Below are 57,671 nucleotides of genomic sequence, written 5' to 3'. Positions count from 1 at the left end.
GGGCCGTGGAGCAGGCCGTTGATGTTGGCGTCGTAGAGATCGGTGCGCTGGGACTCACGCAACGAGCGCAGGTATCCGGCGGGGATCTTGAGCTTGGATCCCAGATGCGAATCCGCCGCACCGGTCGGCTGATACAGGCCGTCCACGGTCGTGACGCCGCGGTCGTCGAAGACCGGTTCCACCCCCGTGAGCTGCAACAACCCGTCGGAGGCGCGCAGCGCGGAAGCGGGGGCCAGAACATCGAGTTTGGCGGCCTGCTGATCGTTGAGCAGACCGACGAGGTCACCCAGTTCGGCGTGACGCACACACGAAGCGATCGACATGAGGTGTAGATCCTTTCTCGGACAGACGGATACGACACGACACCCACCGGGCGGGGGTGGGTGTCGCGTGAACAGGGGGTGCTGTGCTCGGTTGGTTCGTGGCACCGAGTGCGCGGATGCTCGGGCGCCGGATCGCCCGGGTGCAAGGGGTGTATTCGGACGCGTCAGGCGTTCGGGGCGGGACCGTGGTCGTCGGCGCGGTGCAGGTTGTCGAGCTGTTGAATGAGGTGTTCGATGGCGTCGAGTTGTTCGCTGGTGAGCGCGGGTATCGCCACCACCGCAGTGGTGTTGAAGCCGCCTCCTACGTCGTGGCCGCAGTCCAGACGGCCGGTTTCGGCTTCGGCGGCGGTATCGAAGGCGTGCAGGTAGTACTCGGTGCTGGCCCCGCCCTGCTGGATGTAAGCGAAAGACGGTGTCGGTTCCGGCGCGCCCTCGAGCCACGCGGACAACCCGCCGGATCGGGTGCAGGATGTGATGGGCTCGATCGTGCAGGTCGCATTCGTCGTAGTCGCGCTCCTCGCCGATCTCCGCGTACGCCAACACCGCACGCAGGTCTTCGAGCACCGTGGGGGTGAGTGCCGGGTCGGTATCGAGCGTCATCGAAACTCCTCCAGGTGACTGCGATTGGATCGGGCGCGGGGCTGGTCAGGTTTGTTGGCGCAGGGCCTGCACGAGCGCCCAGGCGGCGTCGGTGTCGGCGCGCGCCGCCGCCAGGCGTCGGAAGCCGCGCTGCTGGCGCACGTCAAGGGTTCCCAGTTCGGCGGCGATTTCCTGGCGGCGTAGATCGGCACGGTGGTGGCGGTGGTGGGCGGCGCGTTCGTCGGTCAGGAATTCGGCGGCGATCTCGATAACGGTGTCGCACACCAACTCCCGCAGATCCGCATCGACGGTGTCGAGCGGGTACCCGAGGTCGAGCACCAAGCGTCCGGGCTCACCCAGACACACCGCCGCCGCGGCCCCACGCCCCGGGTCACCGGGTGTGAACCGGGCCAGCACCCGCGGATTGCCCAACGCCTCACCGTGGGCGCGCAGACCGAAAAACCGCACGATCACCATCGACCGGCGCGCGGGGATCCCGTCGACCAGGACGGTGTGTTCGCCCATGTCGGTGAACACCGTCCCGGTCAACGGTGCCTCGTCGGTGCGGAACAGGGTGTAGGAGGCCCCGTATTCGGCGGTATTGGTATTGGTCGAGAGGCTGAAACCTGGTGTGGGCATGACGAATCCGAACTCCTATCGGTCGACGCGCGAAGAAGGGTGGGTGTGTTCAGCTGGCGTGAGCAGTCCGGTCCCACGCCGCTGTCTCCACTGCGGCGGGTGGCCGGGTGCGGGCGCGGCGGCGACGGGCGAGGGCGCTGTCACCGAATTCGGTGGTGACGATCTCGGTCCGGGGCGGTCGCTGATGCCAGTACGGGTCGTGGAAGGCGGTATCGACACTGCATCCGGGTTCGAGGGTGATGCCGGTGCCGGAGGAGAAGCGCTTGTACTCGGCGTCGCCTTGCCCGTCGCGCATCGCCTGGCCCCCGCTGTACTTGAAGGGCGCTGAACTCTGTGGGACCAGGAAAACGCCGTGACGGGCAAGGTGGGAAGCCAAAGCGATCACGTGATATTCGAATTTGGATCCGAGGTATCCGGGGGCGTTGCCGGTGCGAGGATGGTTGCCGAAAGGCGGGTTGGCGATCGCGGTATCGAACAACCGCCACCGGTAGCGCCCGACATCGAACACATCGGCGCAGACCCAGGTGGCCTCGGGAACCAGCTTCATCCCGACCGCCACGAATGCGGGATCAGCTTCCACACAGACGATTTCGCGCGCCGGTCGCCCGTTGGCCTGCTCTGAGGGGTTGCGGCAGGCGAAAGCCAGCGCGCCGATCCCGGCACACAGATCGATCACCCGGTTACCGACCACATCCAGCGACATACAGTCCGCGAGATCGTTCGGGGTGAAGAACGCGCCACCGGGAAGGCGATTCTCGTTCGCCGATTCCTGGAAGTGGGTCAGCACGAAGTGCTTCTCCTCTTCGTCCAGGTCCCGGCGTAGACCGGCCAACCCGAGCGCTTCGCGATGCGCGCCGGCCTCGGCGCGAGTGAGTCTGCCCATGACGATCGACCTCCGAACACAGGAAAGACACCGCACCCCGGGCACTGGGGGACGGTGAAAAGGGGATGGGATGCGGAAAACAGTTGGTGTCGCGCGGGTTTCAGCTGCGTGGGTGTGCGGTGCTAGTCGGATGCGACGAAAGGATGATGGTGGGAAGCGGAACCGGACCCACGAGCGGCGGTGCCCGAATTCGCGACCGGATCCGGTCCGGAGCAGAGCCTCGGGCAGCGGTCCGAAGGGCGATGTCGATGCGTCCGATTTCGCCTGGGTGACCAGACATTTGCCAAAAGAGTGATGAGTCTCACGAATGTTGTTCTGTCGCTATGGGCAGCGTTGTTGGCGTGTGGTCCGTGCAACTCGGGGTGTCGGCGGGATCCGCTTGAGATTCGCTCCGGATTCGCTTGAGATTCGGTTCTGAGCCTTCCGGTGGCATATGTGAGCTCTGCTTACTCGGCGGCTAGGCGTTATGTCCGTTTGACAACGGTCGATTCGACAACTATTTCGATGCCTCGCACATCGACCGCTAGCGAGGTGCCGGTTGCCAAGGGGGTGCGAGGGGGATGGTCGATGGTTGCGCGGTCGGTCGGATGGCGGAGTCCCCGTAGAGTTCTCGGCAGTGGACCGGCTGCGGGTGTCGGCCGGTTCGCTGCCCAGTTCTCCTGCTTTGCTTGGGATTTCGGTCCAAGCGCGGCGGTGGAGGCGTCCCGACTGCCCGGTGGTTGGTGCGTGTCCGTCCGTCGCGGTTGGCGCGGAGGACGAAGCCCCGTGTGGGCGGAGCGAAAGGACGCGGTTCACCGATGAGTTGGTCCATGGGTAGGTTCGAGCGCGGTCGCGAGACCGTCGGCACCCTCGCCAAGAGAGGCGGGCAGGTGGTGTTGATCGGCCTGCGAGTCCTGTCGGTCGTGTCGATGCTGGTGAACGTCGTCGGGAACGATGACGCCGCCAGCACGGCTATGACCGTGCTGGCGGCGATCGGTAGAGCGGGCAGGATTCTGGTTAGCGTCACGAACTGACAGGATCCGACCCTCTGGGAAGACCCTCGGGGCAGCGTCGTGCGGCGCGAGACCTCGGGGGCCTTCTCCGAGGCAAGCCTACGGACAACCACAACCCCAACGAAATCCCGCGGTCGCCCACTACCGCTGGAGCAGGTAGCCCAGCCGCCCGCGGCCGGTGACCGGCGGGGCGGCGTCGCCAACACCGTCGAGGACTGCCCGCAATCCGCGGACCCGGGCGGGGCCGAGGTGGTGGGCGATACCCATCTCGGGCGACTCCGGTGAAGCCGCCGCCGCCGCAGCGGCGGGCTGTGGTCGGGCAGCGACTCAAGCCAGTCGAGGACTCCCCGAAGGTCGGCGCGGGCCACGACGGTGATGCCCTCGACCGGGTCGAGGTCGGCGGTACCAGGGCAACGGCCAGCGAAGGGGGATGGGATGTGGAAAGCGGTTGGCGTCGTGCGGGTGTCAGGATCGCGGTGTGTGCGGCGTGGATTATTGGGGTGCGCGCAGGATCTCGAATTCATGTAGCGCCCATCCGAGGGCGGCGCGCAGCAGGGGACTGGTGGTGACGGTCGCCTCGTCGGTGATCTCTGCGCGTCGCCAGTGGGTCGGGGAGCACACTACGACTTGGCGGACGGTGCCGATGCCGTGGCCGTAGGTGTAGGTGCGGTCCAACCGGATGACCGCCCCGACCGCCCCGACCGCCGCGGCTGCGCGGCGGCGGGCATCGGCCGCGGCGCGGTGGTGGCGGAGCGCGTCGGTCCGCCACTGGCAGGCGTACGGGTGCTCGGTGGGGGTGAGTGCTTCGAGCACGCGGCGGGTGACGCCGTGGTGCTGGACGGGTCCTTCGGTTTCGTGCAGGTGTTTGACGACGATCTCGGATGTGCCGTTGCGGTGGCTGCGCAGATACAGCACCACATGCGCCGACACCGTCGCTGGTGTGGTGGTGGTGTCGGCGATCGCGGCGTAGAGGGCATAGGACCAACCGCCCCGGTGGCCGGTGCCCAACGCGGTGCGGCAGTGGGCCACGACCCGGTGCCCGTCGCGCAGCTGTTCGCGTAGGTTGTCCAGGACGAAGCGGTGGGTGTCGACCGATGCCGACACCTGGTATCCGGTCGAACCCATAGAGGTCTCCTCCCGATTCGGGGGCCACGGGGGCGCGGGTGGGTCAGCGGTGGTCTCCGATGAAGTCGCTCAGTCGGTGCTCGGCGGCGTCGCCGAGGTCGGTGACCGGTCGGGGTTGCTGCCGGGACCGTCGAGGGCTGCCCGCAGTCCGCGGACCTGGGAGGGGCCGAGGTTGTGGGCGATAGGTGTCCCGGGTGACTCCGGTGAAACTGCCGCCGCGGCGGCGGGCTGGTGGTTGGGCCGTGACTTGAGCCAGTCGAACACTCCCCGAAGATCGGGGCGGGCCACGACGGTGATGCCTTCGATCGGGTCGAGGTCGTCGGTGTTCTCGCCCGCGGCGATGACGACGTGCCGGAATTCCGCGCGCGCTGCCGCCGCGATCAAGGCCCTCAGCGCGTGGGGGGGGGTGGCTGGGGCGCAGCCTGCCGTCGAGGCCGACCTCGGCGAGGAATACGACATGGTCGAGCAGCCCCCTCCACGGCGGGTCGACGGCGAGCTGGTGCAAGGTGACCGCGACCGCCAGATCGTGCGGCGGCCGGTGGCCGGAGCCGCCGAGCCGGTAGAGGCGATACGGGTCGTTCGGATATCCGGCGTCGCTGTTGAGCAGCCCGGCGCGGACTCGATTCCGGGTCTCGGGCGGGACCGGGTACGCGGGCACCGATTCGGCGACCGGGTCCGGCACAGCGGTGAAACTGGCCGCGATCATGGCCAGCTCGGTACCACCGGGGTGGGTGAGGGTCACCGTCCAGGCGAAAGTATCGATCACAAGGGTTCTCCGTTCGGTCGTCCCGGGGATGTCGTCGCCGGGAAACGGCTCGGTGGGCAGGCCACCGCAGACGAGACAGATGTCACGGGGCACCGCGGCCGGGGGTGAGGTGCTCGGCGCTGTTCATCGCGGAATCCGTTCGGCCGGTGCGTGGATCGGCGTGTGGGCTTCCGGGGGGGGCTGATCGGGGGCCTGGGTGCTGAAGGCGGTGAGGGGGCGGCCCGCACGCCAGTTGGTCCAGGCGTCGGCGATATTGGGGCGCGACGCGCCCGCGGCCACGAGCACGGCGTAGGCGTGGGCGAAATCGACCGCGTCACCGGACCCGACACCGGCCGCGTCACACCAGCCACGCACATAACCGAGAGCCTCGGCACACAGCCACCACGCCGTCCGGTTCCCCAACGCCGCGTCGTACTCCTCGAAACGCGGTGCCCGCTCGACCGAGACCCGGGCGGGGGCCAGGTTCGCTGTCAGGTCACCGGCGACCCGCCACGCGACCCACGCCTCCGCCAAATCCGGCACGAGAACACCCTCACTGGTGAGTGATTCGGTGACACGCTCGGCGTAGGCGGCGGCGAACGCCCGGGCGGTGGCGGCATCGGGGGTGGACGGGTACTGGATGTGCAACACACCCCAAACGAAGCCCTCGGCACGCGCGCGGGCATTCTCGGCGTGAACGTTGGTGGCGGACGGGTCGGTGGGCACGGGTATGGACATGAGGCATGACTCCTTCGCAACAAACAACAACGCCGCCGTGGTGCACGGCGGCGGCGTATCAGTCGGTCCGACAGTGGATTTCGAGACGGCCCGGTGAGCCCTCGGCGGTCCTATCGTGTGTCGGATCCGCGTAGGTGCAGGGCTTCGACGATGTCGTGGGTGCTGGGGTGATCGGCACCGCGCAGGTCGGCGATGGTGACCGCGACCGCGAGGGTCCCCTCGGCGCCGCGGCGGGTGATCCGGCCCAGACCCAGTGCCGCCCCGAGTGGCGCTGCCTCCTTGGGCGACAATGGGAACTGTCGGCACAGCAGCGGTGCGGGGACGCGGGCATTGCTGGTGTAGCCGTGCTCGCGCCACCGCCGGACCGCCGCCGCGCGTGCCGCGCTCACCCGTGCACGGACTTCGGCGCTGGATTCACGCGAATCGTCTCCGAAACCGCGACGGGTGTCGGGGTCCTCGCGCACGGTGATGTCGACCCGCTCGGCCAGCGCACTGTGCAGCCGTTCCCTGTGACGGCGTTTGGCCGCTGCCGGGCAGGCGCAGCCGGTGTCTTGGGTTGCGGGGCAGAGGCATTCGGCCGAGGTGAACACCGCGACGGTGTCGCAGGGCAGTCGCAGCACATTGTCCCGGTTGGCCGCCACGACTTCACCGTCATCGAGTGAGACCCGTAACGCCTCGATGGTGCGGTCGTGCAGTTCGGGATAGGACTCCAGGTGCAGCACACCGAGATGAGCGCGCGCGAGCGCGCCGGGACGTGCCGTGGCGGCGCTGCCCGACAACGCCCGCGCACTCGCCGAATGATGGACCTCGACATAGGGGCGCGCGCTGAGTGGTGCGAGCGGCCCCTCGGGCAGCAGGCCGGTCAGCGCCGCGATCGCCCGGACCTGGAGCGACTCGGTCTCGGTCAGGCGTGGCAGCAACCCGGGCAGGCGGCGAGCGAGCGCGCCGAGCCCGGCGGTCGGAGGTCCGATCAGGCGCAGGTGGTGTCCCCCGGCCGCGGCCACCTCGAGCGCCCACCGCGCCCGGAAGTGACCACGGATGTCACTGAGATCCACACCGGTGAATTCCGGCGGCACCGCGACAGCGACAGGACTGGACAGGGCGTCGTCGGTGCCGCCGAGCCAGGCCAACACCGCCGCGAGGTGATCAGCACCGAGAACGGTGATCCCCGATGCGAGAGCGGCCTCGGTCGAACTTTCGCGCGGCACGATCACGGTGGTGTGGCCGTGGTCGCGGGCGGCCAGGACCGCGGGCAGGATCCCGCGCACGGCACGTACCGTGCCGTCGGGGGCGAGTCGCCCGAGCAGCACGACCCCGGCCAGCCGCGACGCGGAGATCGTGGCCGGGGCGTCGGCGGCGAGTACCGCCACCGCCACGGCGAGATCGTGCACACCGTCGATACCTGAGCTGACCGGCGGCGACATGGTGAGCGTGATCCGGGCCTGTGGCCATTCCCGCTCACTGGCGGTGACAGCCGCACGAATCCGGTCGAGACATGCGGGCATCTGGTCCTCGGAGCGACCGGTCACGGTGAGCGAGGGCAATCCTGGGGTGACCTCGGCCGTCACCTTGCGTGGGTGCCCGGTGAGTCCGGCCACGTTCACCGACCACGCCACCGCGCCCCTCACCGGCCACCCTGAGCGAGCCGTTCGACGGGCGGGGGCAGACGACAAGCCGAAACCGCAGCGTGAAGGAAAGGACTGGAAGCGATCATGGATCTCTCCGATCTCGAGGGTGCCGGGACGAGGGGCAGAAGCCGCAGCAGGGCAGGCCGGGCAGAGGAATCGGTCGAACAGCGACCGAACGGGTCGACGGCGCTGTCGGGGGCGACGAATACTGTGGCGTGACAGCGGATTGCGGGAGGCCGGCGCGATTCGCGGGGTGGTCAGTGGCCCGACGTCGTCGGCCCGGGTGTCGCTGGGTTCAGGCGGCGGGGAGGTAGGTGCGGGCCTCGACCAGGGCACGGACCTGGTTGTGGACTTCTTCGGGCCAGCGCACCGGCCCGGTGATCGCGAACTCGGTCACGGGGAGTTCGACAGGGTCACCGTGCACACGCGCGACCGGGCGGCGCCGCGCGCGCAGGCGCACCACTCCCGGGTCGGTGATCGGTTCGGGTGGTGTGGCGAACCAGTACGGCGGGTGCGCCCATGCCGCGTCGTAGTCGATGCCGTCGAGGTGCCAGGACCAGCGCTCGGCCTGAAGGCCATGCTGGTAGTCGAGTTTGGTCTTGCCGGGTTTGCGTTTCGGGCGCGGCGGCAGGTTGGTGACGGTGGTGTCGAGGTCGGCGAAGATATCGGGGAACCGTTGGCGGGCTTGGTCTTCGGTCATGACAGCGGTGACGTCGTGGAAGCGGACCGTGTCGTCGGTGGTGATCCACCGATGCCCGGTCATCTTCGCCGTGATGGTGTGCAGCATCAGCGGCGAGAGGGAGAAGTTGACCACCGACACCGATTTCGGATTCACGCGCGTGATCTGCCGCCACGTCGACCCGTGAGCGCGCACGAAGTCCCCGACCGTGAAATCCTCACGGCGCCAGCCCAGAGTCTGGCCTTGGTCGATCTGGGATTGTCGGACCTGTTTCCAGTAGGCGATGTCTTTCTCGCGCTGGGTCATCCGGGCCAGTACCCGCTCCCGGTACTCACCGGTCGCCGGGCTGGTGGTGTCGGTCTGATACACCTCGCCGCGGCCGTCGAGGAAGCGGCGGGTGTGCCCGTCCAGGGTGCGTTGATCGCCGCGCTGCTCGGCCTCGAGGGTGTCGATCCGGTTGGCGACCGTGCGGGGGGAATTGCGCAGTTCGGTGGTGTAAGTTGCGGATTCGGCGCGATGGTGGGCGCGGGTGGCGTCGCGGTCGGCCTCGACCGAGCGACCGAATGCCTTCCACGCCTTGTCGATCGCGTTGCGATGGCGGCGTTCGGAATGGTGTCCGATCTTGATGGGCTCTCCGAACGGGGGTAATCGGTCGTGGGCTCGCTGATGGGCGGCCTCCGCGGCGTCGGCTTTCGCGTCCTTGCGCGATGCCTTGTCCCGCAACGCCTCGACCCTATCGGCCTGACGGCTCGCGCGGTCGGTCTCGGCGTCCTCGGTCGCGCGCGAGGAACGGTCGATGTCGACCTCGACGGTATACCCGGCCTCACGCAACTTCTCGGCGGCGTAGTCGATGTAGTACTGCTTGGGTTGGCGATCACGGGAGGACACCACGTACCAGCCGTCCAGGCTGCGGCCCCACCGCCAATGCCCGATCGTCTCGCGTACCGCGGACATGATCTCGTAGGTGCCGTCACCGCGGTCGGTGCCGGTCAACAGGGTGCCCTCTTCGGCGGTATGAGAGATCGTGAGTGCCGACACGAGCACCACCTCCTTCCAATAGTTGTCGACATGCGCATGCGGGCATGATTCGGGCACGATCGTGGGGTTGCCGTGGTCGCGGACCCAGGCAACCGAGGTCGGTCTCTACCACAAGCGGGTTGGGGGAGCCGGTGGTCGTGGGCCGGTCGGGGTGGGTTCGTCGTGGGTGAGGTCGTCGACGGGCTCACCGATCCACGCCGCGGTGGAACGCGAGATCAGAGATCGACGCGATGACTCACCCCGGGCTCCTCGGTGATCCACACCCCGCCCGCGCGGTATTCGCCGGACGCGGTCAGGATTGCCGCGTACTCGGCGGCGCGGTCGCTCTCGGCGAACCACCCGGCCGCGCTGAGATCAGGTAGGCCGGGGCGAACCTCGGCACTGACCAGAATGGTGCAATCGTCGCGGTCCGACGGCCACACGAACGAGCCATCGGAGGAGATCGTGCGCGTGGAACCATCCCGATAGTGCGCGACATAGCCCAGCGACCCGGAGACCTCCGGGGTGTGACCGTCGCGCTCCGAGGAGACAGCGTCGGTGTGCCTGCCGCACGCCGTGCACAATCCGCTGGTGCTGACATCGGTGTTGTAGCAGCGGGCCTCGGTGCGTTTGACGACCGGCCCCAGGAAACGATCCTCCATTCCAATTCCTTTCGACGTCGTGGATACAAGTGGTGGGCACGGGTGGGGTCGCGGTCGGCTTCGACCTCGCGGCCGAACGCTGTGCACGCCTTGTGATTGCGGAGCACGAGAGTGAACCCGGGCAGTCCGGCGGTGTCGTCGTGTTCGTCGCCACGGCAAGGGGGTGTCAGACGCGGCCGGGAGCGGGTGCGGGTGCGGGCAGTCGGTAGTCGTGGGGGCCCAGGCGGGTGAGTTCGTCGTAGGTGAAGTCGTCGACGGCCTCACCGATCCACCGCGTGAGGGGGCCGGGCAGTGGCGCGTCGCCGTGCAGCCAGGCGTCGAAGATCTCGCCGAGGTCGAACAACCTGTCGGTCTTGCGGTCGAGCACACACAGTCGGGCGGCGTCACCGCAGCACACCCGCATCAGCGACAGCTCGGACGCGATCTCGATATCCCCGAACAGCCGACCGATGTGATCACCGGGCACCTCCGCCAGGGGTCCGCGGCCGAGGCGGCCGGTGAACATCCCGGGATTGAAGAACTCCCGCAGTCCGGTGATGAGTTCGTGTCGGCGTGCGGTGATGACCGCGAATACCACCTCGCTGAAGGTGTCACCGACGCTCGACTTCCGGATCGCGGCCCGCACGCGTGGCAGTTCGGCTCGGGTGAGAGTCCCGCCGACCAAGGCCAGCAGATCCGCCACCGACACCACCACCGAACCCGGCGCTGCACTCACTGGCTCCGTATCCGTCGTCGGCCGGGTCGGCGGCGGGTCGGCCGGGTCGGGGTCTTCGTCGCAGCCGCCGACCTCGAGGTAGGCGCCGGACAGCCGGTCGTGTTCGGGGATCTCCACCAGGGTCAGTCCGCCCTCATCGATTCCGACATGCCCGGACAGGTCCAGGCCGGAGGCCCACGTGCGTAGTTGCTGGACGGGGATCATGGCAACTCCTGCTTTCGCTGGTGTCGGAGAGGAATCTCGCGGTGGTCCTCGGTCAGAGACGGCCGGTGATCAGGGACAGGACGCCGTTGGCGACCTCGACGATGTGCTCGAGGTGGAACCGCGCCGCCTCGGCGGAGGAGACCTCGTCTTCGGGGAACAGCAACTCGGTGAACCCGGTGGTCAACCCGAGTCCCTCCTGGCTGCCGTCCTGGTTGCGCAGTACGAGGGTGAACCCGGGCAGCGCGGCAGTGTTGTCGTGATCGAGGCACAGCTCCAGGCGCGGATCCTCGGTGAGGACATCGGCTTCGCACGCGGCTTCGAACAACGCCACCAGGTCACTGGCGGGCATCAGGTCGTGGCGGCCCGGTAGCAGACCCTCGACCCGGTCGGCGTGCACCGCCAGCCAGCCCGCGAACGCAGGTTCATCGATGGCGAACGGGACCGGTTCGTGGTGGGCGATGACGAAGGCGGTCTCGGGCCTACCACTCACCGCAGCGACGGCGGGGCATTCGTCGTCGTCGGGGTCCTCGGCGGTGAGCAGTTCGTGTGCGCGGGCCAGCAGTGCCTTCTGGTGCGCGCCGAGGATGTCGTGGGGTCACCGGTACTGGCCCACAGTTCAGCGGCCGTGCAGATCAGGCTTTCGGTCTCCAAGGTGGTGAACTCGTGCTGGATCGGGGACACGGGTGTCGTCCTTTCTGTGGGGAGGTAGGACGGCTCACGCCGGCCGTGACAGGCCGGGACCGCGAAGCTGGAAGCGAACAGAGGTCGGCCCGACGCGAATCACGCACGAGCCGAGAGGGTCGGCGCGATGCACCGGATGCGGTGCCTGGTGTGGTGTGGTGTCAGTCAGCGCGGGAGGGCCGGTGCTCAGGCGGCGACCCGAGAGTCCGCGTGATGCAGTGCGGCGTGTTCGAGTGCCCATAAGCGCTCGTCGGCGTGTCCGCCCCACCGGGTTTCGAAACCCATGCGTTTCTTCGGGCTGATGGTGTTCGGGGCGGCGACGAAGAACTCCTCCAGGCGCGGATAGGTCTCGGTCTCGACGCTCAGCCACAGCCGGGTGTGCTCACCATCGACTCGCACAGCGATCTCGAGGCTATCTGCCAGGTCGAGGACGTACCGCTCGGCCACCGTGCGGTCGGCGCGGTGGATGATCTCGACCGCGCGCCATGCCTGGGCGCGGGCGCTGTAGCAGCGCCGTACCCGGTACACCGCCCACTCGCATGAGTCCATCACCGCGTCGGCCAGGGCGTGGACCTCGACCGCACCGTCGGCCCTGAGCCTGTCGCGCAACGATTTCCCTGGCCCGAACAGTCCGCTGCGGTGGTTGAGCGCCAGTGCGCAGTACTCGTCGACCAGATGGCGGTAGGCTTCCTCGGGGTATGCGCGGTAGCGGGCGAGCTGGTCGGGCCAACTGGGCACGGAGACGAAACAGCATTGACGACAGCAACTTTTCGGCCACCACACGCCGAACAGTCCGTACAGGTAGCCCTGGCTCATGGCGCGGGACATCCTTGTCGTGGCACAACAGGTGTCAGATAGGTCTATGTCCTGTTTGGGGGAGTGCGCTCGTCTCCGGTCTCGTGGCGATAGGTCCGGGTGTATGTCTCTATTCCTGTGCCGAGTATGTGATGCAGATCATCGGTGTGCCGAGTCGTAGGTTGTTGGCAGACGATGGCGAACGCGCATCATCGACGAGAGAGCTGTCCGTGTGATGAAAGTCGTTGCTGTCGCGGGTTTTGGGGGTCTGCGTGCTGTCTTGTCCGTGCCATGCACGGACAAGACAGATTGAGGTCGGCCCTTCTTCCGTAGGCGGGAGAAGGGTAGGCGGGCGTGGTGAGTTGGGCGAGCAGGTGGTGGACGCGGTTGGCGATGTCGTCGCGGATTAGGCGCATGCGTTCGATGCCGTCGATCCCGTGCTGGGAGGGTTCATCGGTGTCCCAGTTGATGATTCGCTGGCCGTCGGCGGGTTCGAGGGGGGCTTCGCGGCCGAGGGTGACAGGTTCAAGCCGCCGGTGTAGCCGAGGGTTTTGATCTCGTCTAACAGTCGCAGCACGGGAACGCCCGGATCATCGGTGCGACGCCGGCGTAGGTGGTCGCGGTAGGGATCGACCAGAGTCGGTCGATACTGGGGTGGGCGGCGCAATCGGTCCGGCTCGGGTGCGCGTGGGTAGCGTTTGACGGTGTTCAGCGAGATCTCGAGGCGACGTGAGCAGTCCAGCAGACCAGGGGCCGAGCCGACTTGACCGGATGCTACCTCCGCTTTATGCTCGAACATATACGGAGGCATAATCCGTTTTTATGTGGTCGCAGGATCACCGGAAGCAGGAGGGCGCATGAGGGCCAGTGAACAGCGGGGGCGAAAGCCCCGAGTGGACGTCCAGCGCAACCGCGCGGCCCTTCTGGAGACCGCGCAGCGTCACTTCCTGCGACATGGAGTCGGCACCTCGCTCGAGGCGGTGGCCAAGGAGACGGGCGTCGGGCCCGGCACCCTGTACCGGCACTTCCCCACCCGGGAGGCGCTGCTGGCGGCCGTGCTACAGACACGCTCCGAGGAGCTGGTGGCCCGCCGGGCCGACATCGAGCAATTGGGCGATGCCGGCGAGGCGTTGGAACAGTGGCTGCGGGCGATGGAGGACTACTTCAGCACCTTCAGCGGGCTCCCGGACCCGCTCATGGCCGCGGCCCAGGCGCAGGAGCCGGACAACCCGCTCACGATTCCTTGCGACATCTTCATCGCCGCCACCGACAAGTACGTGGAAGCCGCGCAGCTCGCGGGGCAGGTGCGTTCGTCGGTGCGGGGGTACGACCTGTTCCTCGCGGCCTGTTCCATTGCCTGGATCAAGGGCAACGGCGCCGACGAACAGTCGCTCGACCGGCTCCGCACGCTGCTCGCCAGCGGCTACCGCGAGCGGGACCAGAATGCGTGAACCGTTGGACGCCCGGCTCGCTCAGGTCTGAGCCGCCAGCGCCCGATACCGCAGTTTTCAAGGAGATTCAATGAGACATTCACCAAGAGTGCTGCCCGCTGACGCTCGCCGCATTGTGGCGCAGGGAGGTCTCGGCTACCTCGAGGGCGCCCGGTGGCACCGTGGGGCGCTGTGGTTCTCGGACATGACCCGGTGCAAGATCAGTCGCCTTTCCCCCGGCGAGCCGCCCGAGGATGTCGCCGATGTGCCCGGGCGCCCCTCGGGTCTCGGTTTCGGCCCGGATGGGGCACCGATGGTCGTTTCCATCGACGACGGACGGCTGCTGCGGGTGGGACGTAGCGGACTGGAAGAACTCGCCGATCTCGAGTCGGTCGCGTTCCATCCCAATGATATGGCCGTGGACCGAGAGGGCCGCGCCTATATCGGTCCGCAGGGCTACGTTTTCGGAACCGATCCCATCGGTGTGGGTTTGATCATCTGCCATCCCGATGGCCGAATCGACACCGGCGGTGAGGATCTGATATTCCCCAACGGCATCGCTATCTCCGGCGACGGGCGAACCCTGGTCGTCGCGGAATCGTTCCGGGCGCCACGGACCAGGCTCACTGCGTTCACCGTGACCGACGACGGCGCGCTGACAGATCAGCGCGTGTTCGCCGAATTCGGGTCACCGGATATAGAGGCGATCGATGGCATCGGCATCGACAGCGAGGGTGCGGTGTGGGCGGCCTTCCCGTGGATCGGTGAATTTCGCCGCGTCCTCGATGGCGGCGAGGTCACCGACGTCATCCGAATCGACCCGGACACCGCGACATATCCCGACGGCGGCACTTTCGCGGTGGATGCGGTACTCGGCGGACCGGAGATGAAGACCCTCTACCTGCTCATCTCCGATACCAGCCCCGAGCGCCTCGGCAATGGCATGGATGCCACGGGCCGGATCGAAGCCATTGAGGTCGAGGTGGCGGGAATCCGAGACTGACGGCAGGCTCCTACGTCGGCGCAAGCGTCTCCGCGACAGTGTCCCGGAGTGCTTCGCCCCCGCTGCGACAACCATCCTGGAGGACGTAGTGGAAACGAGTCGCGCCGTCCACCGCTGACCGCGCCGCCCTCGGGCGTGAAACGGCATGAGGGTGGTTTCGGCGCCGCGAAGTACACCAACACACCACGAATACCGACAAGCGAACACCAATAGCGCGCAGTCCCCTGCTCTGCGCCGGAGTCTTGCCGTGGCGCCGCCCGCGAGCACTCGCAAGGCGCTCGGCACCCACAAAGTGGGTCCTGCACAGCCCTCCATGACGGCTCCTGGCGGGTCATCCGCACTGTGCCCGGCCGCTATGGCGGCTGCGCGCCATGGGAAGGAACTACCTTGACCGGCACGGCATCCCCCTTCACCGGCCTGGCGCGCTCCCGGCGCTCCCCCCGCAAGTTCATGCCCGCCCCCCTGCCTCCTGCGGACATCCGTGGGGTGCTGGAAGATGCGCAGACGGCCCCCTCGAACAGCAACACCCAGCCGTGGGCAGTGCACATCGTCTCGGGTGTGGAACGGGACGCGCTGGCCAGGGAACTGCTCCAGGCCGATGAGGATGGACGCATCTCCCCGGATTTCACCGCCGACTACGGCGAGGGAATCTACTTCGAGCGGGCGCAGGCCCTTGCCGCGGGCTACTACGGAAGCCTGGGAATCGAGCGCTCGGACCGGGAAGGCAGGAAGGCGGCGGTCCGCGAAAACCTGGAGTTCTTCGGGGCTCCCCACGTCGCGCTCCTGTTCATGCCTGCTTTGGGCGACGGGGTGCGGACGGCCGGTGATATCGGCATGTACGCGCAGAACTTCCTGCTCTCGCTGGCGTCGAGGGGGTTCGCCGGCATTCCGCAGACCATGCTCGGGCTCTATGCCGGCACCGTCCGCGCGGTCCTAAATGTTCCCGAGGATCTCAAGCTGCTGTTCGGCATCTCCTTCGGTACGGCCGACCCGGCGGCACCGGTGAACGCGTTCGGCAGGACACGCATCCCGCTCCAGCACAGCGTGGTCCTGCACAGCACTCCCGGTGTCCTCGACGGTCAGTAGCCCGTCCGCCCGCTGCTGCCACCCGGCGCGTGGGTCCTGGCCGCCAATCGGTCGGCTGGACCAGGAGCCCGCGCCCACGCCTTCCTCGCACTCGCCCGATCCGCCCTTGACAATGCGGAGGATGGCTCCGTATTTTGGGAAGGGATCGGAGGTTGCCTCCGTTTTTCTCGCCTCGTTTGGAGGAGCAACAATGACAAGCCGACAGATAGTTCTGGGAATGCAGTTCAGCGGCGGTTACGGGGCAGAACCCGGGGCCTGGCGGCTGCCGGGTGCGAACCTGAACAGCTACACCGACATGGACCAGTTCGTGCGCTACGCACAGACCGCCGAACGCGGCAAGGTCCAGCTGCTGTTCATCGCCGACACCCCGGTCCTGGACATGGACCTCACCCACCACGCCCCGCGCCAGGCGATCGACCCGCTGCTGCTGCTGACCGTCCTCGCGCGCGAGACCGAGCGGATCGGTCTGGTCACCACCGCCTCCACCACTTTCACCGAGCCCTACAACCTCGCCCGCCAGTTCAAGGCCTTGGACGTGATCAGCCACGGCCGGGCCGGCTGGAACGCGGTGACCACCTCCACCCCCGCCGCCGCGGCGAACTTCGGCAGCAAGATCCCGCCGCGCGCGCAGAAGTACGAGCGTGCCCACGAGGTCATCCAGATCGTGCAAGCGTTGTGGGGCAGCTGGGAGAAGGACGCAATGCTGCTCGACGTCGAGAAGAAGCGCTACGCCGACATGGACAAGATCCGGCCGATCAGCCTGCGGGGCCGCCACGTCGCCTCCCGCGGCCCACTGCCCATCCCCCCGTCCGAGCAGGGCCAGCCGGTCATCTTCCAGGCAGGCGGCGGTGAATACGGCCTCGAGATCGCGGGCCGTTACGCCAGCGGCGTCTACGCCAACCCATACACCATCGAGGACGCCCGGGCCCAGCGCCAGGCCCTGCGGGACGCCGCCAAGCGCGCGGGCCGCGACCCGGACGAGGTGAAGATGCTCGCCGGGTTCATGCCGACCATCGCCTCCTCCCGCGCGGCCGCCCTGGAGCGGCGCCGCTTCCTCGACGAGGTCGTCGACCTGGGCCAGCGCGTGCGCTACCTCGGCACCATGATCGGCCTCCCGCTCGACCCCGACCAGCTCGACGAGCCCCTGACCACGCAGCAGTTGGCCGACGCCGCGCCCAGCCCGCACGACCCGCGCTCCGCCCGTGCCCTGGAACTGGTCCGGGAAGGCTGGAGTCTGCGCGACGTGCTCGCCCACGGTGTGATCGACTATCACCCGGTGATCGCCGGCACCGCCACCGACGTGGCCGACCACATGCAGCAATGGTTCGAGGCGGGGGCATGCGACGGGTTCTCGATCGCCCTCGACGGCTTCCACGACGGCTTCGACGCCTTCGTAGACCAGGTCGTCCCGATCCTGCAAGAACGCGGGCTGTTCCACGAGGACTACGAAGGCCCCACCCTGCGCGAGAACCTCGGTGCCCCTGAGCAGTACGGCCTCGACCTGCGCGTCTCCGAGCAGACCCGGCCGTGACCACCGCGGCGTCCGGCACCGCCGGCCGTCCGGCACCGCGAATCCGTCGGCGTCCCGCGCCGTCAGCCATCTCCCGCGGCCTTTCCTGGGCCCACCCCCGATCATGCATGACACTCGCTCGACGAACTGGCCGACGTCGCCGCCGGCAACGGCAAAGCGCAGAGCGACCGGCCATTCGCACCACCCCCGGAGCACCCCCGCATGAATAAACCCTTACTGACCACCGACCGTGGCACTTTCGGTGACGACGCACCGCCCCGGAGTGACGTCGCGGTGTCCGCATCGGCCATATCGGCCCCCGCGGCCGCCAGAACTCCCGCAGGGCGCGGGCTCGTCCCCGTCCTGGCATTCAGCGGCATCGTCGTCGCCGTCATGCAGACCCTGCTCGTCCCCGTCATCGCCGATCTCCCGCGACTGCTGGACACCACGCCGTCCAACGCCGCCTGGGTGATCACCGCGACGCTGCTGTCCAGCGCGGCCGCCACTCCGGTCTTGGGGCGGCTCGGCGACCTCTACGGCAAGCGCCGCCTCGTCCTCGTCAGCCTCGGGCTGATGGTGCTGGGCTCGCTGATCTCCGGATTCACCTCCGACCTCGTGCCCATGATCGTGGGCCGCGCCGTTCAGGGCTTCGCGTTGGGCGTCATCCCGCTCGGCATCGGCATCATTCGAGATGAATTGCCTCGCGAGCGGCAAGGATCGGCCATGGCGCTGATAAGCAGCTCCATCGGCGTCGGCGGCGCGATGGCTATACCGCTGGCCGCGCTCATCGCCCAGAACCTCGACTGGCACTGGCTGTTCTTCGGCGCCGCCGCCCTCGGCGCGGTGGCCATGGCCGCGATCCTCGCCGTCGTCCCCGAGAGCACCCAGCGCACCCCCGGCCGCTTCGACGCGATCGGCGCGCTCGGGCTCACCCTCGGACTCGTCGCCCTGCTGCTGCCTGTCTCCAAAGGCGCCGACTGGGGCTGGGGAGCCACCACCACGCTGGGACTCTTCGCCGCCACCGTGGTGATCTTCCTACTGTGGGCCCTGTTCGAGCTGCACGTCAAGGACCCGCTGTTGAACCTGCGCACTGCCTCGCGCCGCCAGGTCCTGCTGACCAACCTGGCCGCGATCACCACCGGCCTCGCGTTCTACGCGGTGACACTCGTCTTGCCGCAGCTGCTGCAACTGCCCGAATCCACCGGGTACGGGCTGGGGATGTCCATGATCGCCACCGGCGTCTGCGCGTCGTCCATGGGCCTCGCGATGATGATTGCCTCCCCGCTCGCCGCACGGCTCTCGGCAGCGCGCGGGCCGAAGGTCACCCTGATGACAGGGCTCGTGCTGCTCGCCGTCGCGTATCTGGCCGGGACAGCGCTGCTGGGTGCCGTGTGGCAGATCGTGCTCGTCGCCATCCTCGCGGGCAGCGGCGTAGGCGTCGCCTACTCGGCGATGCCCGCGCTCATCCTCGGCGCTGTCGATCAGTCGGAATCGGGCGCCGCCAACGGGCTGAACACGCTGATGCGGGCCATCGGCACGGCACTGTCCAGCGCCGTCGTCGGTGTCGTTCTCGCGAGCACGGCTCAGCACGTGGGAAGCGCCGAGGTGCCCACGCTGGAGGGCTTCCGCATCTCGTTCCTGATCGCGGCGGGCGCGGCGCTGCTGGGCCTGATCCTCGCGGCGTTCCTGCCGGGCGGGCAAGATGTCCGACGATCAGCCGGGACGGTGCCGCCGTTCGATGTGAACTCCGCCCGGCGCTACGGCGACGTGGCGGAGGAGGCAGCGGATTCGCTCGAATGAGGCGAGTACCCAGTCGCTGTTCGGGACGGCCCGCGGGGTCCAGATTCCCGAGATCTGGCGCTTGCGCGATGTGCAGCGCCTTGACCTGCGGATTTCCCGGGTAGCAGTCCAGCTCCGCGAAAACTGGCGGTAGCGGGTTACCGCGCATAGCTGCGGCCTATGTGCGGTAACTCCGCCTACGACCTGGGCGAATGCCACGACATGACCACGTCGACTCCGGAAACTATGTGCGGTAGCGGCTTACCGCCAGTTCCGTCGGCGGTGGACCCCACGGGCCGGGACCAGGACAACGTCTTCCGGGTTTTCGACATCGCAGATGAAGTTCAGCTCGCTCGAGGGGGCACACGAGTCGGGAGTGGAGCTGGTCGGCGCCGACTCGGACGAGTTCGATCCGCAACCGAGGACCGCGACCCCCAGCAGGGCGCCGATAACAATGGTGAACAGCGTTTCAATTGCCTAGTTCTTTCATTACTCCGCACGTCCGCTCTAGGGGGTGCGCCATACGCCATACCCTGTGGGCCTGACTGGCACCGGACTACGACCGTCAGGGATCGCGACTACCAGTGTGTTCGCCGTGGTCGACCCTGGCCCAGCGGTCTCCGACTCGGCGAGGTATTGGTCGGCCGTCCGTTGCACGATGATGCAGTCGGCGACGAGCCCGTCGACTATGGCCTTCACCCGCGCACGACAGTGGTCGTCGCAGAAGATCTACATGAAAACCACACGGTTCACGCGGATGGCCTGTTCGGGGGTGGATCTCAATTCGTCGATCCGCTCGGCCAGAACGGCAGCCGCCAGGTCGCGGCGCTTCGGCAATCTCGCGGCCTCGGCCGTCGCCAGCGCGGTCCGAAGCTCATCGCAGGTGAGGTCGGTGCAGTAGGAGGGGGCGCCGGGCTGCTGGCGCCACGATTGCGCCAGCGTTCCGGCATCGAAACCGTCGAATCCGGTGTCCTCGACCAATGCCATGCCCACCGCGCGTGCTCTGTCGTCATCGGCGGCGACCGGAATGGCGATACGACCCTCGGTTCCCGCGGGCGTGCCCCTTCGAGCAAGCGAATCGGACCCGATAGCGTTCCACGCCTTCACGATCGGTCGGCCCAATTGTTCTGCGACCCAAAGGCTCTCGACCTGTCCACTCTCAATGGCCTCGATCCGGGAGTCGCGTGACGGATAATAGTTCGATGTGTCGATGACGACCGTCGCGGCGGGCACGGTGGCGATCAACGGCGCGATCTGCGGAATGCGGTTCAACGGGATCGACAAGATCACGACGTCCACATCCTTCACCGCCTCGGCCGCGGAGACCGCGCGCGCACCCGAGGCCAGTATGTCGACACCGATCGTGTCCGGCCCTCGCGAGTTGGCCACCTTCACCTCATGCCCGGCTGCGCCCAACTTCAGAGTCAGGGTTTTGCCGATATACCCGGTACCGATAATGCCTATCTTCATGCGGAAACTCCCTTCTTTCATCCGCCAGCAGAGGCGAACACGCCGTATGCCGAACGCGTGCCCGGGGCGGCTTCTGCACCCACGAGCCTTCCTGACTGCATCACATCCAGAATAAACCGGATGCTAGCTCCGTATTCGTGTAACGTAAAACGGAGGCGGCATCCTGTCAAAATCTGACCTGCCTGGCCATGGTGTTCTTTGTCGTGAGCAGGCGTGCCCCGGCGACAGAGAACTCCGCGGCAGTGACGCCGGCAAGCAATCCCTACAGTTCAGAGAAGTCGAGGTCTGTTTCTGATGCGCGCTAGAAAGAAGCTCGTCATGGTGGCTGCGGCTGCTGTGACGGTCGTGGCAATCACCGGCAGTGCCGTCGGATGCGCTGACCCAGCCGACGCCACTGCCCGCAAGATCACCGGCACACTGCCCGACGGAGCCACCTATCTGTTCGAAGTGCCCGCCAACTGGAACGGCACGGTCCTGCTCTACTCCCACGGCTACAACCCTGGACCGTCCAACCCGGCGCGGGACGCCGGCTCGACCGAGGTGGGCGAGGAACTGCTCGGGCACGGGTACGCCCTCGCCGGTGGTTCCTACCCCGGCGTCGGGTGGCAGACCCCCAACGCGCTGGGTGACCAGATCGCCACGCTCGACGAGTTCGCCGCACAGGTCACCTCGCCTCGACGCGTCATCGCCTGGGGCGAGTCCATGGGCGGGGAGATCACCTCCTTGCTGTCCGAGCGGTACCCGGACAAGATCCACGGCGCGATCGCGATGTGCCCCGGTGTCGCCGGCACAGTGCCGTGGTTCAACACCTACCTCGACGGTGCGTTCACCCTGCGGACCCTGCTCGACCCCGACGGAACCGTCCCACTCGTCAACATCACCGACGTGGCCTCGGTCCAGAGCTACTGGACCCAACTCGTCAACAACGCGCAGAAGACGGCGCAAGGCCGGGCAAGGCTCGCGCTCGCGGCGGTCTTCACTACCCTGCCGACGTGGTCGCAGCCCGCAACCGCCGAGCCCGCCCGCGCCGACCACGCCGCCCAAGAGCTCAACCAGTTCTACAGCCTCAGCACCACGTTCACGGTGTTCCAGGCGGCGGTGCGCGCCGACATGGAATCCAAGGTCGGCGGGGCGTTCTCCTGGAACACCGGGGTCGACTACCGCACGCTGTTCAGCGGTCTCGGCCACGACGCGAAGGCCGAGGTCGACGCGCTCTACCAGCAGGCCGGGTTGAGTATCAGCGACGATTTGGATGCGCTCGGGGCCGCCCTGCGGGTCGAACCCAGCCACCCACAGGCGATCGCCGAGATGAACGAATACGTCCCGACCGGCTCCCCGCAGATGCCGATCCTGACCGTGCACACCACCGGGGACGACGCCGTCTTCACCACCCTGGAATCGCCCTACGCCGAGAAGGTGCGCGCCAACGGCGATGCCGCGCTGCTCAGACAGATCTACGTGTCCGCCCCGGGACACTGCAACTTCACCACCGACGAGGTGGTCGCATCGATCCAGACGATGGACCAGCGCTTGAGCACCGGCATCTGGCCGAGCACGAGTCCCGAGGCCATGAACAAACGCGCGGCCGACACCGGCACCGACTCCTCGCACTTCGTGGAGTTCCAACCGGACCCGCTGCCCCGTCCAGAGCTCTATCCGTAGTCCCGAACACGATAGGCATCCACCGTTCCCAACCCGGTAGGCGGGCGAAATTCGTTGAGGACCAGAAGCTTCGGGTCCACGCTCGACGATCGCGTTCGCGCCCGATCCGATCATTTGACCGGACAGATCCTCCGCTTTACGCTGTATTTTTGCGGAGGAGACATCCGTTTCGGTGCGGGCGCGGCATCATCTGAGATCAGGAGGGCGCATGACCACCAGTGACCAGCGAGAGCGCAAGCCCCGAGCCGATGTCCAGCGCAACCGCGCGGCCCTTCTGGAGACCGCGCAGCGCCATTTCCTGCGGCACGGTGTCGGCACCTCGCTCGAGGCAGTGGCCAAGGAGGCCGGTGTCGGGCCCGGGGCGGATTCGAGTCTTCGAGGGTGCCTTCGCTGATGAGGTCGGCGGTCATCTCGTCCATGGCGGCGATGACGTGGAACAGGAAGCGTCCGGCCGGGGTGGTGGTGTCGATGCCTCGTTTGAGCACGACCAGGTCGATGCCGCGTTCGTCGAGGGCGGCGGCGAGTTCGGTCATGTGCCGCACGGGGGCGCCCCTCGGGTCTCGGTTTCGGCCCGGATGGGGCACCGATGGTCGTTTCCATCGACGACGGCCGGCTGCTGCGGGTGGGAAGTAGCGGACTGGAAGAACTCGCCGATCTCGAGTCGGTCGCGTTCCATCCCAACGATATGGCCGTGGACCGAGACTGCGGTACCGAGCGGGGCCCGCGCGGCCGCGTCGGCGGGCGACCGACCGCGTTGACCGGGTTGCAGGTCATCAAGGCTCGCGAGATGTACGACGAAACCGACGAAAACGGCAAACGCCGCTACACCGTCGCCCAGATCGCCGAAACTTCGGCGTCTCACGCAAAACCGTCTACCGCCACCTCGACCGCAACCACCCGTAACCAGCGATCTATGGCATATCCGCCCGAAATTCGGCCGATGCTACGGCTACCTCGTCAGCCGTCCCGTACCGCCGGTGTAGCCCCGCCCGGACCGATCCGGAACCGGAAAACCGCCATCGCTGCTGGTCAAGCCATTGTCGTTGTTTTTCGCGCGGTTACTACCGGAACCCCGGTGTGGACCTCGAACAACTCGGCCGCACGCCGACAGGACAGCCGCGTCCGTCCCGTACCCGGGTCGAGGTCGTGGATGGCCACCGAGGGGCGGGCCTTGCGATCGGTGAGGAACAACGGACCGGATTTGCGCCCGCCCAGCATGCGCGGCAACAGCCGCGGTGCCGCTCTGCCACGCTACGAACCGCGTTGCTCGGTCTCGGGACCACCGTCGCGGTCCTGATCGGAGTCTCGATCGGTGCCGGGCTGGTACGCGGGATCATGTCCCTGATCCAGGCCACCGCGATCACCGAACGCTGGGGCGCAGCACATTACGGACGTCTCAACGGCCTCGTGACCGCACCCGTGGTCATCGTCTTGGCCCTCGCCCCCTGGGCCGGGACCGCGCTGGCCACCGCGACCGGCAGTTACGTCGACACCTACCTGGTCCTGGCCGCCATCGCCGTCCTGGCCGCGATCATCGCCCTCGCCTCAATACCGCGCCTTCGGGGTGGCACGGCTACAGTCCGGCCCCGTCCGGTGCACGGCCCGAGTAGTACCTGACCGAACCTGCACCGACTCATCGGTTGAGTTCGCGCGCCTTCCATTCGAGAAAGACGTACGCGGTCGGCGTGAACTCGACGGAGTCCTGCTCGGTCGGAGTACTGGATACGCCGAGAGCGCCCCTCACCACCGATGAGTAGCCGTCGGGCAGTCGCCCGTCGCGCTGCCGCACGAACAAGGCCCAGTTCTCCGGCGAGAGCGTGTCCCACCAGCCAAGGAGTAGATCGCGGCGTCGGGTCAGTTCTGCGGCGAGCATCGGCGCGAGATGCCATTCGTTCTCGTCCTGCGGGTTGTTCACCCATGTCGTCGAGGCGACCACAGAGCCGTGATCGCGAACGATCTTGACCACCAGTGAGGTGGGCAGCGGCGCCCCGGGTTCGGCCAGCAGGGTCACTCGATCCTCGAGGTCGAGGATCGTGAACCAAGCGAACGAACGCTCCTCGGAGTCATCGTCATTCATGTCGCGTATTACAGCAGCAAACACCGACGTGGCGAAGCGTGACGAGGATATTTCGCCTCGAGACAGGTGCGTGGGCAACGTCATCGCTACGTGTCGGTGCCTGTATCTATGCTGTGTCGAACCGCAGGTGCCGACAAGGGGGTTGCAGCGATGACCGAGCAGCGTGTGCGTGCCACCAGGCTCGCTTCCGAACTCGGAACGAACCTGGTCGCACTGCTGGGATTGATGCACGATCTCGGAGTATCCGCACCCAATGGCAACTCGGGGATTTCCGTGCGGGACGCCGCGACGGTGCGCGAGTGGTTCGACAACGAGCGTCGACGCGTGAGCGAAGAACGCGCCGCGCAGATACGTCGGGAGAACTCCGCGCTCCTCGACTCCTATCACGATATGCAGGCACCACGAGACCAGCGGATCGGCGAGTTGAGACCGAAATACGCGTGCGCGTGCTGTGGCCGCAACGTAGGGCGTCCCTCCTCGGCGCTGATCGAACTCGAAGCCGATCTCTACTGCCCACGGTGCGACTCGCATTACGAACAGCCCGACGAGCCAGCGGACCGGGAACTCGAGCGGCTGCGCGCTCACGACGCGGACCTGCGATCCTATGCTCGCCGGGCATGGCTGGCCCAGAATGTGTACCGCGACAAGATGAAGGCCGCCTACCGCTCCCGCGATACCTGGCGCACGACCTTGGCCGAGGTCGTCCTGCCCCACGAGCCCGATGACGACGGCCTCTGTCAGGTTTGCCGCCGACCATCGCCGTGCCCGGTGTGGACCGTTCTCGAGGAGACCAACCTCGGTGTCTATCGTGACGTGGAAAACCTCGCCACCCTTGACGAAGACGAACGTGAGAAGTTGCTGCACCCGGCACGATTCAACGACAGTGACTTCGAGGACATGCCCTGGTAGGCGAAGCGGGGTAGCCGGTCGACTCCGATGCGGCCGTGGGGAGGCCGCGATACGGGGTCAGTCACCGGCAGGTCTGAGGGGACGGATGTTGGTGTAGTCGGTGATGGCGTCGCGTAGGCGCAGAATTTCCTCGTGTTGGGCGGCCAGTCGTGACAGCGCGGTGGTGCGGAACAGGGTGGCCTCGGTCAGTTGATCTTGCTGTGCGCCGATCTGGGCTCGGAGTTTTTCCTCGGCCTGTTTGAGGCGGGTGATCTGGGCTTGTCGAGGGTCTGGGACCACGCCTGTGTTCTGAAGTTGTTGGCGGCGTTGGTCGAACTCGGTCTTGAGATGTTGGTAGGTGCTGTAGAGCGCGGCACGGGTGACCGCGGCTTCACGGGCGAGGGTCTGGACATCGCATTTGCCGTCGATGGGAACCTCGCCACGCAGCAATCGATCCATGGCGGCGCGGATACGGCTCTCGGTCTCACGGCGCCGCTCGGAGCTGATCCTCATGCGGTGGCATCCTTGTCATGGGCGGCGTCGATCTCGGCCAGGACCCGGTGTGCGCGGTCCAGTTTGGGTTCGCAGACGCGCTTTCTCGGTGGTTTGGCGTCGTCCGAGGGCGCCGAGGAAGGCTGTGGTGGTGTCGGCGGCGTCCTGCCACGCGGGGCGATGGCAGGGATGATGGGTCGCCTGGGGACAGCGCGAGGAGTCGCACATTCCGGCTAACGGTTTGTCCGCAAAGGGTGTTCCTGCCAGTTTCAGACAGAGTGCTTTGCTCGGGTCGGCGAACCAGCAATAGTTCGCGACCCCGAGGTGGAGGGTGTCGGCGCGTTTGCCGAGCAGGACCGCCAGTTCGCGATCGGTTCGTTTGACCGCTGGGGGCGCGGGCGGATCGTCATCGAGTTGGCGATCGACGGACTCGAAGAACGCGACCAGGTCACCGGCGCCGGGGCCCGATGGTCGGATTCCGTTGCGGTAGTCCTCGAATGCCTGCATCGTCAACTGCTGGTTGCGACGGGATTCCTCGTGCGCGATCTCGGTGAGGAAGAGTGTTTGTGATCCGCCGGGACGGGCTGCGTATCCCTCGGTGGTCGCGACCGAGATGTGTTTGAGGTGCACCTTCGCGGCCAGGACGCCGCCGGGCCGGTGAGCCAGTTCCAACGCCAGAGTGCGGCGCAGCATCTTCAGATTCACCGGGTCTCCGGGGATGGGCGACAGGCCCAGGCGTCGGCCGTCGTCGCTGTTGACCCAGGCACGGAACGAAGTGAGGCGCTGCGCGAAGCCGATCGGTCCGGGTTCGAGCAGGTGGGTGCTGGTTGGGCAGTCACGCAGTCGGTGTAGAAGTCCCAGGGCGTGGTGGACCTGTTCGACCACCACCCATTCGTCCCAGGTGCCGCCATGGGGCTGGCCCTTGATTCGTTTGCTCTTGATCCGGTAACGCACCAAGCCGTCGGCAACCGGGACCGGCGCGAGCCGACAGTCGACCGGCAGCTCGACGATTTCGCTCATCCGCATCCCGGTCACCGCGGCGACGATGACCAGACAGGCGGTCCTCAAGCGCTGCACCAGCCAGGACGGGCGGGTGTGGCCGGGTAGCGGCAGCGTCCACGGCACCTTTGCGCGGCCGTCGGCCCGGGACACGTGGGCCGCGTTGCGGGCGATCGGATGTTCGGTGCCGACTTGGTCGACGGCGGCGAAGAGTTCGGCGCGTCGGTCGGCGGGGATCTTCAAGCCCAAGGGGTGGCGGATGCCTGCCTCGTAGGCGAGGCGTTTGGTGCTCACCGACAGCAGGGGGTCGTGGCGATCCCATCCGCGGGCGAGCCGGCTGCGGACGTGCTCGTCGGAGGTTCGAGGCAAAGGTCGTCCGGTGCGGACATATTGCCGCACGAGCCGGGCGATGGCCGCCCATTGCCCGTCCGCGCCGCGATGCTCGTCGAAGCGTTGTTGCCAAGCGTGTTCGCGCTCTCGTTCGCGGTCGCGCAGTTCGAGGATGTGCTCTGCCAGTTCTTCGGTCACGAAGAACGCCGCCGCCAACAGGGGCTGCAACACGTCTTGGCGCACCGGCGGTGTGCTGTTCTCCCCTCGATTGCCCAGTGCGAGGACGTGGGACACCGTCCGGCCTGGCCACGGTTCGAAGCCCGGCCGGTAGGCTCCCGCGGTGAACAGTTCGGCGTAGGCGGACAGTTCCTTCACCGGCGTGAGGATGTTGAGCCGGTACTCCGGTGAGGTCGGACCCACGGCTTCGCCGTCGCGGTTGTGGACGTGGTGAGACCACAGCAGGAAGGCGTCGCAGTGGTATTGGTCGACATCGGCCAGATCCCGGATGCCTCGCGAGGTGAGCCAGCCCAGCCATTGTCGAAGATGGCGTAGCCGTGACCGACAGGTCGAGATGGTCAGTGGAGTGCGCAGCGCGCCGGGCAGGAGCCGTACCGCGTCGTGGTGCGGGGACAACAGAGCGAAGATGTACTCCTTGCTCGTCATCCGCCATCCGAGGTCTTCGATCGCGGTGAAATCGATGATGTGCCCGCCCGCCGACAGGTGCCGCGGCAGTCCGACCACCCCGGTGAAATCCCACACGTCTTGGTCGAACATCGGCCGGGAGCGACGTCTGGGCGCCGACATCGTGAGTCCGGTCGCTCGACAGAGGTCGGCTCCGGCCAATCTGGACGTAGCGATGCCACGATCGGCCGTGCGTGGTTGTGAATTCATCGCGTGAACTCCTCGGGGTGCAAGGGCAGTTCGCGATCGGTGCCATCGACCCTGAGCGCTGCGGACTCGAGGTCGCGGGCGGTGAACACCGGCGAGCCCAGGACCTGGTCCAACCTCTGCGCGTGCGGACCGAACACGGCCATGAACTGAGGTGCGGGCATCTGGGCCCACTGGCGGGCGAAGAACGCCTTGAGCCGGAACAGATTCGGGAGATGGCGCGGCGCGAACACCGCGAGCGGGCACAACAGACACACCCACGGGCGGGCCGGGCACGGCTTTCCGGCGGGACCGTGCAACCCGGCCAACTGGTCCGCGCAGGCCGCGGTGAAGACGTCACGTTCACCGGCGAGCAACTCGGCGAGGACCTCGTCATCGAGGAGCCACCGCTCGACGAGTTCAGGGTAGCGCTCGACGAACTGTGCGACGTCCTCGGTGTCCGACATCGTCGGTGGCTGCGCGCGACGAACCAGGTCGTGCTGAGCGCCGGCGATGATGTCCTCGACCGCGTCCTTCTGTGCCGGTGTCGCCACCTGAAGATAGTGATCGCCTTCGACCTGCGGGGAATGGTTCGGATCGATCGTGGCCCGCGGACTACCCCGCCACCTCCGGCGGTCCTTCAAGGACTCGAAGGTCGTGCGGACCCGATGGGCGTGCAATCGCAGCGCGGCACCGGAATCATCGAGCAGTCCGGCACGCCGCACCCACTTCTCATTGGAAGCGACCGGCCCCGACGCCCACCGATCATGTCCCGTCGGCAGGAAACGCACCCACAGACGGCTCCGCAACGCCGCAGGTGCATGTCTTCTCGTGACCGAGGAGTGCTCGAGCCACTGTTCCAGCAGCCTCGTCGCCCGGGGCGGCAGTGTGAGGGTTTCCCGTGCGGTGCGCCCCTTGACGTAGTCCAGCAGGACCGTGGAATCCCCGGCCCACTCGATGTCACCGAGCCCGAGGTCGGCCAGCCCGTCGGGAACGATGCCGCAGTAGGCACCGAACAAGATCTGATACGCCTTGACCACCTCCCCTGTCGGGAACAACCCCGACAGGGCCTCGACGATGCCACCTGGATACAAGTTCGCCGGGACCGCGCCCGGACGATTTCGGCAGCGCCGCACTGTCTGTCCCAGAACCTGGGAGGTATCCGGACCACCGTGGAGCAGCATCCACTGAATAGTGGCTTCGCTCCACCCTGACACTCGAGGATTCGCTCCGGACTCGGCCTGAGCCAGAGCCCGCCGATGCCCCTTGATAGATGGTTCGATCGACGCTCTCGCGGCGCTGATCAGGCGGCTCCACTCGCTCTCGGTATAGGGCGGCAGGGTGTTTCGGGTATGTCGCGGGTTGGCGTTGAACATTCGTCCATCGATCAGCCGTCGCACATCGATGTCCATTACGCCGTGCAGGTCGTCGTAGCGGCGCAGCATGATCCGCGTATAAGACTCGGTTCTGTGCACGGACCTCATCCACACCTCGACCAACAGACTCCGGCTCAGCTGCTCGACACCGCCGGTGAAGCCCACCTCGGTCAAACTGGCCGCGAAGGCGCGCCACGCCGACAGATAGCACTCGACGGTGCGGTCGGAATCAATGCGGCCGTGTGGATGGACCAGATCCGCCAGCGCCACCAGAAGCTGGCGCGCCAACCGTGATGGCGTCACGCCGGTAACGGTCCTGCTCCACACAGATCCATCACTGAAGGTGCATGCGATCCGCAGCGGATCATCGAGGATCTCGGCGGGCATCAGAGGTCCCCGCCCTCATCGAACTCCGCATCCGCCTCGCGTCTCGAGCGGTCCTCGTCGACCAGTCCGTGCGCCCGTCCAGCGCGTTCGTAGGCGTCACGGTAAACCCGTGTCATATCCAATCGACTCAAGTACAGCTCGGTGACTGTCACCGAGGAATGACCCAGAAGATCACGCAACACCAACAGCGGATCGGACTTGCTCAGATACAACGCCAGCGCGGCGTCGTCGTCGGCGGCCACCACGAGCTTCGCGGCCTGCTCGTAGTAGCCGCTCACCAACTCCTCCATCGTGCGCATCGCCATCGAATGCCGCAGCCGATGCGGGCTGACCCTCGGAAACCGCGGCTCGGAATGCGCACGGATCCGGTCCGCGGTCCGTGCGAAGACGGTCGGCCACGCGGTGAACGGGCCGCCATCAGCGCGCAATCCCACCAGCAGCGAACCGCCATCGGCTGAGACCAAGCGGCGACGTTCGGACGGCACCAACGACGACCAAGCCGTACGTACTCCGTTGATCCGACCACCGTGAGGATCGCACTCGGTCACCACCAGTGGCTCGCCCCACGACGCGGGTGGCCGCCACGATGAGTCCTGGGCCACCAGGTCGCGCTCGAGATCGAGATATCGGTGTACCTCGGCCAGAACGTCGTAGGCGATCCACGTCGTGCGGAACTTCCGACCTTTCGTCACCGCGGCTGGAACCGGGAACTGGACCGGCAATCGGGGAACTCGAACCGGCAACGGTGGCACCTCGCATGCCAGCAGATAGGTGAACTCCTGGCGCCTCAAACCCGTAGACAGCACCATCCGGCCCACCGCACTGTTGCGAGCAAGCTCCCGGCCGCGGAACCGAGAATCCTCGGCACCGTCGACCCCGATCCCACCCAGCGCGTTCACGAACAAATCGACGAAATCGCTGTCCAGATACTTGATCGTGACATGGGTCTTCCCCTGCCGACGCCGTGCCAGATTCACCCGAACCTCACGCCGCCGCTCACCGAACACGACGACCGCCTGGGAGTACGTGAACGGCTCAGCAGCGCAATACTGTTCGACCATCGACCACCGATAGAACACACCCAGAATCGACACGTTCTGATTCCACGTCGACGCCTCGAACCGGGCATCCAACGGACCACACGCGCGGTGAACCGCGTACGTGCTCAAAGCTTCCTTCAGCCTGCGACGCTCATCGAACAACTCCACACCATGGCGACCGAGGAACGTCATCCACTCCCGAAGGGTGCGCGCGTAGTACACCCACGACCTCGGTGCCGGACAACCATTCGCAGGCAACTGCCGAAGCCAACGATTCACCACCACAGTCGATCTCGCACCACGATCGTCCTCGAACAACAAGTCGTCATCGACCAATATCGGCATCTGCTCAGGAATCACAGGCTTCGCTGACACAGCCCAGGACTTCCAGTCCTGCGAGGAGAAGAAGGTCGTCTGCACGACCGGCGACCATACGTACCTCACACGAGCACATGCAACCGACAAACACATTGCACTGCAACGAGTTTAAAAGAATCGAGACACGCCCAAACCGCAGCGACAATCATCCCGGCCACGTGCAGCGGGTAGATCGGGTCGCGGCGCCCGCCCAGCGTGACCGAGGTGTCGCGGGCGATCTGCCCGGTTTCCTCGGCGGAGAAACCTACCGCGTGGACGTAGGGACGCGGACCCAAATGTGTTGCGCGCCAAGCATCGAGGGGCTGGCCTTTTGCCTTGGCTGAGCTTCTCTGCACTTTGCAAGTCGAACCCGAGATCTGTTCAACTACAGCCGCTCAAATGGGGAACGCGTCAACACCCGGCGCGTTGTCGCCCGTTCAGCGTTGCAGGGGCCGGCTGGATGGGGGATCGGGTAGTTTGGGCCCCGAGAGTTACCCGATGATGGCGTCAGGGTGGAAGAGTGCGTCGTGCTTCCCGCATACGACGATGCACCCCCGATCTTGTGCGGTCTGCTGGTGCCTCGGACCGAAAGAGGCAATGAGCGGTTCGACCGTTCGTACCGCCCTTCCGGTCAGAGTCGACACCAGTTGGTAGTTCGGCGAATTTTCGAAACGACGCAGAGTTGGACCTACCTGCTCGATGTTCGAACGAGTTATCGGCCAACACGCCGTCATTGGCCGATGCCAACTGTCGCTCGATCGGAGCTCAGACGTCAACTCGAACTTTCGCGTTTGATGTTGAGCCGCGTGGCGAGGTCGTTCCACAGCTCCTCGGGTAGTGTCTGGCGAACGTCGGCCCACATACTCTCGACTAGATGATCCTGCCCGGCCTCGGTCAGAATTCTCCTTGCTGTCGTGCATCCCTCGGTGAGTAACGGCAGGTAGCTTTCGCCGCTGGCTTTTGCGCACTCCAGTCGCAACCCTAGCGCGTGACCGCCAGCAGCTAATGCCTCATCGACTTTGCCTGTGGAGGTGAGGGCTTGCGCCAATTTTTCCAAGGACATAGCGACATCAGTGGCGCTCGGGACTGTCGCCTGCCGGGAGAACGCCTCGCGTGCCAGCTTTACTGCGGCGCCTGTGACCTGCAGTCGTTCCTCGTGATTTTCGTGCTCCCAGCGGCGCAATTGCTCGGCCAGGGTATTCAACCCGGCAATCATGTCATCCGTTTCCTGCGCGCTATGGCCTCCCGGGCGGGAGAGTAGCTCGACGGCCGATCGCGCCAAGACGACTCCGTTATATGTACGGCTAATGAACAAGGCGTAAGCTGCACCGTTGTGCAGGGCGCCTGCACTTTCTCGAATAGTTTCCGGCCACAGCTCCGCGCAGGCGTAAATAATTGGAAGAGCCGCTTCCGCAGAAGATAAGTATTCCTCTAGATTTCCTGACTGGATAGCATCCTCCGACCATCGGCAAAGAATAGGTGGAAGCATAGCGGCCACCGGGCCCAGCTCTATTGGCGTAGATTCAGAACTGGATCGTAGATAGCGACCCAGCATTGTGCATGCTGTCTCGCGTATCTCCAGGGGAGTCTCCTTTACCATCAGAAATCTTAGGACAATGAGAATGTCTTTGCCATCCATCTTAGTAGGATCGCAGGTCTGCAACTCCTTCGCTAACTTCAATACGGTTTGAACCGTGTATTCCCAACATTTGGGATCAAAGACGATTATCCTGCCATCGTCCGTGTCCTGCTCTAGTGGCAAAACTGTCGATTTAAGCATTACCCATGGGTGGGTGCGTATGCCGCTGCGTATTTGAGCGGGATCTGCGAGGAGGCTTGCTAGCCAATCACTTCGCTCTCGCCCGCGCTTCGCCATGTCCAGAAGCGACAGATGTAACTTTACGTGGCGGTGCACGCTCTCCGAGGCTTCGACTTCGGAGAAGTCGGGATGCACTTCAGGCAAAAGCCGAATCTCATCGACAGAAATCGCCAGGGCAGCGTCGTAGTCCGCGCGTTCTATGTGTGCGTTTCTAACGACCCACATGGAGCGTAGTAGGTGAGGCAAGAATGAACCTGGAATATTCTCGACCATTTTTCTACGCATTTCGAGTGCGCTCATCCCAATTTCGATAGCTTCCTCGTAGTTTCCTGCTTCCAATTCCAGAGCGGCCAGATTGTGTAAAGTTGCAGACAGATCGGGCGAGTACAGGTGAGGATTGATCGCGGCAAGCTCCAGCCTCAAAGAACCTGAGGCATTTAGATACTGACGAGCCTGCTCAATGTCCCCGATCTGTGACAGATAATTCCCTAGATTAGCTAAGCATGTGGCCAGGTTCATCTTGGCCGGTCCGGTCAACTGTGTTGGATCGCCCTGTAGGTAGGCAACCAAGTTACGCATGATCTGTATGGCTTGATTTACATCGCCGTTTTGAGCGAGAACTGCGGCGTAGCCGTTGGCCACCCGTAGATAGCCCTCGTCTGATGCGTCGCCGCCGCGTTCGATCCATTTTTGGAACATGTAGACTGCGGATTTGCTTTGAACCAGCGCCGATGTCCGGTCGCCTGTAGACAAGAGTCGGTCGCCGTAGCGTGAAATGACTCCTGCTGCCCACGCCAGCTGGTACATTGGCGTACTGGTAATCCCTTTGCCCGAAAGTATCTCTGTCCAGAGAATATTAGTAGCTTGAGATGCCAGCTCTAGTGATCGAGTGGGCTTTCCGACTTCGGCGAGCAACTCCGCGTAGGCGTCGAGATCGGACACCTTTTCCTCGGCTGACAATTCGTCGAATTTCGGGTGTTTTATCAGCATTTCGAAGGCGGTCTCCAGGCTCAGCTGGGAATCGAGATTTATGCTGCGAGGGGCGATGTCTCCGAGCTTATGGACGACGCTTCTGAGGGTATCGAATGACAAATGAGGACAGATTCTTTCCACCACGCTACCGCCAGCGAAGACGGAAATTATCGGATTCGATTCTATGGCGGAAGCGAGCAGGGTTCGGATATGAGGCCACCGGTCGCCGGCATCGGCGAGCACATTCAATACAGTTCGTACCGTGGGATTTGGGGTTTCGATGACGCCGGCATCCGTTTGATGGCTAGATTTATCGGCCAGTAGGTTCAGAATGAGCCTGTCGCATTCCGGGCCTCCCCATCCCTCCAAAAACTCATCATCGCCTACACCGTCCAACGCGCGAGCTATTAGATCTTCGCCGATTCTGTCCGGCAGAAGAGGCCAAAGATATACGGACCTTACTGGCGAGGGGTATATCGTCGCGTGGTCCTTCAAGACGACAACGCAATCTTGAAATCCCAATCGAGATAAGAGCGGCTCCGCGTCTTGGAGCGGCAGACCGCGGACGGTTATGGCGACGATAGTTGCATGAAACAACGTAAAGAGCGACGTCTTGATCGGTACCATTGGTGTCGGCGGTGCATCGGAAAGCCCTGTCCAATGGTTTATTTCTCGATCGATGAGCGAGCTGGATAGCTCTTCCCACCGATTCCCATATGAATCGGCCACAGGATTGTTTCCTAACACATCCAATACCTCAAGCAGAGCTCTCAGCTGGATCGCTAGAGCGTGATCATATTTGGCGTCTTTGGGCCTACGATCGTCCGCAGTACTCGAAGTAGATTCATTAAGGCCGGGCTGGGTCGACGTTGAATCGTTCCCGTATAGCGAAAAATGCTGTGCAAAAGCAGACCTGGCAGCCTTGTGCAAACTGAGGGATGTGTCATAATTCGATGCGATATTTCTGATTGGTCCGGAGGTCGCCGAGAAGTGGAATCCTCGGATAAGGTGTGCTACTGGAGACCAGAATAGTGTCGACCGTGCGGTCATTAGTACGCGGATCTTTGCCTGGTATCGCGCGACAGATCGGAAGAATTCGTTCAGGCTTGAACGGGACCATCGATCTGCGTAATCCAGAATGAACAGGGCACCCGCGCGTTGTTTGAAGCTATCAACAGCGATCTCTGGATCGTGCTGCTCTGTATATGGTAGGTCGGTGGAGTCTGTGGCAATATAGGATTGCCAACCTTCCGCCTCAGCTAGCTGAGCAATTCTGAGTGCAAGTCTTGTCTTGCCAAAGCCTCCAGGGCCTGAGATCAGTCGAGCAGCTCGAATGCCCTCTCCATTTAGCCAGAGAATCAGGTCTTCTTCATCATTCGTCGGCACGAATGGGACTATTTCGAATTGAGGATTCAGCAGCGACGCTGGCCCGGCGTGCGGAGGAATTTCCGGTGCAGCCTGGACTGGACTCAGTGAGAATCCGGCAGAACCGGTAACGATTGTATTGTTGTCGCCAGCGACCACTATCCCTTGGACATCACCGTCTATGACGATATGCTTTGGCTGCTCGGAGCTCATCGCTTCTGCCGTGTAATGTTCTCGTCGCCTGCTACCGCAATACCGGAATTGTTCCCCTTGATGCTAATAGAATTTCCTTTTTGTTCGGAGTCGGATCGCTGTGACCTACGACTGCCGAGTACTCCTGTTGCTCCGCATACTGCGATAGCCAATCCTGACAGAGATACGAATAGTCCTAGGACGCTCGCAACTTTGTCGGCGCGGTCGAGTCCTATCCTGGTGAGGTATATGGCTAAGGCAATCGTGGAAATGAGAAATACTGCGGTACCGATCCATGTGAGTGCACGGTTCACATTTTCCTCGCAAAGTGGTCGCGTTACTCGTTAACAAAGACGTGTTTTTGTGTTCGGCAACTAACGTTATTTGACTGCCGCTGTGTGGGTAAGTATACGGCACATCTTGCATCGGCGAGTGGTCAATTGCAAGTTGGCCAAAATGACGCGATTAGAATGTTTGTTCGACATCTTGAAGGTGAGCTTTGGCTAAGCTCACGGGTCTTGATTGATATGCATTTAGGGACCAAGGGGGCAACTGGTGGAGGAGTCTGATGGCGAAGATTCTGGCTATAGTAACTGATGTGTAGAATTATGGATTTCTGCGTCGTATGACGTGATGCTGTTTCATTTACGTAGGTAGGCTGCTGGGGTTGAGTTGACTGCGGCGCAACTCGGACAATTGCGGGATCCGACCTACAGCCCGGATGTCGCGGCGACAGTCGGTGGCCGCGAGCGGATCGAGTTGTGGCATGCGGAGAACCGGCCGATGAATGAGATCGCGGCGATGGCCGTGGGGTATCAAGACCCGGCCGCCGCGCATGAGCGCCAGGACTTCGTTGAGGTTGCGTGTCGCCATCGCACCGATGAGCGGCAGATGATGAGCGAGACCATCGATGATCTGAGCAGCGTCGCGAGTATCCTCACCTCCGAAGGTTGTGAGATCTTCCTCCATCAGGCGGAAACGCTAGACGATGCTTGCCGTCATCGACACCTCGTTTCGCTGACGATTGCGCTCGAACTCCTCGATCGCCAGTTCCGATACAAGGAGTTCGACGTCCTGATGACCTACAAGTTCGGACAGTGGAGTCGATGCCATGATGCGCGATGGTGGGGGACGGTCAGATGGTGCAGTCAACTGTGCAGGCACGTCCGTTCAGCGTGGGCATGACCCCGTTGCCGCGATGCTCGGCAGAGAGCGGGTAGAAGCCGTGCTCGTCGGGATCGGGATGCAGCCGTGTCGGGGACCGGGTATCTTGCAGGACAACGATCCCGTCGGCGACACTGGGACCGGCACGAGCGACCTCGACGAAACGCACCCGGCGGGCGGCGAGCAACGGCAGAATATGTTGCGCGACAAGGTCGCAGGTCGCCCGCCACTCGTCACTTCTCTAGCCAGAATCTTGTTGTTGCACTGCCATGTTGGTGGGTCTCGGAGCGCCTGCCCGCGGTGCTGGCTGCCGCGCTCGCTCCGCCGGGATGGTGGCGTCGCCTATGTCGAGGATGGTTTTGTCATTGGGTGACCAACGTCCTGTGTTGCCGCTGGACACGTCCTGGTGACCATCCACTACACCCGAAAACAGCGCATCGGCTTGGCGTGTCCATCTTTCCAACCCTTAATCGATTGTTGAGCGGAATGGGTGCCCAGTCGGGGTGAATGAGGACGCGCGCCCAAGCGGGTCTGTTGGCTGGTGGTCGGGCTTGTTGGCGCCCAACTGCGGGCGATGCCGCACCGGTGACGCGAGGTCTGCTGCTAGGGCGCATCTGCGGCGGAAACGTCGGATGGGTTGCGGGTCAGCCGAACTCGCCCGCACAACTGCGGCTGAGTGGGCAGTCTGGACCGACGATGACCGCAGTGGGGGACGAACTCCTGGCGAGCGACCTCGTGGCTGCACGCGGGCTCAGGAGCTGGCCGCCAGGCGTGGGTCGATTCCGTATTGATCCGGCACGCCGAGGTGGCCGCGCAGTGTGCTGGTCTCGTAGTCGAGGTGGAACAGCCCACGCTCCTGGAGGATGGGGACCACTTGGTCGACGAAGGTGTCCACGCCGGGGTTGTAGAGGTCCATCACTACCCAGAACCCGTCGACCGCGTCGGCTTCGAACCATTCCTGCATGTGGTCGGCGACTTCTGCGGGCGGCCCGGTGATGACCGGGTGATAGTCGATGACGCCGTGTGCCAGCACGTCCCGAAGAGTCCACCCCTCGCGTGCTACCTCGAGCGCGTGCCCCGCGCGGGGGTCCGACGTGCTGGCCCGGGCAGCGGCCACCTGGCTCGGGGTCAGCGGTTTGTCGAGTTGCTGCGCGTCGAGCGGTATGCCCAGCATCGAACCGAGGTATCCGACCTGGTCGGGAAACGCCTGCCCGCCGAGCGCGATGCGCTGGTCGAGCGCCTGGCGTTTCGTGGGGGCGGTGGCGGGCAGCACGCCGGCGAAGAACTTCACCTCGTCGGGGTTTCGGCCGAATCGTTCGGCGGCCTCGCGGATCGTCGCGCGCTGAGCGCGTGCGTCCTCGATGGTCCAGGTCGCGCCGATGATCCCGCTTGCGTACATTCCGGCCAGACCGAGGCCGTGCGGGCTGCCGCCGGCCTGGAAGATCACCGGTTGCCCCTGCTCGGAGGGCGGCACGGGCAGCGGTCCGCGGGAGGCTACGTGGTGACCACGCAGGTTGATCGGCTGAACCTTCGAGGCGTCGGCGAATCGACCGGCCTCGACATCGGTCACCAAGGCGTCGCGACCCCAGCTGCCCCAGAGGGCTTGGACGAGTTGGATGACCTCGTGAGCTCGCTCGTACCGCTGCTCGCGCGGCGCGATCTCCCCGCCGTAGTTGGCGGCGGCGCGCGGATCGCTGGTCGTCACCGCGTTCCAGCCTGCTCGGCCGTGGCTCATGACGTCGAGCGTCTTGAACTGGCGGGCCAGGTTGTAGGGCTCGTTGAAGGTGGTGGAGCCGGTGGCGACCATGCCGATGTGTGTTGTGCCACGCGCGATGGCCGCGAGGGTGAGCATGGGTTCGAGCGTGCCGGCCGGAGGGGCGTGCTCGATGTCGGCCTTGAGCGCTTGGAAGTCGGGTAGGAAGAGGAATTGCAGCTTGCCGCGCTCGGCTGCTCGGGCGTAGCCGACGAGCTTGTCGAAGTTCGTGAAGTCGGCGGGATCGACGCTCGGCGCTCGCCAGGCGCCTGGTTGGGTGCCGTAGCCGTTGCCGAGTTGCATACCCAGGATCATCTGTTTGTCGTGCATCTGCTTGTTCTCCGTCGAGGGCTGAAACCGGGACGCCGGTCCCGGCCGGGTGGTCACTCGGATTCGTCGCCCACCAAGGTGCCGCCGGGGACCAGAGCGGACTCGGCGTGGCGCAACTCGACCTCGGGCTCGACGTGGGTGCGCGGGTCGCGCCGCACGCTCGGGATGAGCAGTGCGACCACGGCGCTCAACAGCAGGGCTCCGGCCAGCATCAGAAAGCCGTTGGTGTAGCCGGACTCCTTCGGCGGACCGCCGGGTGTGGCGCCGGCGGTGACGATGCTTGCCATGACCGCTCCGCCCAGAGCCCCGCCGATGGTGCGGATGTTGGCATTCATGCCGCTGGCGACGCCGGTCTGGTGCGCGGGGACAGCGGCCACGATGAGGTTGGACATCGCCGCGAATGCCATGCCGAATCCCATGCCGACGACGAGGGTGATCAGGTAGATACCCCACTCGCGGTCGTGGGCCACGGCGACGAGGAAGTAGCCCGCGGCGCCGATCACGGATCCGACGATGACCAGGTTCTTCGAGCCGAAGCGGCGTGCCATCTCACCGGCCACCACGCCGAGCACGAACACCGCCACCGTCTGCGGCAGCAACATCAGACCGGATCGGGTGATCGAGGCACCGAAGCCGTAGCCCGCAGACGACGGGGTCTGAAACATCTGGGGCAAGAACGCGAACGCGGCATAGAACGCCGCACCGGACAGCAGTGCCACGAGGTTCGTCGCCCAGACCGCCCGCATCCGCATCATCGTCATGTCGATCAGGGGGTGCTCGGCGCGAGACTCCGCCACCACCCAGACAACGGCGAGCACGACGGCGACCGCAAGCAGACCCAACACCGTGGTCGATGTCCAACCCCAGGTGGGCGCCTCACTGACACCGAGCAGCAGCGCGACCAGCCATCCCGACAGCAGCAGCGCGGTGAGCCAGTTGATGGAGCCCGCGCTGCGCTGCGGCGATTCCGGAACCAGGAAGTGGGCGGCCACGGCGGAGATGACCAGAAGGATCAGAGGCCACCAGAACAGCCAGTGGTAGCCGAAGACGGTCACGATCGGGCCGGCCAGCACGATGCCGATTCCGGCGCCGACGGCACTGAGCCCGGCAATGGCGCCCACCGCGCTGGGAACCCTGTCCTGCGGCAACTCGTCGCGAATGATGCCGAACGCCAGCGGGAGAACGCCTCCGCCGACGCCCTGGATGACCCGGCCGAGGATCATCACCAGCAGGTTGGTCGCCACCGCGGACAGCAAGCAGCCGATCGCCAGCGCTACCAACGCGATCACGAACATCCGCTTCTTACCGGTCATGTCGCCGAGGCGACCCATGATCGGTGTGAAGATCGACGCTGAGAGCAGGTAGGCGGTCAGCACCCAGGTGACGTCGGTCTGAGAGGTGTGCAACGCGACCTGGATGGTCGGCAGCACCGGGGTGACCAATGACTGCAACAGGGCGTAGGTTCCGACCCCTGCCGCCAGAACGGCCAACGTCACCTGGTGGTGAGCACGGCGCTCGGTGGTACTCGGCTTCACTGATTTTCCTTCCGTCACGACCGTGCGGCCGCACCGCCGCAACACAGCGAGACCAACTCCGCTACTCTGATGAGGAGAAGTTCTCCGCTTTACGCAACGACAATACGGAGAAGTTCTCCTTATTGTCAAAGGAGGTGGTTCGGACGTGACGGACGTAACCCGCCGGCGCGCCGCCCGGACGGACAAGCAGCGCAATCGCTCGCACATCCTGGACGTGGCCGAGCAGTACTTCACCGAGCACGGCGTGTCCGACTCGATGAACGCCATCGCCAAACTGGCAGGCGTCGGGGCGGGCACCCTGTACCGACACTTCCCCAACCGCGACGCTCTGCTCGCGGCACTTCTGCGCGCACGCAGCGACGAGCTCAAGGCCCGTCGTGACGCCATTCGGCTCGAGGCCCACGATTCGACCGCCGCGCTCGCCGCGTGGCTGGAGGCGCTGGGTCGGTGGGCCACCGCCTTCGACGGCCTGCCCGAACCTCTCCGTCTGGCGCTCGACGAGGGATCCTCGCCCCTGGCACTCACGTGCCAGGGTTACGTCACGATCACCGACGAGTTCTTGTCCGCAGCCCAACGCGACGGCGGCGCCCGACCGGCCGTGCGAGGCAAAGACCTGTTCCTGAACGTGCTCGCGATCAGTTGGGTGCGCGAGGCCGCCTTGGCCGACGAGGCGTCCGGCGGCGCGCTCGAAGACATCATGCGTGCCGGTTGGGCCACCTGACCTCACGATCCTCGGCCTAGACACGCCCCTGTCACATCGGTCGAGACGCTTTCCGGTCGCGGTCCGCCAACGCTGCCCGCGGTTGCGGGGTCGATCCAGAGCCTCGACAGCGGGAGTACGGCCACCGATGGTGATGAGCAGACCGGTGTCGTCAATCTGCTCGACGGGCTGGGCGGCATTTATCGTGATCCGACCGCCTATGAGCCGCGATCGCCGTTCATGTCCAGTTCGGCGTCACCGCCCGGAAGCGGTGGTGCGGGGCAGTCGTGTGACCGTCGAGGCGTCGAGTAGGGCATCGCGTTCGGCGATCGTGTTCGCGAGGTCGTCGGCTAGTTGGGCGATGATGATCGCATAGGTGCGAGCGAGTTGCTCGAAGTGCCCTCGTTCTGCGCGTGCGGTTCGCAGGCGCTGCTGTAGTTGTTCGAGATCGTGCTCGGCGTCTTGCAATGGCCGTGACTTGTGTTCTGCGGCTTGGAATTCGGCCTGGTACTTGTCCTTGAGGTGGTGCGGGTATTTGTGGGTGAGTATCCAGCGTTTGATCCCGGCTTCCTGCGCCAAACCGAGGATGGTCAGCTTGCCGTCGGAGTGCATTGGTGTGCCGGCGAGCAAGCGATCGGCGGCGGCCCGCAGCCGATCGCGCAGCTCGGCCGGGGGTGTGGGCTCGCCGGTGAATTCGGTCATGGTCGGTCGGCGCTCTCGTCGCGGCTGTCGCTGTGGTCGGTCAGGATCTTGTCGAGGTGGTGGAGCCGTTGTCGATGGCGTGCGAGCCGGATCGCCGGGCTGGCGGAATCGGCGACTACGGCGCGCAGTTCGGTGGCCTCGGTGCGAACCGCGACCATATCGTTGTCGGTACGAGCGATGTTGCGGCAGGTGGGGCGGCAGTCGGTGGTGTCGGGGGTGTGGCGGGCGTCGTCGGTGCTCGGCACCAGCTCGCACAAGGCTGTGGCGGCGTTGAACACGCAGGTCATGGCTTGCCCCGGATAGATTTGTAGCGAGGGGTTGGCCAGGATGTGGCGGGCTTGTCGACCGCCGCGGATGACGCGGCCGGCGAATCGGGAACTGCCACCGCCAACTCGTGATCGGTAGGCGTCGGCGGCGGGGCCGCTGACGTGCTCTCCGTCGCTGAGCCGACGTTCGGCTTCGTCGAGTTCGTCGAGGCGGGCCAGCCATTGTTCGAAGGCGAGGTCGTCGGGGAACCCGGAAGCGTAGTTGCCGCCATAGCCCTGGGTGATCTGGACGTGCAGGTGCCCATACTGGATTGCTGCGGCGACCAGACCGCGTGGACGGCGGCAGATGAACCAGGCCAGCGTGCGCCTGAACTGGGACGGCGCAATCGCCCGCGCCGGTGTCGGGATCATGTCGGTGCGGTCGTGGTCGCGGCAGTAGGCGTTGACCCAGTCGGTGAAGCGCGCCAGATCCTTGGTGATCTCGGCGCCGGTCCGGGCGCCGTCGCGATCGTGGGGTTTGCGCGTCCACACCAGACGTGACGGGAACAGCACCGCAGTGTCGGTGAGCTGTTCGAGCACGGCGACCGCACGAGCGACCGGTTCGATGACGACCCACGGATCCTCGCGGTATTGGCCCTCGGGAATCTTGGTCCCGTCGGCGTCGGTGGCGTTCTTCCATCGGAGGCCCCGCAGCAGCCATAGTCGGCTGGTCGGATCGTATGTGACGCAGTCTCGTTCGAGGCTGAGTATTTCCCCGGGCCGCATGCCCGACAGGTAGGCGATCACTGTGAAGCAGGCGGCGTAGAGCGCGTGCACCAGGTCCTTGACGTCGTCGTAGTCGATACGGGACCGCCACGGGCGGTCATCGAGCAGTCCGGTGGGGTGCCGCTGTAGGTGGGCGGCTTCGGCGACGGGCATTCCCGCGTCGAGGATGGTCTTGCGATGTGGTCCGTCGCGTTCGAGGAGTTGGTAGTCCAGGCCGGTCAAGCGCCCCAGATGTGCCCAGTGCGGCTCGAGAACCCCCTCGGCGGTTCGCTTGCCGGGCAACGGTTCGCCTCGGGATCGGAACTCGCTGATGAGCGCGTCGATGCGGGTGGCGGCGTCCGCGAAACTGGCATGCCGGTTGGATGTCGGTGCCGGGTAGGTCGGTCTCGTGCGGCCGACCAGAGTGCGGTACTCGGCACGGGCGGCGGTGATGTCGTCGCTGAAGTCCTCGACGAATCTCAGTGCCCAGCACAACATCAGACTCATCGTGGTTTCGGGGATGCGCGGTGTGAGGTTCTCGGCGGGGCGCCGCAGCGGTCCCAGCAGGAAACGGGCCTCTTTCCCGTTCCAGGGTGGTTCCTGCGGCAGGCGTGCCTCTGGCGGGAGGGCCTCGCGCATGGCCCACAGACGCCGCACGGCCTGGATTACATCGAAGCGTTCGGCCTCGCGTATCGGCGCGTCCCGGACGGCGTCGAGGAATCGGTCGAGATCGCTGGTGGTGACCGCCTCCAGGGTGGTGATCGCGTGGTGGTCCAACCAATCGAGGAACACGCGGACCATGCGCAGGTGGTTGTGCATCGAGGTCACCGACAGCTGTCCTTTGAAACTGGCGCGACGCAGCACGGTCACGTCGTGGTCGCCGTTGAGTTCCAGCCACACATACGCTTTGGCGATCCGACGAAAGGACTCGGGAACGAGCGCGAAGTTCAAACTCTTCGACTCGTAGTGTTTCTCGTGGATGGCGGGGCTGAGTTTCCAGCGGTCCTCGGCGAAGCGGGACAGATCGGCGGGAGCCACGTCGGGGCGCAGTGCGCGATTGAGCAGCACTGGCGTGTCGGCGTCGAGGATATAGCCCCCGGCTCGCAGCACGGCGGATCGGGCGGGTCGGGTCATCGATGATCCAGTTCCTTGTCGAACAGTCGCGCCACCAGCGCGTGATGGTCGGGGCCGACCTCGGCACGGGCGCGTTCGACCGCAGCGCTGCCGGCTAGGGTGAGTAGGTCGTCGAGTTGGCCGAAGGGATAGGCGAAACGCTGCGCCCACCGCAGCGCGGTCATCTGTGTTCGACGTCGATCGAGCAGCTCGTACGCGGCGATCTGAACAGGCAGATGGTGCGGCAGGGCTCGTGCGCACGGGCAGTCCAGGCATTTGAGGAACGACGCGGTGCACGCGCGACCGGGCTCGGTATGGGGGCTGTTGAAGTTGTCGGTGCACGCGGCCAGCACCGTGTCCGCGTCACGGGCCACCAACAGTCGCAACACCGCCTCGCTGATGCCGAAACGGGCCGCGACCGCGCTCGGTTCACGGCTGGCCTGTTCCAGATCGGCTGCGCTGAGCTGGGGGATGGTGCCCATCGAGCGCGCCTTGCCTGCCTCGGCGGTCAAGATGTCGGCGACCAACTGTTGGTACTCCACCACGGTGCAGCGGTCTCGACGCAGGTAGGTGTCGGCCAGTGTCGTGGTGGTGTGCGCGACGGGGCGTTGCTCGCGGGCGGCGTGGGTGGCCCGTAGTCGCGCCAACGACACCCCGAGCACGGTCGTCTGTCCGTCCTGGTCCGGATCGGTGTCGAGCATCAACTCCCGTCCCCAGTTCCCGGCCAACACATGTTGGTCTGGGGTCTTGAATCCTCTGCCGGACTTCGGATTCCAGTACACGAAGAGCCTGTCGCTACCGAGAATGCGACGCGCGGAGCTCGTCAACTCGTGTACGAGCGTGTACACCCCGAAAGGGCTGCGCAGCTCGTCGAACGCGGAGACGGTCCCGTCGGCGCGGGCGCCGATATCGGCCCACACCGGCAGATCGGTGAATGCCGCGGTCATGTGGGCGCGGCGGCCCCGGCGGGGTTTGACCAGGTCGACCTGCACCGAGGCGATCGGACCCGTGTAGCCGTCGGGGCGATGGTGGGCGGCCGGGGCGTTGTAGATCGTCGAGCCGTTCTGGCCGGTCAACCGAACCAACAACACCGCGAACGCGGCGACCTCACGCCAGTCCAGATGCACCGCGGTATTGACCGCCAGCGCGCCTCCGTGACGGCCCGCGCGCCGTAGTGTCCGCTCCTCGGGCAGCGCGTAGATATCCCCGACCCGCTCGACGTGATCGATCAACTCGCAGTATTCGGCGCGGACCGGATCGCAGACCAGGTCTGTGTCGTTCTCACGCCACCGCGCCAACAGGTCGAGGTTGGCGCGGATCCGGACCGCGGCACGACGAGCCATGTCGCGGGCAGCGCCCAGAATCCGCGCTTCCTCGGTCCTACTGTAACTGGCGTGCGCGGTGAAGCTGTCACGGCGCACCGGGACTCGCTGTGCGCACCGGGCCGTGAAAATCGGTGTCAATCCCTCGACCTCGACCAGCAAGGACCGCAAAACCCCGACGTCCATCCCCGACGACGCCAACCCAGAGCGTCGCATCAGGAACTCGTCCAGATGCGACGGACTCAGATCCGCCGCCGACAGCGGCGGCCGATCACGCCCGGCCAACACCTCACAGAACCGCAACAGAAGCGTGAAAGTGTTACGTGCCGACCCGGCCGCTTTCACCCGCCCTTCCGGACCGGTGTGGGCTTCGAACGCGCGGGCGAAAGCGACTCGCAGCTCATCGCTGACCGGCAATCTCGTGAAGTCGAAATCGATCGGTCGGCCACCGCGCTCGGCCACGAAACGCACCACACACCGGTCGCCGTCGCCGAACAATCGTTGCGGGGGAACATATCCCGGATCCGGCATCGCCGCCTGTCGACCCCGGCTCACCGGAGGGACCCGACCGGATCGGTGAGCACCCGACCGTCACGGCCGAACACCGCGCGCATCAGCTTCGAGACCGACTCCTCGGCGGCGTGCGCCAACAGCAACTCGACTGCCAGACCGCGGAAAGGCTCCAGATAGGTGTGCCGGGTCGAGCGGGGATCGGTATGTCCGAGCATCAGCTGCACCAGATCCCACGCATCCCCGAACTGCTCACGAAAATCGCTGGTCTCCTGCCCGCTCAGATGCGCCACCCGCGCCTGATAGACCAACCGACCCACCGAAAACCAGCGCAGAGCGAAACTGTGGCGCAACATGTGCGGCGCACCCGCGAACCCGGCAAGTCCCAGCCGCGCCAGCCGTGCGTTGGCCTGGGAAAAGGTGTGCTCCCACCCATGCGGATCACGAGCCAGACCGTCCTCGTTCAGCCACACCGCCGCGGGCTCGAGACCCTCGGCCCCCTGCACCAGCAACCGGCGGCGCTCCGAGAGGTCCAGCGTGTCCAACGACACCTCCGAAACCCCGCCGTCGAATCCGCGCAACCGAACCCGCCGCGACGCGGAGACCGAAACTATGATCCGGGCGTCCGTGAGGCGCCGGTAGCGGTCGGCGCGCTGGGCGCGGCCCACGGCACGGGCCCGCTCACCCTCGACGTAGCCCAAGACCTCCACGAGCGTTCGGCGCGGCATCCAATACTCTCGGCCTCGACCGCCCTTCGCGCACTCAGCCGCTAAACGACAGGTCGTGTATACGCGTCGCGGATCATCGCCCGGCAATTCCAGCATCAACAGCGATCCCATCTCCGACAACCGCAGACCAGTCCCATACAGCGCGTCGGCGAACGCGCCGTCACGCTGGGAATTGCGGCCCCGGAACCCAGGATCCTCGCTACCGTCGAGCGCGAACCCCATCAAACCGACATCCCGATAACGCCGGTACCCGTCCGGATCGAACCACTTCACATGGCGATCCCTGCTCGCCGACGGCACCGTCACCGGTTCACTGCCGTACCTGGCATCCGCACCACGCCGCGGCCGAACCCTGATGGGATCGGGTAGGCCGAACTCACCGCACGCCCACCTATAGAACAATCGAAGTGCGATCAGGTCGTGCTCGTAGGTGCCCGGGGCAACCCGACTCGGATTACGCGCATCGCTCAACCGCCACACCTTGAACGCCGACTGAGCCTCCCTGCCAGCACGATCCCACGAAACACCATAAGCGGCAAGAAAGTTCAGCCACACCAACAAGCTGTAGGCATACTTACGCCATGTCGTACGACTCGCGTTGCCCAGTTCATCGCTGACGAACCAGCGATTGACCCGGGCGTCGGCAACACCGCCAGGCCCCAAGAACACCGGCTGCCCTGCCCTCATCCGTCCATACGCTCGCTCCAGCACGTCGCGATAACGCACCGCGACCGGATCCGCTGCGAAATTCGGCGGAATATAGCTATTACCAACAAAGTACAGAGTCCATCCCTCGGTCACACCGTGATCGGTTCCCGTCTCCTTCACCTGGCCTCCATTCCTCGCTACCCGCCGACCTCCCCGCCACGGAGGAAGATATGAGCCAGCGGAAAGCTCTCATCGAGAACGGATTACAACACGGCCAGACCCGCTAGAGAACGTCACCTGTCTGCGCCACCATTACCAGCAGGTTCGACAGATCGTCGAGCAACTGCGGGGGGCGGAAACCCGGATCGAGCAGAGTACGGGCAACGCCCGCGGCGCTGTCTACGCCTAGCCCGAACGACCAGCACACCGGCATCGTGTCGTCATCGAAAAGCGTTGTGAGAGGGAATAATCCCTCGGTTTCTTCGACCATGAGAGCGGTTCCTTTCGGCACATGACGCAGCTCCGGCACGCACGGGACCGTGACCGGGAGGCCGGAATCGGAACCAGAAGCCCGCACTCGGGGCAGGCGGTGCTCGGGATCGCCGCCTGTGTCAGCGGTCGAGGGGGCGGCGGGCGTGCAGGAGCACGGCGTCGGTGTCGGGGCCGGAGGTGGCGAAGGATCCGGCGGGCAGTGGTTCGTGACCGCCGTGGCGGTGATGAAGTCCCGCATCGCATGGTGGTCACGGTCGGCGCGGTAGGTGTAGCCGTTGGGCGCCAGCGCCAGCAACTGGCCGCCATCATCGAGCAGCTCCCACGCGGTGTGGAGGTGGTCCATCCACACCGTCGGCTGCCCGGGGAGCGCGAAGGGCGGGTTCATCACCACAGCGGCATAACCGGTTGTCGCGGTCGCGGCGAATTCCTCGAAGCTCGCGATCACGAGGGTGACGCGTGGGTCGTAGTCGATGGCGGCGGCACGCGCGCGGTCGGGCTCGACGGCGGTGACCTCCACAGTCGGGTTGGTGGCCAGGATCGCCCGCACGAGCGCCCCGTCACCGGCCGAGGGCTCGAGCACCCGCGCGCCGGACGCGAAAGCGGCGATCCCGGAATGCTCGCCTGCGACGAGGTGGCGGGCCAGCGGCTCGGGGGTCGCGAAGTACGCCTCGAGGACTTTCCGGTCGGTGTTGGGGGTCACGCCGCGCGCCACGGCCGCGGCGATGACCTGGGTGGGGTCGTCGGGGAAGACGTGGGCTCGAGCCCGGCGGTTCCAGCGTCCGCCCATGGACTCGATGACCCTGTCGATCTTGCGGTAGTCGGCCTGGCTCAACTGCTGGGGCAGCACCAGGTTGTTTCCCTCGATTCGTGATCGGGCCAGGATCTCGCGAGCGAACTCGGGTACCGGCACCGACGTTCTCACAGCCATCGATGATCACCTTTCACACAGAACGGACACAGACAAACAGGCCCACAACAGCGGGCGGGAACCCGAACCACGCGGCACAGCGCGGGCTGCCGGAAGGCCGTGGTGGACTCGAACTCCGGGCGTCGCGCCGGTCTGGACCGGTCACCAGGACGGGTCGAGGACCAGGTCCACCCACTCGTCGACGACGGCCAGGCGGTAGCGGACGCGGAAGCCATCGGCCGGGGTGGTGGCGATTTCCAGCCGGTAGTGCTCGGTCCAAGTGCGCAGTTCGTCCCCGGCGGCGGCGAGCCGGTACCGCGCATCAGGGTCCAGGGATTGAAAGTGCTCGCCGTAGTCGGCGAGACTGCCGGTGTACAGGGCACCCGCATAGCACCACACGTAACGGCGCGGTTCACCGTGCAGACACCGTTGGTCGTGGGACACGTGGACACCGCCCAAGACCGAGCGCGCCGACTCCGGGCACCCGCAGCGGACCGCCACCGTGGCGTGGCGGCGCGCGATCGTGGCGTCGTCGACCCGGATCCGGGTCGACGCCGATCGCGCGAATTCGGCCGAGGTGTGGTGCGCATCCACCGCGTGGCCGTCGTTGCCGGTCATGCGGCGGGTTTGCTGGTGAGGTGGGAGACCAGGGTCCGCAGGGCGCGCAGTCGTCCGCGGCGGGGCTGGAGGTTGAGGTAGGTCGACACCTCGACCGCGGCGACGAAGGCTTCGGCGAGCTTGTCACCGAGTTCATCCACCTCACTGCGCTTGTCCAGCAGGGTCTGGACCTGCTCGCTCAGCCGCGTGATCTGTGGCCCAGGTCCTGCCAACGCGGTCGGGACGAGTTCGAACCCGAACTCCTCGGCCAGCATGGCCAGCAGTTGCCGCCCGTTGGGCATCGGGGCCTGATCTGCGGCCTCGATCTCGGCCAGGCCGTGCGGAGTCGAGCAGACCACGCAGAACTGGCGCGGTTGTTCGTAGCTGCACCGGGTCTTGTCGTGTACCTCATCGAGCGGCTGGCCCTGCTGGATCAATTCGTCCAGAGCCCATCGGCCGTCCTCGAACACCATGTACACCTTCACCGCGTTCTCGACCCGATGCTCATCGGGCATGTAGGGGTCGAAATCGGGGTGATAGGCGTCGATCTCGTCGTCACTCACGACGTTCTTCCTTTCTGCCGGTTCGGATGTGGGCATGCGGCTCCCGGGGCGGGACAGGTCGTGCCGGAACACGAACCGCACTGCGGGGAGCCGAGCGTGCTGCGGGCGGATTCAGTCGATCCAGTCGGCGACCGGCCCGGTGTCGGTGGTGGTGGCGTCGGCGACGACCTCGGCCATGGACACATCCACACGGAAGCGGTGCCCGATGTCGGCCTCGACCGCGGCGTACTGCGCGGCCAGCTCGGGATGCAGGCGCGCGGCCTGCACCAGTCCTGACCTGGATGAATAGATGCAGAACACGCACGACGCGCTTAACTGGACTACGGAGTGGCACCCGAGACTGGTGTCTAGTACTGATCTGGTCGTATGAGGCTGGCGGGAAGCCGTGATCGCGTGGCTGGCTATTCGCTTTCTGATGTCGCGCCACCGGGCAGGCCGTGCAGCTTGCGGACAAGCGCAGAAGCGCTCGATTTCTTCGGTGACAGGGTCTTCGCGTGCTACTGGTGGCCATTCATGCGCGCCATCGACGGCAGCGGTGCGATAGGACTGGATCGGGTGTGCAGCGCCTTGGGCGATGAGCACCTGGTGGCTCTGGCGTTCGTGGAGGTTCCCGGCGTCTTGCTCTGTGATGGGAGGAGCCGCGCTCGATGTGGGTCAGCCAGCGCGGGATCGTGGAGTTCTCGCTGGGCTCGTCGTCGGCCCGGACGTCAACAGGCCCCCATACGTGATCAGGCGAAGGTGACCACCGATGTTCGGGCGCACTCACGTGTCGCGCTCGGCATCCAACTCGCTAACTAGTAGTCTTATGCGCATTCAGACATGTATGAGCGTTGGTTGGATCGGCGCTCCCGACTTCAAGAGGTTCGATGACAGCGACTCTGCATCAGGAACACAGTGATCACACGCATGTCCACAGGGAAGGCTGCGGGCATGTTGCCTTTCCGCACGGCGACCATGTGGACTATGTCCACGACGGGCATATTCATCGTGCCCACAACGGTCATTTCGATGAATGCGAGCCTGAGGCGCACCACGCTCACGATGGCCACGACCATGTCCATGGGGCGGGCTGCGGACATGTCGCCGTACCTCACGGTGATCATGTCGACTATGTCCACGACGGATGTCGCCACGCGGCTCACGGTGGACACTACGACGAGCACTGAACGGCAACTGCGCCGTGGCGACAAGGGCCTCTCGGAGGGTGAGACTTTGAGACTGGCCCGGTTGCTGAGTGTCAAGATCTGAGGCGAGCGAACTCGATCTTGTAACAGGTGGCGTTGAGGGCGCGATGTGACCTAACTGATCCGTTGGCTAACCGAACAATCCGCAGGCAGCTGCGCGCCTCGATTCGGCACCGCGACCGCGTGTGGGTCGGTGTGGCTCGACTTGCGCGATTCCTGGGGCGGGGCCGGATCTATCGAGGACTCGAACGGTAAATGGGAATGATAATCGGTACTGTGAACTCATGTCCGACGAGGGTTTCACAAAGGCGTTCGACAGCACCGGGGGTGATTTCGACCGCTTGGGTGAGTACTTATGGGAGCCGATCGGGGCGGCGACTGTCGCCGCCACCGGTCCCCAGTTGGGCGAGCGGGTGCTCGATGTCTGCTGCGGGACCGGTGCTTCGGCGATTCCCGCAGCGCTCTAGGTAGGAGAGACGGGGCGCGTGGATGCGGTGGATCAGGCAGAAGTGCTGCTCGGACAGTTGCGGGGACGGGCGAGAGGGTTGCCGCAGTTGCACACTCACGTGGCTGATGCCACGACCTGGCCGGATCGCGACTATGACGTGGTCCAGGCAGTGCTGGGTATCTTCTTCTTTTTGCAGATGGCCTCCGGTACCGAACATGTCATCGCCCGGGCTCGGGCCGGGGGACGATGTGGTTTGACGATCTGGCGTCGCGGAGCGATGGAAACGGCCGGACAGCACTTGCGCGGCGCGGTAGCGCAGGTCACCGGGACCGCGGCAGAATCGCGGAAACAACATCTCATCGATCGCATCAACCAGCCCGAGACCTATCGCGGGTGGCTGACCGACCGCGGGCTGACGCAGGTCGAAGTGACCGAACACGAACTCGTGCTGCCGATCACACCGGAGTTGGCTTGGCTCGTGGTCACGGGATCGGGATTCGCCGCCGCACTCGCGGGACTGGACACCTCCGGTGTAGAGGCCGTGCGCCGAGCCTATCTGGCTTCGTTGAACGAGGCCGGGGTCCGGCATCTGGACGCCACCACACTGGTGGGAGTCGGTACTCGGCCGATGACCTGACCGTAAAGTACCGCGGCGCAATCAACCTGCCCGACCAGTGTCGCCGTTGCGCGAAGCGAGGGGTGCCTGGCTGCGAGTACGGTGTGTTGCCGGTGGCGCGGCGCCTCACCGAATTAGGCGCACCCCGCCGGCGCATATTGTCCGTCCTCGCGGCAGAATTCGATCGTGCTGATCGCGACCGCTCCGGCGTTCCTCCTGGACGAACCGGGCATGGTGGCGGCCGGTTTCACCGGGTCGCTGGCGACTGCGGTAGCGCGGCCCTCTGGGGCGGTGCTGTGCCCTGCCGCTCTTCCGGGGCGTCAGGCTGGTGCCAACTGTAGGGCCCGGTCGACTCGGTGAGTCATGTTTTCGTTGGTCGGTACGGTGTGGTGTTCGTGACGTCGGCGCAGTTCGGCGAGCTCTCGCGGCTGTTCGATGACCACCGGATGTCTGTTCGACACGTGCGGCGCGCCTGCTGGGAACTGCTCACTGCCGAGCACAAGGCCGCGATCTCGGCGTGGGTCAGAGCCAATGCCACCCAGGTGACCTTCCGGGGACGACTGAGGCCGGGCGACACCTCCTGACCGTGGTCGGGTAGATCTCGGCGCGGTGTTCGGATTCCTCGATCGCGTGTAACTCTGCATCCGGACACCATGCCCCGGCACGCGGAACCAACATCGACCCTGTACCGCGAGTCGCGGCGGTTTGGGCAACTCGGCCCAACCCCAACACGCCGGTACAGAACCGCACACAGTCGATCTTCCGAATCGCCTGGCGCCTCGATAGCCGTGATCATGTGAGCTTCGTTCTCGATGTCAACTGTGCCGTGTGATGCTTGCGATGAGTCCGTCGATGACATCGGCAACTGCTGTCTCGGTACGGAATTCGGCGCGGATGTCGGCCCACTGGGGGAGCAGTCGCGCGACGGTGGGGAAGTCGGCAAGCTGATCGGTGGTGATCAGGTCCGACCAGTAGGGCTGGGCGAGTTCGGTGTCGCGATGGGCTTGTGCCGCGCGGCGGCTCATCAGCTCGCCGACCACAAACCGCCAGACGGTGAGGTATAGATATCCGGCCTTGCGGTCGGAGGCGCCTAGTGCGTTTGCGGCATAGATGAATTCGTTGAGCATCCACATGGCGGAGCGACCGGTGCTCTGACCGGTGACGAGAATGTCTGCCACCCAAGGTAGCTGGTCCAGGGTGTCGATGAGGTAGCACACTATGGCGATCAGGCGGTCCCTGGGCGCATCGGGCAATTCGGGGCGTTGCATGGCGTCTGCGAGCTCGCCGAGTACCACCGTGAAAAGCGTTGCCTTGGTGGGGAAGTGATGGTAGATCGCGGCCGTGCTGGCCTGGAGGTCGTCGGCCAGCCGACGCATGCTGAAGGCTTCCGCACCACCGGTGGCGAGCAGTCGGGTGGCAGCGGTGACGACCGTGTCGCGCGGCAGCCGGATCGGGCGTCCGCGACGAGAGCTCGGGGAATCGGGCATGGCGGTGATTCTTCGCGCGGCGACTCTCGACATTCGGGTAAGGGTGTGCTTACCTTGATAAAAATACGCGTTATTAAATAGGAGGTACGTGGTGTCCGAGCAGCCGACCACACACCGAGGCGCCGCATCGGCCGTCGTGTTCTTGACGATGTTCCTGGTTTCTCTCGACCTGTCGATCGTCAATGTCGCGTTGCCGGCCATGGACGCCGCACTCGACCTCCGGCCGACCGGTCTGGCTTGGGTGATCAACGCGTTTCTGCTGCCGTATGCCGGATTGCTGATGCTGGGCGGCAGACTCGCCGACCTGGTCGGACGTCGCACGCTGCTGCTCTGTTCGCTCGGTGTCTTCGCGGCGGCCAGCCTGTTCGGAGGTGCCGCGCAGGAGGGGTGGCAATTGATCGCTGGTCGTGGTTTGCAAGGTGTCGCGGCCGCGGTGCTCACGCCGATGTCGCTGGCGCTGGTGACCTCGGAATTCGAGGAAGGCGCCGCGCGCAACAAGGCAATGGCCATCTGGGGTGGTGCTGGCGCGGCCGGTGGCGCACTCGGGGTGGTGCTGAGCGGGCTGCTCACCGACCACCTGAACTGGCGTTGGGTGATGTGGGTCAATGTCGTGTTCGTGATCGCCGCGATAGTCGCGGTACTGCGCGGCGTGGACAATCGGATACCTGCCGGTCATCGGCGGCCCGACGTCCTCGGTGGACTGCTCGTCACCGCAGGTGTCACGGCCTTGGTGATGGGTGTGATCGAGACCGGCGAGCGAGGTTGGGCTGCGACACGAGTGTTGGGCTGGTTCGGTGGGGGCATGGTCGCCCTGCTGGTTTTCGTGGTCGTCGAAGCTCGGGTGACGGATCCGCTGGTGCCGCTGGGGTTTCTGCGGCGGCGTTCATTGATAGGTGCCTCGGTCTTCGGATTCCTGCTCACCTCTGCCCAGATCGCCAGCTTCTTCTTCGTCTCCCAGATCATGCAACGTGTACTGGGCTACAGCCCCACCGAGACCGGCCTGTCCTTCCTGCCATTCTGCGTCGGCATCGTGATCGGGTTGCGCGCCGCCCAGGCCGTGGCCCGCGACCATGGACCCCGGCCGGTGCTGCTCGCCGGTGGTCTACTCGGCGCCGCAGGGCTTTTCTGGTTCGGATTCGCCGGGCCGACAAGTAGTTTCGCTACCGCGATTCTGGGGCCGTCGCTGGTCTGCAGTGTCGGTGTCGGTGCCGCGATGGTGGCGATGGGCCTGGCGGCCACCTCGGGAGTGCCCGTCGAACAGGCAGGACTCGCCTCGGGAATCCTCAGCAGTGCTCGCCAGCTCGGTGGTGCGTTGGGGCTGGCGGTCCTGGTCGCCGTGGCCAGTTCCGTCACCGGCGACGGGATAACGCCAGACGCGCTGTCTGACGGTTTCGCCACGGCCCTGCGAGTAGCCGCCGGCCTCCTCGCCATCGGAGCTGTCGCAGCGACTGCGATCGTTCCGGTTTCCCGCCCGAAACCGCAGGTATCGGATACCGGCGAGGCGCTGCCGCACCCGTCGCCTGCCGCGGCGGACCTTCCGGTCGAGTAGTCGACAGTGACACGGGGTCGCTGCGTGGTCTCGACCGATATGGATGTGTGAAGGTCGCCAGCCTCGACGAAAGAGGAAAGCATCAAGGATGAGTGAGTACCCTCACTGTCGAGCTGTCGAGCTGTCGAGCTGTCGATCGCGGCGGGCAGACTCAGCACTCGCTGTACGGCGTCATTCTGGCGGCGGTGTGCCTTGGCTGTGACGTCGGTGCTGCCGCATGCGCAGCGTTGCGCCGAGCGCAGGCTCGGATCCGGTTCGGCGGACCGTTTCCGCGCAGCCCCTGCTGTGCACCCACCTCTCACGGTGCTGGGGTCGGACTGCTCTCAACAGCCTGTCGGCTGGTCGTGGGCCGAACCGATCGCCGCGCTGGCCATCGCCACGATTATGAGATCGCTACTGGATTGGGGCACTCGGCATGACGATCCTGGTGGGCGCTCGCAACCTCGACCAGGGCAAACAGGCTGCCGCTCGGTTGTGTGGCGATGGCATCGACGCGCAGGCTGTCCACTTGGATGGTCGAGGACCGCGGCCGTTGTCGCGGGTGTACGTCCCGGTGGCGTCGGCGCCGTCGGTGGCACCGGTGCTGGCATACGTCGCGACCAGCTTGTTGTCGTCGTCGAGTACATCGGCGACAACCCGCAAGCAGCACGCGCGGAAATCATCGAACGTGTCGGTGCTGAATGCGGAATGCGCGACGGCGGGTGCCTTTGCCGAAGTCTCGACCGCGGGTGCGACGAAGCGAGGGGTGCCTGGCTGCGAGTACGGTGTGTTGCCGGTGGCACGGCGCCTCACAGAATTGGGCGCACCCCGCCGGCGCATATTGTCCGCCCCGGCGGGGGAATTCGATCGTGCTGATCGCGCGACCGCTCCGGCGTTCCTACTGGGCGAACCGGACCTGGTGGCAGCAGGTTTCACCGGGTCGCTGGCGACTGCGGTAGCGCGGCCCCTGGGGCGGTGCTGTGCACCGCCGCTCTTCTGGGGCTTCAGGCCGGTGCCAACTGTAGGGCGCGCTCGACTCGGTGAGTCATGTTTTCGTTGGTCGGCTCGATCCGGCGTGGCATTCGGCGCAGGTGCCGTAGATGTCGATGCGGTGGTCGATGTCGGCGTATCCGTGCGCCGAAGCGAAGGAGTCGATTCGGCGCTCGAAGGGTTCGACGGCGAATCTTTCGGCGCGGCCACATGTTCGGCAGAGTAGGTAGTGGTGGTGTCCGGAGTCGTCGCGAATCCTGTAGAGCAGTTCGTCGTTCTCTGCGCGCTGTGTCTCCACTATCTGCTGTGTGGTGAGGCGGCGCAGGATTCGGTAGACCGTGGTCAGGGCGATGCTGGTGGCAAAGGTGGTGTGCAGGTCGAGGTGTAGTTGCTGCGCGCTTCGGAAATGGTCATCTCGCTTCAGGGCGGCGAGCACGCTGGACTGCCAGCGGGCTCGCTGGGCACGTCGTGCGGGTGCATTCGCATCGCGGAGGCGCGGTGTCATCGTCGGCCTTGTCGGGTTCGGGACGGTGTCGGTGGCCGAACGGGTGGCTGTCCTGTCCGTAGGCAGGACAGCCTGACCGGTCGGTTGGGTGTCGAGCTTGGTCAGTCCAGGGAGATCTCCAGATGGACGGTCTGGAATACGGAGGTCGGGGTGCGGGCGTCGTGGATCACGGTGCCGAAGGTCTGCCAGAACTCGAGTGCTCCGGGTGATTTCGCATCCGTGTGGAGATAGAGCCGACGGAGGTTGGGATTCTGTCGAACGAATTCGATGGCGTGACGCACCAAGCGTGTCGCCAGACCGCGCCGCTGGTGCCCGGGGTCGACGTAGACCCGGAACAGTTGAGCGGTGACGCCGTCGGGGAACTGTTCGGCCAACCATGCCGGGTGTGGTGGGGTCCGCGGACCGCGGGCCTGGATCGCGGTGGTGGCCACTACCTCTTCGTCGCGTACGGCGACCCACAGGCGTTGGTCGGGGTGCTGGAGGTAGGTCTTCTCCGGATCGATGACGTCGTCGTGGTGTTCGGGCAGGTAGCCGCAGCCGAGTACGTTGTAGAAGGTGTCGAGCATGATGCGCCGCGCGGCGGGCATGTCTTGGGCGCGGGCTTCCCGGATCGCGTATTCGGTTCCTACGTGGGTCGGCGCGCTCATCGCAGACCCGCCAACTTGTCGGCCAGCACTTCGAGGCCTTCCACGGCGACGGGTCCCGGTCCGGTATAGCCGAACGGAATGACGATGATCCGGTCGTCCCGGATCGCTTTCATCGACGCGAGTTCGGGGCGGGCGCGCAGTGCTTGGCGCACGGATTCGGGTGTCTGATCGCCTTGGGTCAGCAGGACCACGACCTCGGGGTCGCGTTGGATGAGGGTTTCGGTGTTGGCGCCGAACTGGCGTTTGGCGACGTCGCCGAAGATGTTGTTCAGGCCGAGCATCGTCATTTGGGTGTTGACGGTGCTGGTGGCGCCGTAGGCGTTGAGGGTCGATCCGTCGCGGGCGAGGATCAGCGCGGCCGCGGGCCGCTGTGGGGTGCCGGGTTTCTGTTTGCCGGCTACCGCGTTGATACGCCCACGTAGGGCCGCTGCCTCGGTGGCGGCGGCTTGTTCGGTGCCGAAGAGCTTTCCGTACAGTTCGATGTCGGCGAGGACGTCCTCGAAACTTCCGGCGGCGTTCTGGCAGTATCCGCGGGTGACCAGCACGGGGATGCCCATCGGCGCGAGGTCGTCGGCGGAGACGGCCGCGCCCTCGAAGCTCACGACCACATCGGGTGTCCGGTTGATGATCTCCTCGCGGGCCAACTCCGCGGTGGCGGCGACGAATTCGGCGTGGGCGAGTCGATC

General features: G+C 65.5%; 53 protein-coding genes and 3 pseudogenes (2 of these 56 running past the window's edge). 17 read left to right on the top strand and 39 right to left on the bottom strand.

The window, feature by feature from the left end:
- From JZ792_RS06000 to JZ792_RS05985, 4 genes are all read right to left on the bottom strand, one after another.
- Positions 1–323 carry the 5' portion of a hypothetical protein gene (locus JZ792_RS06000; RefSeq protein WP_216907659.1) on the bottom strand. Its footprint begins 916 nt before the window's first position, so 323 of the gene's 1,239 nt are visible here — the first part of the coding sequence; it begins with the start codon at positions 321–323; the stop codon falls past the left edge of the window.
- Between the two features lie 164 nt (positions 324–487).
- A complete protein-coding gene (locus JZ792_RS05995) occupies positions 488–772 on the bottom strand; it encodes a hypothetical protein (protein ID WP_216907657.1) in 285 nt (94 codons plus the stop codon).
- A 196-nt stretch (positions 773–968) separates the two neighbouring features.
- Positions 969–1,541, bottom strand: a complete 573-nt coding sequence (locus tag JZ792_RS05990; RefSeq protein ID WP_216907655.1) for a hypothetical protein — start codon at positions 1,539–1,541, stop codon at positions 969–971.
- A 49-nt stretch (positions 1,542–1,590) separates the two neighbouring features.
- Entirely contained in the window at positions 1,591–2,424 is an 834-nt protein-coding gene (locus JZ792_RS05985; protein ID WP_216907653.1) for a class I SAM-dependent methyltransferase, read from the bottom strand.
- An 809-nt stretch (positions 2,425–3,233) separates the two neighbouring features.
- On the opposite strand from JZ792_RS05985, the gene JZ792_RS05980 reads away from it, so the two are divergent.
- A complete protein-coding gene (locus JZ792_RS05980; RefSeq protein WP_216907651.1) occupies positions 3,234–3,437 on the top strand; it encodes a hypothetical protein in 204 nt (67 codons plus the stop codon).
- Between the two features lie 120 nt (positions 3,438–3,557).
- Here JZ792_RS05980 and JZ792_RS42600 read toward each other — a convergent pair whose 3' ends face one another.
- From JZ792_RS42600 to JZ792_RS41860, 13 genes and pseudogenes are all read right to left on the bottom strand, one after another.
- Entirely contained in the window at positions 3,558–3,683 is a 126-nt protein-coding gene (locus tag JZ792_RS42600; protein WP_256461368.1) for a hypothetical protein, read from the bottom strand.
- A gap of 225 nt (positions 3,684–3,908) precedes the next feature.
- Positions 3,909–4,541 carry a hypothetical protein gene (locus JZ792_RS05975; RefSeq protein ID WP_216907649.1) on the bottom strand — a complete coding sequence of 211 codons (633 nt, stop codon included), beginning with the start codon at positions 4,539–4,541 and terminating at the stop codon, positions 3,909–3,911.
- A gap of 69 nt (positions 4,542–4,610) precedes the next feature.
- Positions 4,611–4,925, bottom strand: a complete 315-nt coding sequence (locus JZ792_RS05970) for a hypothetical protein (protein WP_216907647.1) — start codon at positions 4,923–4,925, stop codon at positions 4,611–4,613.
- A 505-nt stretch (positions 4,926–5,430) separates the two neighbouring features.
- A complete protein-coding gene (locus tag JZ792_RS05965) occupies positions 5,431–6,024 on the bottom strand; it encodes a hypothetical protein (RefSeq protein ID WP_216907645.1) in 594 nt (197 codons plus the stop codon).
- A gap of 110 nt (positions 6,025–6,134) precedes the next feature.
- Positions 6,135–7,652 carry an ATP-binding protein gene (locus JZ792_RS05960; RefSeq protein WP_216907643.1) on the bottom strand — a complete coding sequence of 506 codons (1,518 nt, stop codon included), beginning with the start codon at positions 7,650–7,652 and terminating at the stop codon, positions 6,135–6,137.
- A 295-nt stretch (positions 7,653–7,947) separates the two neighbouring features.
- Positions 7,948–9,369, bottom strand: coding sequence for a DUF3560 domain-containing protein (locus tag JZ792_RS05955; RefSeq protein ID WP_216907641.1), 1,422 nt, complete (start codon positions 9,367–9,369; stop codon positions 7,948–7,950).
- A 215-nt stretch (positions 9,370–9,584) separates the two neighbouring features.
- On the bottom strand, positions 9,585–10,010 hold the full coding sequence (locus JZ792_RS05950) for a hypothetical protein (protein ID WP_216907639.1): 426 nt from the start codon (positions 10,008–10,010) through the stop codon (positions 9,585–9,587).
- 166 nt (positions 10,011–10,176) lie between these two features.
- Entirely contained in the window at positions 10,177–10,929 is a 753-nt protein-coding gene (locus JZ792_RS05945) for a hypothetical protein (protein ID WP_216907637.1), read from the bottom strand.
- Positions 10,930–10,981: 52 nt separating this feature from the next.
- A complete protein-coding gene (locus JZ792_RS05940) occupies positions 10,982–11,419 on the bottom strand; it encodes a hypothetical protein (RefSeq protein ID WP_216907635.1) in 438 nt (145 codons plus the stop codon).
- Complete coding sequence (locus tag JZ792_RS05935; RefSeq protein WP_216907634.1) at positions 11,416–11,610, bottom strand: hypothetical protein; 195 nt, start codon at positions 11,608–11,610, stop codon at positions 11,416–11,418. Before JZ792_RS05935 ends, JZ792_RS05940 begins: the two co-directional genes overlap by 4 nt.
- 186 nt (positions 11,611–11,796) lie before the next feature.
- Positions 11,797–12,426 carry a hypothetical protein gene (locus JZ792_RS05930; protein ID WP_216907632.1) on the bottom strand — a complete coding sequence of 210 codons (630 nt, stop codon included), beginning with the start codon at positions 12,424–12,426 and terminating at the stop codon, positions 11,797–11,799.
- 332 nt (positions 12,427–12,758) lie between these two features.
- Positions 12,759–12,926: pseudogene (locus JZ792_RS41865) on the bottom strand (low molecular weight phosphatase family protein); the annotation flags it as partial.
- Positions 12,926–13,150 (bottom strand): annotated as a pseudogene (locus JZ792_RS41860) (ISL3 family transposase); the annotation flags it as partial. The pseudogenes JZ792_RS41860 and JZ792_RS41865, both read right to left, overlap by 1 nt.
- Positions 13,151–13,262: 112 nt before the next feature.
- Here JZ792_RS41860 and JZ792_RS05925 point away from each other — a divergent pair.
- From JZ792_RS05925 to JZ792_RS05905, 5 genes are all read left to right on the top strand, one after another.
- A complete protein-coding gene (locus tag JZ792_RS05925) occupies positions 13,263–13,856 on the top strand; it encodes a TetR/AcrR family transcriptional regulator (RefSeq protein ID WP_216907630.1) in 594 nt (197 codons plus the stop codon).
- Positions 13,857–13,926: 70 nt separating this feature from the next.
- On the top strand, positions 13,927–14,838 hold the full coding sequence (locus JZ792_RS05920) for an SMP-30/gluconolactonase/LRE family protein (protein WP_216907628.1): 912 nt from the start codon (positions 13,927–13,929) through the stop codon (positions 14,836–14,838).
- A gap of 387 nt (positions 14,839–15,225) precedes the next feature.
- Positions 15,226–15,924, top strand: coding sequence for a nitroreductase (locus JZ792_RS05915; RefSeq protein WP_254189361.1), 699 nt, complete (start codon positions 15,226–15,228; stop codon positions 15,922–15,924).
- Positions 15,925–16,141: 217 nt separating this feature from the next.
- Entirely contained in the window at positions 16,142–17,455 is a 1,314-nt protein-coding gene (locus tag JZ792_RS05910; RefSeq protein ID WP_254189360.1) for an NtaA/DmoA family FMN-dependent monooxygenase, read from the top strand.
- 201 nt (positions 17,456–17,656) lie between these two features.
- Positions 17,657–19,234: an MFS transporter gene (locus JZ792_RS05905; protein WP_216907624.1), complete on the top strand. Its 1,578-nt coding sequence runs from the start codon at positions 17,657–17,659 to the stop codon at positions 19,232–19,234.
- Positions 19,235–19,942: 708 nt separating this feature from the next.
- Here the strand turns inward: JZ792_RS05905 and JZ792_RS05900 are convergent.
- Positions 19,943–20,683: an NADPH-dependent F420 reductase gene (locus tag JZ792_RS05900; protein WP_216907622.1), complete on the bottom strand. Its 741-nt coding sequence runs from the start codon at positions 20,681–20,683 to the stop codon at positions 19,943–19,945.
- A gap of 336 nt (positions 20,684–21,019) precedes the next feature.
- On the opposite strand from JZ792_RS05900, the gene JZ792_RS05895 reads away from it, so the two are divergent.
- The gene (locus JZ792_RS05895; protein WP_216907620.1) at positions 21,020–22,345 is read left to right on the top strand and encodes an alpha/beta hydrolase; all 1,326 of its coding nucleotides are present in this window, start codon (positions 21,020–21,022) and stop codon (positions 22,343–22,345) included.
- A gap of 208 nt (positions 22,346–22,553) precedes the next feature.
- Positions 22,554–22,739: a hypothetical protein gene (locus tag JZ792_RS41855; RefSeq protein WP_254189359.1), complete on the top strand. Its 186-nt coding sequence runs from the start codon at positions 22,554–22,556 to the stop codon at positions 22,737–22,739.
- A gap of 40 nt (positions 22,740–22,779) precedes the next feature.
- On the opposite strand, the pseudogene JZ792_RS43190 reads toward JZ792_RS41855, so the two are convergent.
- Positions 22,780–22,878, bottom strand: a pseudogene (locus JZ792_RS43190) (hypothetical protein); the annotation flags it as partial.
- A gap of 730 nt (positions 22,879–23,608) precedes the next feature.
- Between JZ792_RS43190 and JZ792_RS05885 the strand changes: the two are divergent.
- A complete protein-coding gene (locus JZ792_RS05885) occupies positions 23,609–23,962 on the top strand; it encodes a hypothetical protein (protein WP_254189358.1) in 354 nt (117 codons plus the stop codon).
- Between the two features lie 16 nt (positions 23,963–23,978).
- Here the strand turns inward: JZ792_RS05885 and JZ792_RS05880 are convergent, their stop codons facing one another.
- Positions 23,979–24,506: a hypothetical protein gene (locus JZ792_RS05880; protein WP_216907616.1), complete on the bottom strand. Its 528-nt coding sequence runs from the start codon at positions 24,504–24,506 to the stop codon at positions 23,979–23,981.
- A 66-nt stretch (positions 24,507–24,572) separates the two neighbouring features.
- On the opposite strand from JZ792_RS05880, the gene JZ792_RS05875 reads away from it, so the two are divergent.
- Positions 24,573–25,331 (top strand): hypothetical protein, encoded by a 759-nt coding sequence (locus JZ792_RS05875; RefSeq protein WP_216907614.1) that lies wholly within the window; start codon positions 24,573–24,575, stop codon positions 25,329–25,331.
- Positions 25,332–25,388: 57 nt separating this feature from the next.
- Here the strand turns inward: JZ792_RS05875 and JZ792_RS05870 are convergent, their stop codons facing one another.
- The 5 genes from JZ792_RS05870 to JZ792_RS05850 all read right to left on the bottom strand — a co-directional run bounded on the left by JZ792_RS05870 (position 25,389) and on the right by JZ792_RS05850 (position 35,527).
- Positions 25,389–25,823, bottom strand: coding sequence for a hypothetical protein (locus JZ792_RS05870; RefSeq protein ID WP_216907612.1), 435 nt, complete (start codon positions 25,821–25,823; stop codon positions 25,389–25,391).
- A gap of 15 nt (positions 25,824–25,838) precedes the next feature.
- Complete coding sequence (locus JZ792_RS05865) at positions 25,839–27,905, bottom strand: site-specific integrase (RefSeq protein ID WP_216907610.1); 2,067 nt, start codon at positions 27,903–27,905, stop codon at positions 25,839–25,841.
- 113 nt (positions 27,906–28,018) lie between these two features.
- A complete protein-coding gene (locus JZ792_RS05860; RefSeq protein ID WP_308165171.1) occupies positions 28,019–29,677 on the bottom strand; it encodes a hypothetical protein in 1,659 nt (552 codons plus the stop codon).
- Positions 29,678–29,760: 83 nt separating this feature from the next.
- Positions 29,761–30,855, bottom strand: coding sequence for a site-specific integrase (locus tag JZ792_RS05855; protein WP_254189357.1), 1,095 nt, complete (start codon positions 30,853–30,855; stop codon positions 29,761–29,763).
- 1,075 nt (positions 30,856–31,930) lie between these two features.
- Complete coding sequence (locus tag JZ792_RS05850) at positions 31,931–35,527, bottom strand: tetratricopeptide repeat protein (protein ID WP_216907604.1); 3,597 nt, start codon at positions 35,525–35,527, stop codon at positions 31,931–31,933.
- A gap of 651 nt (positions 35,528–36,178) precedes the next feature.
- On the opposite strand from JZ792_RS05850, the gene JZ792_RS05845 reads away from it, so the two are divergent.
- A complete protein-coding gene (locus JZ792_RS05845; protein WP_216907602.1) occupies positions 36,179–36,691 on the top strand; it encodes a hypothetical protein in 513 nt (170 codons plus the stop codon).
- Between the two features lie 730 nt (positions 36,692–37,421).
- On the opposite strand, the gene JZ792_RS05840 is transcribed toward JZ792_RS05845, so the two are convergent.
- Positions 37,422–38,753 carry an NtaA/DmoA family FMN-dependent monooxygenase gene (locus tag JZ792_RS05840; protein ID WP_254189356.1) on the bottom strand — a complete coding sequence of 444 codons (1,332 nt, stop codon included), beginning with the start codon at positions 38,751–38,753 and terminating at the stop codon, positions 37,422–37,424.
- 53 nt (positions 38,754–38,806) lie between these two features.
- Entirely contained in the window at positions 38,807–40,288 is a 1,482-nt protein-coding gene (locus JZ792_RS05835; protein WP_308165170.1) for an MFS transporter, read from the bottom strand.
- Positions 40,289–40,433: 145 nt separating this feature from the next.
- On the opposite strand from JZ792_RS05835, the gene JZ792_RS05830 reads away from it, so the two are divergent.
- Positions 40,434–41,009 (top strand): TetR family transcriptional regulator, encoded by a 576-nt coding sequence (locus JZ792_RS05830; protein WP_216907598.1) that lies wholly within the window; start codon positions 40,434–40,436, stop codon positions 41,007–41,009.
- Between the two features lie 234 nt (positions 41,010–41,243).
- Here the strand turns inward: JZ792_RS05830 and JZ792_RS05825 are convergent, their stop codons facing one another.
- The 8 genes from JZ792_RS05825 to JZ792_RS05790 all read right to left on the bottom strand — a co-directional run bounded on the left by JZ792_RS05825 (position 41,244) and on the right by JZ792_RS05790 (position 49,847).
- Positions 41,244–41,690, bottom strand: a complete 447-nt coding sequence (locus JZ792_RS05825; protein WP_216907596.1) for a hypothetical protein — start codon at positions 41,688–41,690, stop codon at positions 41,244–41,246.
- A complete protein-coding gene (locus JZ792_RS05820) occupies positions 41,687–43,834 on the bottom strand; it encodes a site-specific integrase (protein WP_216907594.1) in 2,148 nt (715 codons plus the stop codon). Before JZ792_RS05820 ends, JZ792_RS05825 begins: the two co-directional genes overlap by 4 nt.
- The gene (locus JZ792_RS05815) at positions 43,831–45,690 is read right to left on the bottom strand and encodes a hypothetical protein (protein ID WP_216907592.1); all 1,860 of its coding nucleotides are present in this window, start codon (positions 45,688–45,690) and stop codon (positions 43,831–43,833) included. The genes JZ792_RS05820 and JZ792_RS05815 overlap by 4 nt, the downstream gene beginning before the upstream one ends.
- Positions 45,687–47,201 (bottom strand): site-specific integrase, encoded by a 1,515-nt coding sequence (locus JZ792_RS05810; protein ID WP_216907590.1) that lies wholly within the window; start codon positions 47,199–47,201, stop codon positions 45,687–45,689. The genes JZ792_RS05815 and JZ792_RS05810 overlap by 4 nt, the downstream gene beginning before the upstream one ends.
- Positions 47,202–47,304: 103 nt before the next feature.
- Positions 47,305–48,441 (bottom strand): methyltransferase, encoded by a 1,137-nt coding sequence (locus JZ792_RS05805; RefSeq protein ID WP_216907588.1) that lies wholly within the window; start codon positions 48,439–48,441, stop codon positions 47,305–47,307.
- Positions 48,442–48,582: 141 nt separating this feature from the next.
- Positions 48,583–49,038, bottom strand: coding sequence for a hypothetical protein (locus JZ792_RS05800; protein ID WP_216907586.1), 456 nt, complete (start codon positions 49,036–49,038; stop codon positions 48,583–48,585).
- A complete protein-coding gene (locus JZ792_RS05795; protein WP_216907584.1) occupies positions 49,035–49,580 on the bottom strand; it encodes a hypothetical protein in 546 nt (181 codons plus the stop codon). Before JZ792_RS05795 ends, JZ792_RS05800 begins: the two co-directional genes overlap by 4 nt.
- A 111-nt stretch (positions 49,581–49,691) precedes the next feature.
- Complete coding sequence (locus JZ792_RS05790) at positions 49,692–49,847, bottom strand: hypothetical protein (RefSeq protein WP_216907582.1); 156 nt, start codon at positions 49,845–49,847, stop codon at positions 49,692–49,694.
- A gap of 599 nt (positions 49,848–50,446) precedes the next feature.
- On the opposite strand from JZ792_RS05790, the gene JZ792_RS41850 reads away from it, so the two are divergent.
- From JZ792_RS41850 to JZ792_RS05770, 4 genes are all read left to right on the top strand, one after another.
- Entirely contained in the window at positions 50,447–50,746 is a 300-nt protein-coding gene (locus tag JZ792_RS41850) for a hypothetical protein (protein ID WP_254189355.1), read from the top strand.
- A 302-nt stretch (positions 50,747–51,048) separates the two neighbouring features.
- A complete protein-coding gene (locus JZ792_RS05780; RefSeq protein ID WP_216907578.1) occupies positions 51,049–51,231 on the top strand; it encodes a class I SAM-dependent methyltransferase in 183 nt (60 codons plus the stop codon).
- 18 nt (positions 51,232–51,249) lie between these two features.
- A complete protein-coding gene (locus JZ792_RS05775; RefSeq protein ID WP_308165168.1) occupies positions 51,250–51,849 on the top strand; it encodes an SAM-dependent methyltransferase in 600 nt (199 codons plus the stop codon).
- A 374-nt stretch (positions 51,850–52,223) separates the two neighbouring features.
- Entirely contained in the window at positions 52,224–52,412 is a 189-nt protein-coding gene (locus JZ792_RS05770; protein ID WP_216907576.1) for a hypothetical protein, read from the top strand.
- A 231-nt stretch (positions 52,413–52,643) separates the two neighbouring features.
- Here the strand turns inward: JZ792_RS05770 and JZ792_RS05765 are convergent, their stop codons facing one another.
- Positions 52,644–53,516 carry a TetR/AcrR family transcriptional regulator gene (locus JZ792_RS05765; protein ID WP_254189354.1) on the bottom strand — a complete coding sequence of 291 codons (873 nt, stop codon included), beginning with the start codon at positions 53,514–53,516 and terminating at the stop codon, positions 52,644–52,646.
- Between JZ792_RS05765 and JZ792_RS05760 the strand changes: the two genes are divergently transcribed.
- Positions 53,464–54,864, top strand: a complete 1,401-nt coding sequence (locus JZ792_RS05760) for an MFS transporter (protein ID WP_216907690.1) — start codon at positions 53,464–53,466, stop codon at positions 54,862–54,864. The genes JZ792_RS05765 and JZ792_RS05760 overlap by 53 nt on opposite strands.
- A gap of 1,024 nt (positions 54,865–55,888) precedes the next feature.
- Here JZ792_RS05760 and JZ792_RS05755 read toward each other — a convergent pair.
- The 3 genes from JZ792_RS05755 to JZ792_RS05745 form a co-directional block, all read right to left on the bottom strand.
- Positions 55,889–56,338 (bottom strand): Fur family transcriptional regulator, encoded by a 450-nt coding sequence (locus JZ792_RS05755; protein ID WP_254189353.1) that lies wholly within the window; start codon positions 56,336–56,338, stop codon positions 55,889–55,891.
- Between the two features lie 101 nt (positions 56,339–56,439).
- Positions 56,440–56,985, bottom strand: a complete 546-nt coding sequence (locus tag JZ792_RS05750) for a GNAT family N-acetyltransferase (protein ID WP_216907572.1) — start codon at positions 56,983–56,985, stop codon at positions 56,440–56,442.
- Positions 56,982–57,671, bottom strand: the 3' portion of a protein-coding gene (locus JZ792_RS05745; protein ID WP_216907570.1) for an ABC transporter substrate-binding protein. It continues 294 nt past the right edge of the window; 690 of the gene's 984 nt are visible here — the last part of the coding sequence; the start codon falls outside the window, past its right edge; it ends in the stop codon at positions 56,982–56,984. The genes JZ792_RS05750 and JZ792_RS05745 overlap by 4 nt, the downstream gene beginning before the upstream one ends.

This window comes from Nocardia noduli (genome assembly GCF_019038455.1).
GTDB classification, from domain to species: Bacteria; Actinomycetota; Actinomycetes; order Mycobacteriales; family Mycobacteriaceae; genus Nocardia; species Nocardia noduli.
Note: the sequence above shows the minus strand (reverse complement) of the source record. Positions and strands in the feature narration are given on the sequence as shown.

Excerpts from the sequence above, each read along its gene's own strand:
- JZ792_RS05840 (WP_254189356.1), bottom strand. The coding sequence starts at position 38,753 with ATGCACGACAAACAGATGATCCTGGGTATGCAACTCGGCAACGGCTAC.
- JZ792_RS05985 (WP_216907653.1), bottom strand. The coding sequence starts at position 2,424 with ATGGGCAGACTCACTCGCGCCGAGGCCGGCGCGCATCGCGAAGCGCTC.
- JZ792_RS05780 (WP_216907578.1), top strand. The coding sequence starts at position 51,049 with ATGTCCGACGAGGGTTTCACAAAGGCGTTCGACAGCACCGGGGGTGAT.
- JZ792_RS05880 (WP_216907616.1), bottom strand. The coding sequence starts at position 24,506 with ATGACGTTGCCCACGCACCTGTCTCGAGGCGAAATATCCTCGTCACGC.
- JZ792_RS05910 (WP_254189360.1), top strand. The coding sequence starts at position 16,142 with ATGCAGTTCAGCGGCGGTTACGGGGCAGAACCCGGGGCCTGGCGGCTG.
- JZ792_RS05965 (WP_216907645.1), bottom strand. The coding sequence starts at position 6,024 with ATGTCCATACCCGTGCCCACCGACCCGTCCGCCACCAACGTTCACGCC.
- JZ792_RS05875 (WP_216907614.1), top strand. The coding sequence starts at position 24,573 with ATGACCGAGCAGCGTGTGCGTGCCACCAGGCTCGCTTCCGAACTCGGA.
- JZ792_RS05870 (WP_216907612.1), bottom strand. The coding sequence starts at position 25,823 with ATGAGGATCAGCTCCGAGCGGCGCCGTGAGACCGAGAGCCGTATCCGC.
- JZ792_RS42600 (WP_256461368.1), bottom strand. The coding sequence starts at position 3,683 with ATGGGTATCGCCCACCACCTCGGCCCCGCCCGGGTCCGCGGATTGCGG.
- JZ792_RS05760 (WP_216907690.1), top strand. The coding sequence starts at position 53,464 with ATGTTCCTGGTTTCTCTCGACCTGTCGATCGTCAATGTCGCGTTGCCG.
- JZ792_RS05950 (WP_216907639.1), bottom strand. The coding sequence starts at position 10,010 with ATGGAGGATCGTTTCCTGGGGCCGGTCGTCAAACGCACCGAGGCCCGC.
- JZ792_RS05920 (WP_216907628.1), top strand. The coding sequence starts at position 13,927 with ATGAGACATTCACCAAGAGTGCTGCCCGCTGACGCTCGCCGCATTGTG.
- JZ792_RS41850 (WP_254189355.1), top strand. The coding sequence starts at position 50,447 with ATGACAGCGACTCTGCATCAGGAACACAGTGATCACACGCATGTCCAC.
- JZ792_RS05820 (WP_216907594.1), bottom strand. The coding sequence starts at position 43,834 with ATGACCCGACCCGCCCGATCCGCCGTGCTGCGAGCCGGGGGCTATATC.
- JZ792_RS05800 (WP_216907586.1), bottom strand. The coding sequence starts at position 49,038 with ATGACCGGCAACGACGGCCACGCGGTGGATGCGCACCACACCTCGGCC.
- JZ792_RS05930 (WP_216907632.1), bottom strand. The coding sequence starts at position 12,426 with ATGAGCCAGGGCTACCTGTACGGACTGTTCGGCGTGTGGTGGCCGAAA.
- JZ792_RS05750 (WP_216907572.1), bottom strand. The coding sequence starts at position 56,985 with ATGAGCGCGCCGACCCACGTAGGAACCGAATACGCGATCCGGGAAGCC.
- JZ792_RS05900 (WP_216907622.1), bottom strand. The coding sequence starts at position 20,683 with ATGAAGATAGGCATTATCGGTACCGGGTATATCGGCAAAACCCTGACT.
- JZ792_RS05990 (WP_216907655.1), bottom strand. The coding sequence starts at position 1,541 with ATGCCCACACCAGGTTTCAGCCTCTCGACCAATACCAATACCGCCGAA.
- JZ792_RS05980 (WP_216907651.1), top strand. The coding sequence starts at position 3,234 with ATGGGTAGGTTCGAGCGCGGTCGCGAGACCGTCGGCACCCTCGCCAAG.
- JZ792_RS05975 (WP_216907649.1), bottom strand. The coding sequence starts at position 4,541 with ATGGGTTCGACCGGATACCAGGTGTCGGCATCGGTCGACACCCACCGC.
- JZ792_RS05925 (WP_216907630.1), top strand. The coding sequence starts at position 13,263 with ATGAGGGCCAGTGAACAGCGGGGGCGAAAGCCCCGAGTGGACGTCCAG.
- JZ792_RS05765 (WP_254189354.1), bottom strand. The coding sequence starts at position 53,516 with ATGGCCGGCAACGCGACATTGACGATCGACAGGTCGAGAGAAACCAGG.
- JZ792_RS05945 (WP_216907637.1), bottom strand. The coding sequence starts at position 10,929 with ATGATCCCCGTCCAGCAACTACGCACGTGGGCCTCCGGCCTGGACCTG.
- JZ792_RS05755 (WP_254189353.1), bottom strand. The coding sequence starts at position 56,338 with ATGACACCGCGCCTCCGCGATGCGAATGCACCCGCACGACGTGCCCAG.
- JZ792_RS05865 (WP_216907610.1), bottom strand. The coding sequence starts at position 27,905 with ATGTTCGACCAAGACGTGTGGGATTTCACCGGGGTGGTCGGACTGCCG.
- JZ792_RS05850 (WP_216907604.1), bottom strand. The coding sequence starts at position 35,527 with ATGAGCTCCGAGCAGCCAAAGCATATCGTCATAGACGGTGATGTCCAA.
- JZ792_RS05905 (WP_216907624.1), top strand. The coding sequence starts at position 17,657 with ATGAATAAACCCTTACTGACCACCGACCGTGGCACTTTCGGTGACGAC.
- JZ792_RS05825 (WP_216907596.1), bottom strand. The coding sequence starts at position 41,690 with ATGACCGAATTCACCGGCGAGCCCACACCCCCGGCCGAGCTGCGCGAT.
- JZ792_RS41855 (WP_254189359.1), top strand. The coding sequence starts at position 22,554 with ATGACCACCAGTGACCAGCGAGAGCGCAAGCCCCGAGCCGATGTCCAG.
- JZ792_RS05805 (WP_216907588.1), bottom strand. The coding sequence starts at position 48,441 with ATGGCTGTGAGAACGTCGGTGCCGGTACCCGAGTTCGCTCGCGAGATC.